Origin of the sequence: Rhodococcus aetherivorans (assembly GCF_011058165.1) — a bacterium.
Classification (GTDB): Bacteria; Actinomycetota; Actinomycetes; order Mycobacteriales; family Mycobacteriaceae; genus Rhodococcus; species Rhodococcus aetherivorans.
The window spans coordinates 1-53720 of the sequence record NZ_JAALEG010000035.1 but is presented as its reverse complement, the minus strand read 5'-3'; the positions used below and the strand labels follow the sequence as shown (position 1 = coordinate 53720).

Here is a 53720-nt window from a genome sequence, read left to right as displayed (position 1 = left end):
CGACACACGGCAGACGAGCCGGGGCACACTCCTAGCCAGGGCGAGGGGGCGCCGTCCGCCGGCCGCGGGAGCATACGTTTGCCGGCCCCGAGACCAACGAGGCAAAGATCCGACTGCCACACCGACCACCGAGCACACTGCTCGTCGACACCTCGGTCACCCCGAAGGGGGTCCGGGGGCGGGATCGCCCCTGGTCAACGCTGCAAATGCGACTCGGCGCACCGAACCGGGGGCGATTCCCGAGTTCGATGCGCCGAGGTGAGACTGGCAGGCATCAGACGTGGACGTTTTTTGATGTCGGTCTGATTGTTTGTTGATTCAGATTTGACGCTGGAAAGTTGCTTTTCCGATGTTGTTGTGATGCTCAGATGGTGATCGGGGTGTCTGCCTCGGAGAGCCAGCGGTAGACGGTGGCGACGGAGCGGTCGACTTCTTGGGCGATGACGGGCACGTCCACTCCGGCCTGGCGTCGGGTGAGTGCCCATTCGCGACGTTCCTCGTGGGAGTGGAAGGTCGGGATGGGGTTGGTGTCGAGGTGTGTGCCGGGCAGGTGGGGCAGTGGCACCTCGAGCTGTCGAGTGAGAGCGTCAGCGGTCGCGGTGCGAGTCGGTTGCGCGACCGGGGTCTCGTTCGCGGTCTCGGCGGCGGCACAGTTCTCGGTGGTGGTCGTGACGTGAGTCTTGGGTGCGGTCGCGTTCTCGTTCGCGGTCTCACGGCGCGGCTGTGTCGCGGGCGCGGATTCGATGTGGGTCTCGGCGGGGTTCTCGGTGGGTGCGGCGGTGCGACGGCCGAGAACGGTCAGCGCGTGGGTGGAGGCGAGCAGTGAGATCGGCGGGAGTGTGGCGATCACGGCGGCGAGAACGGAGTTGAAGCCGGGGGTCGTGGTGAGAACGGCGTGGATCGCGTTTCCTGCGATCGAGACGGTGGCGGCTCCGATGAGAATCTTCCAGAAAAATCGTCGCGCCCGGTGGTCGTGACGTCGGGAGACGACTCCCATCGTGGCTTGCAGGATCGTTCCGTCGACGATGACGGGGAACAGGAAGGCGATCTCTTCCGGTTGGCCGGCCTGGATGCACAGGTCTCGCAGTGCGAGGAAGCTGAGAATGAACGCGGCCGCCCCGATTCCTACGGTGATGGTCACGCCTGCGAACCACATGGATCCGCTGACGGCTGTCACGTTCTCGGGCATTGAGGTGTTCTTGTTCTGGCGTCGCTTCGTCCACATCATAGTTCCCATAGTAACAATGAGAACCATGGCATGAGAAGGGGTTTCTCAGATGAGAGTCGCAGGTCACGACCGGATCGAGTCGGGTACGTGAGATGAGACGGCTGCGCCCCGGCCGGTTCTCGGGGGAGCCGGTCCGGGCCGCGTGATGGTTCTTATCGTTCGGGTCGGCGTCTCGCGATGTCGGCAGGACCGTGGCTCCGGAGTGCGAATCCGTCCACGCCGACGACGATCGGCCACGACAGCACGCTCGCGGAAAGAAGAGATCGAGTATCGAGCCTCCCGGGTATCAAGCTCGGGAAGGTTAGTTCGCGGCGATCAGACCGAAGACGCCGACGACGAATCCCATGAGGCCGCAGTAGAGGAAGAGGGCAGCGCCGAGTCTGTTCTTCTCTTGCCGTTCCCTCCTGGTCACGCTTTTTCGCCGCATGTACTCGCACGCTCCGAAGCAGATGAGCGCCGCGACGATCAGTAGCCACCACAGACCCGTGAGACTTCCGACGAGGTCGCGGGCAGGCTCGGGCGGGCCGTCGAAGCCGAGGTAGATGGTTCGGGCGTAGAGGTGGAGCTCGTTCACGTCGGTGGCGGTCTTTTCTCAGGCTCGGTCAGTCGGTGGTCGGCACTGTGTCACGCGGCACCGACCGATCTTGCGTCGTGGTGCGGCCCGCTATCGGCTCGAAGGTGAGAATGGTTACCGCCACGACGAGAAGGACGGCGGCAACTGTCATTCGGCCGGCTACGTGGTGGGCGTTGTTTGCGCTGGTGGCAGCGTTATTGTCGCGGATTCTCGCGCACGCTCGCATGGGTGCTCGAGGGTTATTCGGCGCTGCTGCCTGATATCATGGATTCCATAGTGATAATGGAATCCATGAGGCGTGAGAGTCCCGCCGCCGGTGAGAGTGGGTGGTTCTCATCGTGTCCTCAACGCAGTTGAGGACGTGCGACAGAGGACCCGTCAGGTGCGATTCCAGCGGCCGACGCCGGTCTGGGCGGTGGACTTGACTTCCCCGGCGGCCGGGGCGTCCCAGCTGTGGCCGTTGTTGTGTTCGGCTTCGAGTCGCTCGATCGTCTCGAGGACGGCGGCTTCGAGGAATTCGCTGAAGGTGCTCGGCGGGAGGACTGCGCGGGTACCGAGGTAGGCAGCGCGAATGCGTTCGGCCTGGTCGGTGTGGAACCCGAGTTTGGGTCGCGGTGTGCGTGACGCCTTGGTCATTGCTGGTCCTGCTCTCCTGGGCGGCCGGGGGCGTTGCGTCCGACGCCGGTCTGGGAGAGGGATTTGAGTTCGCTGCGGCTGGGTGTGCGCCAGGGCCGGCCTTCGTTGTGTTCGGCTTCCAGGCGTTCGGTGGCCTCGACCAGTAGGTCGGTGATGAACTCGCTGAGGGTGGCCGGGGGCAGGATGACGCGGGTGCCGACGTAGGCGGCGCGGATCCGGTCGGCGTCGGCTTCGGTGATGTCGAAGGCCATGCGCTTCTTCCCGGTCATGGTTCTCATCGTAACTTCGGGGTGGGTTCGGGCCTGCGGCCTCGCCGATTGTGCGCGCCGGGGCCGGACGGAGTGGGGACGTGCTCAGCGGACACGGCGGCCGAAGCGGTCCCTACGGACCTGGGTCCGCGGGCCGGAGTGGGTGGAGCGGGTGGCGAGGAGCTGGCGGAGGTCGGCGCGGGCGGCGGCGCGTGTCTGCTCGCTGGCTGGGGGGTTGGCGGCGCGGCGGGCGAGTTCGGCCTCGCGGGCGGCGGCGCGTTCGGCCTGGATGTGGGCGCGGCGTTCGGCGGGGGTGGGTCCGGCCCACACGTCGGCGAGGGCTCGGAGCTGCCAGCGCAGGAAGGCTGCCGGGGACGTTAGGCGCGGCAGGGTGCGGTCGTGGCGGAACTCGGTGATCCGGTCGGCTATGGCGTCGCCGGTCCAGCGGTGGGTGTCGATTCCGGCGTCGGTCAGGGCGTCGGCGATGGCTCCGATGTGCTGGTGGCTGGTGCCTGGCACGTAGTGGCCGTCCCGGTCGATGCCTCGGTAGTCGGGCATCGTGGGTGCGAGGCGGTCTGCGAGGCGTGCTGCGGCGATCTGGGTGCGCAGTGGTCGAGGGTAGGCGGTGGTCTCGGCCTTGGCGCGGCGCGGAGCGCGCGCGTTGGTGATTACTCGGGAACGGGAGATATCCGAAGAACCCAAGGGGTTCTTCGGTAGATCCGCATGATTCGGAAACTGGGGATAAACCGAAGGATCCAGCGCAAACTTGCTGGTCAATGCCCATACGGAAGCGGCGCGGAGTTGGCGGCCTCCGTGGGCGAGACTGGCCTCGATGCGTTCGGCGATGGTCAGGTAGCGACCGCATACGATTTCGACTGCGGCTCCGATGCGGCGAAGGATCCGGCGGGCTCGGTCGAGGACGTCGGTGCTGATGCCGGCGTACTCGGCGAGGGTTTCCCGAGCTGCGGTGAGGCTGCGGCCGGTGGATTCGTCGGCGTAGGCGGCGTGCGCGTTCGCGGCGGCGATGAACTTGTCCGGGGCGAGGCGGTGCTGACGGCAGGTTTGGATGCCGGTGTCGCTGCGCGCCCAGGTGATGATCTGGCGCATCCATCCGGCGCGGGAGTCCCAGACGGGGATGGGGGAGTAGGCGCCATCGGCGACGTGGAGGTGGTAGCTACCGCGACGGCGGCCGCGGCGGGTCTTGGGAGCGGCGCGGCCGGGGCCTCGACGGTTGGCACGCCTCGTGTGGACAAAAGTTGAATCAAGCGCGGTGCGCTCGCTAAGATGCATAGCGAAGACTTTCTGGGAGAGAAAGTTCGAATGCCCGAAACGTTTGGCGACCGATCGGGCAGATATTTGGTTTGGAGAACCCTCCACCTTGGCCGGTGGGGGGTTTTCCGCTTCTGAGGGGCGTCTAGTTGGCGGCTACCGTCCCTCTGGGCTGGGGTTTACACGGGCACCGCCTTGATCTCGCGGGCAAGGTCCGGCCTACCGGCTTGGAGTGCGAGTAGGTCGGCGACGTACTGAGACAGCGCGATCCTGGCGTCTTCGGCGTCCCGACGGAGCTGTTGATGCAGCTCCGCGGGGATACGTAGAGTTATCGCGGCGCGGTCGCCTTTGTGTGGCTGTGCCATTGTGCGAACCCCCCGTTCTTCAAGATCGGGCCGATGAATCTGCTTCAGGTTAGCGGGCCGAGTGGCCTTTGTCAGTTTCCGCGCACCTCGGCGTGGCGCGTGGTTTTATTGTACGGTTCTAACTTCGCCGAACGAGGTCGGCCTAGAGCTTCTCGAGCATGTCGAGGCGGATCTGCCGGGTGCGCTCCCATACGGTGCGGAGCTCGCGGACTTTGACCTTGTAGATGCGTGCGAGTTCGCGGGCGACCTCAGGGTCGTAGTCGCGCCGGCCCTTCTCTATGCGGGTGAGTGTGGTGGTGCCGACGCCGAGCTTTTGCGCGACATCGGCCTGGTTGAGGCCGGCGAGGGTGCGAAGATCGGCGAGGGTGAGTTCGTCGGAGCGAAGGACGAGCAGGTCACCGATTGTCACGCGCAGCTTCTTCGCGACGTCGGCAAGAAGGCTGGGCGTGGGATTGGCACGCCCGATCTCCCAGGAGCGCAGCGTGGCTTCGGAGATGCCTGCGGCATCGGCCAGGTCGTCTCCGGTCAGTCCGCGCGCTTCCCGTAGGCGGCGAAGCCGGGCTCCACTGAAGCCGCGAACCGTGCTTCTCGACAATCTCCCTCCCTGCTGGGACAGATTCTGGGCTAGGAACTCATCCATCTTGCACCCTTCCTGACGTGCGGATTTGCATTTCCGGTAGTAAGTTGCGGTGGTATTATGATACAAAGAGCCGCAGTGGGCGGGAAAGCGGTCGATCAGTACGCTCAGCTCGCTCGCAAGGGGCACCGAACGGCCGGGGGGCCATGCGGTTATCTCCCCCGGCGCGCCACATGAAACGGGAGGGTTATTCGTGAGCAGACATCGCCGCCGCAGGGCAACCAGTGCGGTCTTGAGCACCGCCACGCTGGCTCCGGCCGCTGCCGGATTGGTCATCGCACTGGCGCCGACCGCGGCAGCGGCTCCGACCGATAATTCCGGCGGGGGGCAGGCCGGGATCACTTCGACACCCGAGCCCGGCGGCGGAGGCCAAGCGGGCATCACCTCGACGCCTCCGGCTCCTGCGCCCGAACCAGCTCCGGCAGAGAACAACGAGGCCGATTACTGGGTTCCGGTGCCGGTGCAGTACCGGGGGGAGACCCGCCCGCTGCCGGGGTACGACTACGAGACCGGCATCTACGATGCCGACTACTACAGCGCGCCGGCCCCGATCGATCCGGGCCGGCTCCATCTGCCGGTCGCAGTCCAGCCGACGGCGCCGATCCAGGCACCGCCGAAGATGATTCGGGCCGGTCGACTGCTGTTCGAGCAGCCGAACTGGGTGTCCGATCCCGATGCGGACGACGTGAACCGCAACACCGCCGCGATCGAGGCGATGGTCACCGATGGCTACCGTTCGGTGGGCATCGAGACGACCGAGGCCGAGCGTCTGGCGGCCGCGCAGGTCGCTGGTGGCGCGGTCGGCGCGATCGGCGGCGCGGCAGCGGTGGGTGTCCCGGCCGCGGTCACCGGCGGTCTGATCGGCGGCACGATCGGCGGCCACCTCGGCATGGGAGCAGGCAGCGTCCTGGTGCCCGGCATCGGCTGGGTGCCCGGGGGTGTGGCCGGTACGGCAGCCGGGGCCGGTATCGGCGCGGCGGTGGCGGGTGTCCCTGCTGCCGTGGTCGGCGCGGTCGGAGGCGGCGCTCTCGGTGTCGCAGCCGGGACCGTCTACGGCGCGGGTGCGGATGCCTCGCCCATCGACATCGAGGTTCCGGACCTCGACCAGGAGTCGATCACCGACCAGGTCGCCTCCACCCTCACCGAGTGGCAGGCCGAGCCGGCCACCGCTCCGGTTGCCGCCGCGGTGACACAGTTCGTCACGGCCGACGCCCCGGCTCTCGATGCACAGGCCCGCGAGTTCGTCGCAGCGCAGCCGGGCGGCGAGCAGGTGATCGAGCAGGTCGATGGCACTCTCGGGTCCTTCTTCGAGGATGCGACGCCGGGTTTGGCCTCGCGTCTGATCAGTGAAGCGGTCGGAGGCGGTGTCGCCGGCGGGGCTCCCGCTCAGGCCGACGCCGCGAATCCGACGCTCGGGGCCTGAGTCGCGGTCGAGGGGGGAGACGAGGCGATGAAACGGAGCAACCTACCGGGTTCACCGCGCGTCCTCGACGCGACGGCACCCCGAACCCGCATGGTGCGGACGGCCGTGTCGGAGGAGCGTTTCTCCTGCGCTGGGAGAGCTGGCGGCGGTGAGTCGGTGTCTCGAGTGGTGGCGGCGGCCGAGGCCGGTCGCCGCCCCGCTCGGCCTGCTGCGTCGGCGGTGGCGGGATCGACCACCTCCGCGACCCGCTCACCGGTCGGCCGTGGGCTGTTCTACGGCGGCGTCGGCCTGGCGGCTGTCGCGGTGGTGGGCATGGCCGGCTGGGGCGTGTCGGCGCTGGTCGGCGCGCTGAGCGGGGACGACGACGCGGACTTCGGTGGCCTGGTTCCGGCGACGGCAACTGCGGCACCGACCACGGCGGCTGCGGCGGAGGATCGGTGTTCCCCCGGCGACGGTGATCAGGTCTCCGGTGAGGGCGTGATCGCGGCGCTCGAGCACCGCTACTACCTGCTGCGGTCGGGTCCGGCGGTGCGGGAGCTGATGGCACCGGATGCGCCGTTGCCCGACGCGGCGACGATTCAGCAGGGGATCGACACCGTTCCGCTGGGCACGACGCATTGCCTCGAGGTGACGACGATCGGCCCGAACACCTACAGCGCGCAGATCACCGAGGTCCGCCCGGATCGCCCTTACGAGTTCAAGCAGCGCATCACGACGACCACGGCCGAGGACGGCCGGGTGCTGATCCGCTCCATCGAAGCAGTCGGGGGATAGTCCGGGATGAGGAAAGCAGGAATTGCCCTGACGGTCGCGGCGGCGGCCGCGGCCGCAATGACGGCGCCGGCGGCGGCCCATGCTGCCGAGGCGAACGGCTGTGCGCGCACGATCGCGTTGATGATTCCCGGCACGACGGAGACCTCGGCCAATGCCGATCCGAACACCCCGACGGGGATGCTCGCGGACGTCGGTAATGCGCTCGAGCAGCGATACGGGAAGAACCTCGACGCGCTGTATGTGCCGTACCCGGGGGAGGCGTTCTTCAACGGCACCTCGTATGCCGAATCGAAGTCGCGAGGCGATGAGGCGGCGGCGGAGTTGATGCAGCGCTGTGCGACGTCGAAGTTCGTCGTCGCCGGGTACAGCCAGGGCGCGCAGATCGGCAACGATCTGGCCGTCAATATCGGCCACGGCCTCGGCCCGGTGCCTGCGCAGCAGGTCGAGGCGGTGATTCTGCTCGCCAATCCGAAGCGGGGCACCGAGGGTGCGACGTTGATCGGCCCGCCCCTCGCCGGTCAGGGGATCGCGGGGCCGGCGCCGGAGGGGTTCGGCACGCTCGCGGGCAAGGTGTTCGATATCTGCCACCCGGACGATGCGTACTGCAACACCGACGGGCAGGCGACACCGTTTTTGGCGTCGCTGGGCCGGATCATCGCCAACCCTCCCGGCACGGTGGATGTCTCTGCCGAGCTCACCTCGACCGCGACGCCGCAGACTCCGACGATCACCGGCACGTCGACAGTGGCGCAATCGTCGCTGGTCGATGAGCTGTCCTCGCCGGGGACCTGGCGCAACGCGGATCTGTCGGCGGTGGTCGGGGCGGCAACGCGGCTGGCCGAGTCGGTGTCCTCGCTCGACAGCGGTGGACCGACGTCGACGACCTCGGCAGCGACCATCGCCCGGATGACGCAGCAGGCTCGGTTGGTGTCGGAGACGTTGACGCCGGTCGAGCAGGCGCGTGCGTGGATCGACAGCAATCCGGGTGCGCGCGAGACGTTCACCTCGGCTCCCGCGGGGTCGCCGGAGGCGACGACCGCGGGTGTGCTCGACATGCTCGAGCAGGTCGACGTTCCGGCGGTGCTCTCGGCCGCCGAAGCGGTGACCGACACGAGCACGGCTCTGCTCGAGGCGCGGACCTCGGGTGAGCCGGTCGATGTGTCGACGCTGGCGGGGTCGGCGGACGCGCTGGTGGCGGGTCTGTCGCCGTTGGCGGCCTCGGGTCCGCCGGAGTTGCGGACGGCCACCCGCGTGCTCTCGGTGGCCAAGCCGACGACGATCATCAATCAGCTGCTGGGCGTCGTCTCGGGGGTGACCGCGGTCGACTATCCGGCGGTGGCGGCCGGGTTGCAGCAACTCCCGGGCAAGATTGCCACCGGCGATGTGCGCGGCGCGCACGCCATCGCGGGGGATCTGAACAATCAGCTCTCCCCGCTGGTGAAGATGGCGGCCGGGGTGGACTTCAAGACACTCTCACGGCTGGTGGCGATGGTTCCGGACCCGTCCGGCACGGCCGCAATCGCCGCGCTGGTGCTTGATCTGCTCGGCAACGTCGATGTGATCCGGTTGGCGCGCAATGTCGGTGAGATTCAGGAAATCGCCTGGTCGGTCGCCGAAAGCAAGAACGTGCTCGAGCTGTCGCGGCTGATGCCGGTGGCGGTGGAGCTCGCGCAGGTGGCCCTCGGGGTGCTCACGCCGGGGCAGAAGATGAGCCCGGAGCAGCTGCACGATCCGGGCGATCCGATCGGATCGCTGATGGCGGTGCAGGCACAGGACAGTGATCTGGCCGGCCTGAGCCGATCGGTGATGGCGCTGGCGAGCAGTGACGACGCGGCCGAGCTCGGGCAGCTCGTGACGGAAGGATTCACTGCGGCGAGTTTCTACGCCTCGAATTCGCACATCGCCTATCCGAGCTGGTCGCCGGACGGAACCGGCACCGCAATCGACACGATGGTGAACCTCTTCGCCAAGGCGATCGGGTAACACCGGGCGGTTCCGGCGGCGGGTGGTGCCGCCGCCGGAACCGAAACCTTCCTGGAGATAACGCAGCATCCGACCTCGGGCGGGCGGATGCGAAGTCACTCACGGTGCATGGCCTGGGCGGGCTAGCGACAAGCACTCATGCAAAGGGGGTGAGAGATGTGGCTTCTTCGACGTCGAGGTTCGCGCTGGCCGCTGGTGTCGTCGCGGTGATGGGGTCGCTGGTGATGTGCGGCAGCGAGAATCCCGAGCCGGACAACTGCCTTCCGACGCAGGGAGCATCGCGGTCGCCGAACAGCCTGCGCGGCGCCTCCGGGGCGAAGGTGCAGCCGATGGTGACCGGCACGTACACGTTCACCTCCGGCTTCGGCCCGCGGTGGGGCGGCCAGCACAACGGCGTCGACCTTGCGGCCCCGATCGGCACGCCCTTCTACGCACCGATGGACGGGATCGTCGTCGCGGCCGGGGATTCCGGCCCCGGTGACGAGGGTGGCTTCGACAACTGGATCATCGTCGACTCGGTCACCTCGAACGGGCAGACCCTCTCGACCGTGTACGGGCACATGTACCCGGACGGTGTGCTCATCGACGTCGGCGATGAGGTGCGCGCCGGCGATCTGATCGGCGCGGTCGGCAACGCCGGTGGCTCGACCGGCCCCCACCTGCACTTCGAGGTCTGGCCCGGCGGCCGGCTCGACGGCGGATCCCCGATCGACCCGATGGGTTGGCTGGCCGATGCCGGTGAGCTCGATGCTCCCGAGCAGGGCCAGATCCCGCCGAACGTGCGGCTGGTGGCGGCCGAAACCTCCCTCGGTGCGGGCTGCACCGGATTGGCTCGCCCCGGTGGAACCACCCTCGAGGGCGGCTCGGTGCCCGAGGAGTTCCGCGAGTGGATCCTCGAGGCGGCACAGACCTGCGACGCGATCGACGCACCCCTGCTCGCCTCCCAGCTCTACCAGGAGAACAACTTCCGCCACGGCCCGAGCTCGCCGGTCTCTCCGTCCGGGGCCCGCGGACCGGGCCAGTTCATGCCCGCCACGTGGAGCGGAATCGGTAAGGACTACGACGGCGACGGCGTGGCAGATGTGAACTCGATCGGCGATGCGGTGATGTCGATGGCCGACTACGACTGCCAGATGTGGGAGCTGACGCAGCAGTGGCTTCGTGAAGGGAAAGTCCACGGTGACGGCACGGAGTTGATGCTCTCGGCCTACAACTGCGGCCCCGGCGGCACGCTCGCCTCCGGCGGGGTGTGCGGCAACGCCGAGACCACCGGATACGTCCGCGACATCATCGCTCGCCGCCCCGACTTCGCCGGGGTCGACCAGGCTCCGCGGCCGCCGACGACCGGTTCACCGGTCGTCGATGCGGCACTTGGGTGGCTGGGCACCGAGTACGCCTGGGGCGGCGGTGATACCAGCGGCCCGACCCCCGGCATCCGTGACGGTGGTGCGGCCGACGCGCGCGGCGACCACGACAAGATCGGGTTCGACTGCTCGGGTCTGGTGCTCTACGCAGTCGCCCAAGCGACGGACGGACGAATCGTTCTGCCGCACCAGGACTCGGCTCAGGTGAGCGATCCTCGCGGAACACCGATCACCACGTCCTCGGACCTGAGGCCCGGGGACATCGTGCAGCCGCATCCGGGCCATGTGTGGATCTGGCTGGGAAACAACAAGGTTGTGGAGGCACCCCAGTCGGGCGGGAAGGTTCAGATCACCGACTGGACGCCACCGGAGAATGTCAGAGCCATGCGATTTACTTGATACACAACAGTTTTCACACACCAGGACATCGGGAACGATGAGACGCCAGAGAGAGGACACCCCGCCGTGAGCGACGAATGGGACAAGGCGGAGGCAGCGGTCCGCAGCCTCGGATCGGCCCGGAAGGTCGAGGAGTTGACGGCGTCGGACCTGCGGGCATGGGCGACGGAGAACACGCTCATGACGCGCACCCAATGGCCGAAGGTCAAGCGCGAGCTCTACAAGCAGTGCGACGTGGACTACGACGCACTGCGCGAGCGGGAGCAGCGCGCACGGGCGCAGGCACTGGCCGCGGCCGCGGCGGGCGCGCCGGTGGTCGGCTTGTGGTCGGCCGGTGACGACCGTGGCTCGTTCGCCGTCGTCGGCGACGCGGGCACCAGCGAGGTTGCTTGGTACGGCTCGTTCCACAAGGACGACCGCATCTTCCGCCCCGGCGATCAGGATTCGGCAGATGAGGCCAGCGCAGGCAAGGCGGTGTTCCTCGCGGCGAAGGTCCGTGAACACCTCGACGCGGAAGCGGTGCGCCTGCGCCTACGGGTGAGCAGCGAACGCCTCGACGGCGTGAAGCTGGCCGATCTGGCCGCGAAGAAGCAGGTCATCCTCGACCTCGAGGTGGTGCAGACCGGAAATCCGGCCGAGCAGTGGTGCCTCGAACCCGGTTTCGGCGAGTGGCGGGCGATCCGCTTGTCGGACCTGGTGGTGGCCGAATGATCCGGCGACTGGCCCTGATCGGCGCCGTCGCCGGGGCACTGACCGTAGCGGGGTGCAGCTCGGGGTCCGAACAGGATCGGGCGCCGTCGACCTCCACTGCGCAGCGGTCGACCTCGACGCAGGCGTGGCCTCCCACCGAGGTCAGCGCACCCCCCGAGCCGTCGACGGCGTCGGCGTCACCGCCAGTCGACACCGACGATCCGGGCGAGCTCGGCCGGACGGTCGTCGAGACCTGGTTCTCGTATGACACCCGCACCGACGCCAATCGCAACGACGCGCCGGTGCGGGCTGCGGATCTGGGTGCGCTGACCCCCGAACTCGACGCGCAGGTCCGCGCCGATGCCGAGATCCCGGTCAAGGCCACCGGCGAGTGGGCGCTGTGGGCGTCGCAGGGCGCGACGGTCACCGCCGTGGCGGTCGAGGTCCCCAACCAGGGCCAGGCGAACACCGCGACGACGTACCACGGCATGTACGAGGTGACCAGCACGGTCACCGATTCCAGCGGCACCGAGATCGGCAGTGATGTGCAGTACGTCGCTGTGGTGCTGACCGACAACGGGGACGGGTGGCGCGTGTCGTCCGTCACCACTGTGTGAGGTGAGCGTGATGGCTGACATCTCCGATTACAACCACGAACCGACCATCGATCCGCGTCGGCTGCGGCTGCGCCCGAACCGTCTCGCCCTCGAACCGCACGCACCGCAGCCGGTTCCCGAACCGGTCACCGAGCAGATCGCCGATCCGTACGGGGTCGGGGTGGACGCTCTGGTGGCCGTCGACGAGCCGGCCGCCCCGGCGGTGGCTGCCTCGACACACAGTTCCTTGTTCGACGAGGCGGCGTCTCCGGCACTGTCGCAGCCGGCCCGGTGGGGTTGGCGTGGCCGGGTCAATGCAGCTCTGGGCACGAAGCTGGCACCGACACCGGAGTCGGCGGAGACCGGCTACCGAGCAGCGGTCGAGGCCATCGCGCGCACGCTTCCGGGCTCGGGCATGGTCACGGTGGTCAACACCAAGGGCGGTGCGGGAAAGACGCCGACGACGATCGTGCTGTCGGCGATGCTCGGTAAGCATCGCGGCCGCGGTGTTGTCGCGGTGGACATGGGCGAGGCCGGCGGCACCCTCGGTATTCGGGCCGCGCGGACCACATCGGTCGAGCGCACGGTGTGGGATGTGCTGGCCAATGCGTCGCGGTTGATGTCCGGCGATGTCGAGGCTGGGGAGCTGGCGGCGCATCTGCGACTCCAGCCCACGCACGACGAGATTCTGGCCGGTGATACCGATTCCTCCTACGACGACGTGCTCAGCGAGAACGAGTGCGCGGCGTTGGGAGCGGTGCTGCGTCGTCATCGTGACCTGCTGATTGTCGACACGGCCACGACCGCGCAGGCCGGGGCGTGGCAGTGGGCGGTACGTCACGCCGATGTACTGGTGGTGCCGCTGCCGATGCGCCGGGACATGGCCCAGCACGCCTACGCCATGCTCGACGGACTGGTCAAGCGGGGTCTCGAGCATCTGGTGCGTTCGGCGATCGTTCTGCTGTGCGCGACGCCGGGGTCCGATCCGAACCTCGAGACCGCGATTGTCGACGAGTTCGACTCTCTCGGTGTGCAGACCTACGTCCGGGTGCCGTTCGAGCCGGTGTTCGCCACCGGGGAGCGGATCACGCTCGAGGCGCTGTCGCAGTCCTCGATCATCGCGTGGACGAATGTCGCGGCGCTGGTGACCGATGCATTGGCCGAGGCCATCGTCGAACGGCAGGCCGAATACCGGCAGCAGTGGGCACCGGCACCTGCGGTGGCACCGGCACCGTCCGCCCCGACGTTCGCGGCGGACACTGCGAGCTTCGCAGCTCCCGCACCGGCGCCTGAGCCTGCACCGGCTCCCGAACCGGTAACGAAACCACCTGCCGAGGCTGCCGTGCCGGTAGCCGAGACCGACCCGGCCCGAGACATCCCGTTCGACTATCGCCCGTCTGCCGACGCTGCGGCAGAACCGGACGCCGCACACGCTTCCTCGGCCGACTCGGCCGAGGAGGTGCACGAGCCGCCGGCCCCGGCCCGGCGGCCGCAACCACCGAAGCCGTCGAGCTTCGACCCCTACGTCTGACCCTCTGTGTGTGAAAGGAACCCTGTGATGTCTGGCACTACCTCTGTTCGTTCGCTGCCTCGTCGTGTGGCTCGCGCCGTGTCTCTGCTGTCGGCCACGATCGGTGCGGTACTGCTCACCGCCGGTACCGCTTCGGCTCAGACCAACAATCCGCTCGACGGAATTTCCCCTGATCTGGGGGTGTTCGGCCCCACATTCCAGAGCACGTGGTCGCGGATTGCGGGCGGTATCTGGGGTGCGGTCCTGGCGGTATCCGCAGTCAACCTGATCATTTCGCTCTACAAGATCCGTAAGGCTCGCGCCGGGGGCTACCAGAGTGAACTGAGCGATTCGATGGATTCGGCCAAGACCGCTGGTGTCGCGTTCGGTTGCGTGGCCGGAGCCGGGATCATCGTCGGCGCCATCTTGTTCCTCGTCAACGGTTGATAGCCGATCTACCAGCACTGTCAGGAGAATCAGATGGCACCCGATTTCAGCTCGATCAAGCCGGGCTCGCAGCAATCGCCTCCGGCCACAGCAGCACCGACGCCGACATCCTCAGTGACGACGGCCGAGACGAAAGGCTGGAAGGCGGCGTTCGACAGACTGCCCACATGGTTCAAGTACGGCCTGGTGATCCTGCTCGTGGTGACGATCCTCGGGAGCATTCTCGCGGGGCTGAGCGGCGGTAGCTCGGAGTCCGACACGGTGCGGACCGGGCACGGCCCCAACTCGATCACCAACGGTGTGCCGCATGGCTACGACCGCACCGAGCCAGGCGCGCAAACGGCAGCAACGAACTTCGTGCAGGCCGCAAACCAGGTCTCTCTCGGTCGAACCTCTGCCGAGGAGGCCAAGTCGGCCCTCGTCGGCAGCAACGCCAGCGATGCGCTGCTGGCCGTCCTCGACGAGAGCGTGACTCAGGCCGAGGGCACGGTGATGAACGTCCTTCCCGCCCTGGTCAACGTCACGGACTACTCGGATGACCGTGCGGTGGTGTCGGTGTGGGCGGTCTCGGCGAGCCAGAACGATCTGAGCGGCACGGGCAAGGTCAGCGTCCTTACTGTTTGGTCCACGACCACGGTGACCTTGGAGTGGGAGAACGGGGATTGGAAGGCCGTCGATTGGGCGTTCCGTTCCGGCCCCGAGCCCGAAGAGGTCTCGTTCCCCGAAGGGGATTCCACTCTCGCCGAGTTCGGTGCGAACGGCCTCTACACCTTCTTCGTGGAGTAATCATGCGATCCCTTGTCCGTACTTTTCTTGCGGTGCTACTGGCGGTGCTCGCGTTGGCCTCGAGTGCGACGGCCGCGTGGGCGCAGCCGCTCAGTGGCGCTGCCGAGGGGTGGCCTGCCGGGATGCCCGACGAGCTCAAAGAGTTCTTTCCCGGTCACCCGGAGTTCGAGGCGGCCGGGTGGTCGACCGATCCGGCGTGTGCGGACAAGGGTGGCGACTTCGGGCAGTATCTCGCGCAGTACCTCCGCTTCGACCAGCAGATTTTGTACTGGGCGTCCCCGGTGACGCAGCGTATCGCGCAGTACGCCGAGCTGATGGGTGTCTCGGAGGACGAAGCGAAGCAAGCGGTGCTCGACGGCAAGGCTCCGACCACCTGGCCGGCATCCTTCCCCGGTGGCGACCCGGAGTTCTCGCCCTCGGCCCAGGTGTGCGCTGCGGATCTGGCGAAGTGGTCCGAGCCGAGCGGGAACCACTGGGGATTCACCTGGGCGGCTGCACCCGACGCCGGTTCGATCGCAGTGATGAAGCACCAGAAGTGGGTCGACAACCTGCCGGAGGACATCTTCGAGAATCCGTGCAGCGACCACGAGATGCTGTGCAACAGGGCCTATTTCCTCGACTGCGACAAGGGCACCAATATCAGCGAGATCAACCAGTGCCGGGGCTGGAACACGCAGATCGGAGCGATGTTCGGCGGCATCTGGAACTGGAAAGAGCAGAACTCGGACTTCGCCGACCGGTTCCTCGATCTCGCCAGAGTCGGCGGTGTGGTCCTCAAGGCCGTCACACCCCTACAGATCCAGCTCGGCGTCGGCCTCGGCATGGCGGCCGTCGACAAGGCCAGCGATGTGGTCGCGTTCATCGCGGATCCGGGCAGCGTGATCGACGACTGGGCCAACAGCACCAAGGAAAGCGCGGTATCGCTGACCACCTCGGTCCTCGAGGGCTTGGCGAACATCCACGAGTTCAACCCGCGGGATGAGGGTTTCCTGCGGTGGTACGCGATCAGTTGCGGCATCGGGGTGTTCGTCATGTCGATCACCGCACTGTTCACGATCTACCGAACCTCGGCACAGAAATCGACCCGCATGGAACTGGCACACAGTCTCATCGGATACGCCCCGTTGGGTGTGCTGTGCATGATGTTCGCGCCGGCCGCCGCCGAAATGCTGGTCCAGCTCTCGCACGCACTGACCACCGCGCTCTCCGGCCTGCTCGCCCAGGACATGGAACAGGCCGTGGTGTCGGTGTCGACAATGCTCGGCAGTATCACCAATGACACCGTCGTCGGCGGTGCCCTGACCGGCATCGTGTTCTTCGGATTGCTGTTCCTCGGCGCGCTGGCGCTGTTCTTCGGCATGTTGATGCACGCCGCCGCCCTACCGATCCTCGCCGGCCTGACCGGTGTCGCGTTCGGGTTGTGGGTCCATCCGACCCTGAGGAAGAAGGCGATGCGCCCGATCTTCGTGTTCGTCTCGATCGTGTTCTCCAAGCCGGTGATCTTCCTCGGCCTGGGGTTCTTGACCACCGTGTTGATCGACAGCAGCGCCGGGGCCTACGTCGACGGCGACCTTGCCTCCCTCGGGGCGCTGGCGATGACGGCCGTGTGCATCGGCCTGGTCGGCTTGGCACCGTGGTCACTGCTCAAGTACGCGCCCTTCCTGCCGTCGAGCGAGGATTCGGAAGGCTTCGGCGATACCGGCTCGGCGGCCGGTGAGGGGCTGGGCGGCACCATGCAGACCGCCCAGATGGCGATGATGGCCCGCGGCGGCGGCGCGGCCGGTGGTGGCGAGGTCGCTGCGGCCCGCTCGGCAGATGCGGCCACCTCCCACGTGGGCGGAGTCGGCGGTGGCGGGGGCTCGGCCTCGTCGTCGAACGGGTCGGTGCACCACGGCACCGGCGGATCCACCTCGCACCAGCATTCCGGTGTTAATGCAGGTCACAGCGGCGGCGGGCACGGCGGGGCGAACACACGCAAGCTCATGTCCGCGGCCAAGGGTATCTCCGGCACGGTTGCCTCGGCCGGGGTCGGGGCGGTCATGGTGGCCGGGACGGTCGGCGGTGCGGCACTGAACAAGGCGGCGCAGGCAGCGCAGAACGCCCCCGAGCGGGCCGAGGGCATGGGAGATCAGTGATGAGCGACAGTGAGCAGCGCACCTCGATCCTCGGGTCGGAAATCGCTCGCCGAGGACTGATCCCCGTTCCCGAACCGGTGCTGTTCGCCTATGCAGCGGCGCTGATGGTCTCGATGTTCCTGTTCGTCTTCTTCGGCTCGACGATCTGGACACTGGCCGGTGTCCTCGCGGTGGTGGGCGGCACGCTGTGGGCGACCACCGACATGGGCGGCCGCCGGTCTTGGGCGGGGGAGAAGCTACACCGGATCCGGGATCGGCGGCGGCGCAGGCGCGGTGAGCACGTCTATCGGGCACCCGGTGGTGAGTTGTACGGGGTGCTCGGGGCCGATCCGGGCTGGGAGTTCCCGGTGCCGCTCGGGGATGCCGCTCCGCTGGATCTGACCGATACAGGTCTCGATGACATGTTCATCCTCGAGCACCGGACGCCTGGTGACAACAACTACTACTCGGTGGTGCTGTCGATTCAAGGGCTCGCCGAAGGATTGCGCGGCGCGGAGGAATGGGCGGTGACCTCGCAGGCGTTCTCGCGCACGCTGGCCTCGTTCGCGCGCCGATCCTCGCTGCTTCGGGGTCTGGAGATGGTGCACCGGTCGGTGCCGGCCGATCTGACTCCGCACGTGGCGTGGATGGAATCGGTGGTGCGTGCGAACCCGAATGCAGCCCGGGTGATGCCCGCGGTCGAGTCCTACGGCCAGCTCATCGACGGTCTGGCCCCGGAGTCGGAAGAGCATCGCTGCTACGCCACGCTGATCTTCCCGAAGTCGGTCGAGTTGTTGTCGGCGGCCGGAGCGGTCGCCAAGCGTAAGGGCGTAGAGGTGAGGGCCGGTATCGGCCAGGTCATCGTCGAGGAGACCATGCGGGCGGTCGGCGCGCTGACCTCGGCTCGTCTCGGGCAGGTGCAGGTGCTCGGCCAACAGCGCGCCTGTGCGGTGTTCCGCTCGATGCTCGATCCGTCCTATGCGCTCGATGCCCACCGTGGCGCGAGCTGGGGCAACTGCTGGCCGTCGTATGTCGGCGGGGACCTGTCGGCGCGGGTGTCGGACCGATGGGATACCCGAGTCGGGTTGATCCGCCCCGGCTCGATCGAACCGATCCCGCTGCACGCCGAGTGGCTCTCGCCGCTGCTGACCGGGGTCGACCCGGACCCCGGTGATCCCATCGAAGGGATTCCGGCCCAGCCGACGATCCGCACGGTGAAGGTGCGGATGGATTTCGTCGATGCGGTCAAAGCGCGTCAGGTGGCACGCAAGGACGCGACCGAGGATGCAGCGCGCCAGTACAAGGAGCGAAAGAAGGGCCAGGTCACCGATGGCGCGTCGGAGGTCATGGCGTCGGCGTCGCTGCGTCGCCGCGAAGACCTCAAGCCGGGATCGGGGCACCACGGGGTGATCTGGTCGATGGCGGTGTCGGTCACCGCACCGGATGAGGATGCGGTGATGCGGGCGTGTGCGCGGCTCGAGCAGGCCGCCGACCAAGCCGCCATCAAAGAGTTCACCTGGTTCGACGACAGCCACGACGTCGCCCAATTCCTCACCCTGCCGCTCGGCCGCGGACTCGCGGCCACCAAGTACACCCGGGCCAAGGGGGTCTGATGCCGTCACTACGCAGCCGCAAAAAGGGCACTGCGCCTGCGCCGACCGCTCCGGAGGTGGATCAGGCGGACACGCCGGTGGTTCCTCGCCGGCGTCCGCCGAATCGCAACAAGTGGCTCGACCGGTGGGGCTGGTACGAGCCACGCCCGGAAGGAGTGTGGTCGACGACCCGGCAGGCCGAAGCACTGAATCTGGCGACCACCCGCAAGAACGTGCGGCACGAAGGACTCGTGTCGGGGCGGAACCTGATGTCGAATGCGCTGGTCATCACCGATCCGTTCGCGTTGTACGGAAGTGAGATCGAGAACATCAACGTCGCGGTGGTCGGTGACATCGGCAAGGCGAAGTCCTCACTGATCAAGACCACCCTGGGACTGCGGCAGATCGCGGCCGGCCGTCAGGTCGTGGTGATCGACAAGAAGCGTCAGGGTGATCGCGGTGGTGAGTACACCGAGCTCGCCAAGTCGCTGGGGGTGCCGTCGATCAGGTTCAAGACCGGCGGTGACGGTGCGCGGTTGAACATCATGGACCCGGCGATTTCGTCGTCGGTGACCACTTCTGGTGGCATCGTGCCGGCCGGTCAAGAGGTTCTGATTGCCGCGGTACTCGAGGACACTATGCAGCGGACGTTGGTGCAGACGGAGATCGCGGCGCTGAACCTGGCGCTGAGACTGGTCAACGAACGTGCCCGCAGCGAAGGCACCGAGCCGATCCTGCGTGATGTCGCCGATCTACTGCTGTCGACGCCGGAGGAAGCGACGGCCACCTTCGGTGAGGTGTGGGAGAAGGAAGCGTGCCGGTGGGGCCGGGATCCGGGCCTGGCGCTGCGGCAGCTCTGCGAAGGGGATCTGCGCGGGTTGGTCGATCAGCCGACCTCGACCGATGTCCGTCATGCGCTCGACCATCCGCTCGTGCACTTCGACGTGTCCGAACTGCCCAATAAAGGACCGGCGTTGCGGGTGGTGATGACGGTCATCAACACGTGGCTGTCGAATGTTCTCGCGGCTCGCGCATCCGAGCACAAGCAGACCATTCTCATCGTCGAGGAAGGCTGGCACATCGCGGAAGGGTCGACCGGGAGGGTTTTCCGCGACAACATGAAGCTCTCTCGCGGCCTGGGCCTGTCCACGGTCTCGGCGTTCCACCACATCGCCGATCTACCTGCGGATTCTCCAGCTCGAGCGTTGATGCAGGAAGCCGGGATCGTGTTCCTGTACGGGCAGGATCGGGTCGACGATGCCGAGCAGACGGTTCGCATGTACCACTTGCCCGACTACTGCGTGGATCTGCTGATGTCGATGCACAAAGGCCAGTGCTTGGTGGTGATGGGCAAGTCCGATCCGGTACTGATGAAGCACGAGCGGTCCCCGCTCGAGATCGTCCTCACCGACACCGATGAGGTCATTCGGGGTGAGGCGAGCACGTTGGTCGGGCAGACCCGGCTCCCGGACACTCTCGATGCCGAGGAGTTGGCCGAGCTGGTGGGGGCGGTGCAGTGAGCGAGCGCGGTCAGCAGCGGCCGTCGCAGCCGGTGATTCCGGTCGGTACCGGCCCGGTGGTCGTGGTGATCGTTGGGGTGCTGTGGACGGTGTACGCCGGGGGCGCGGTTGCCGGCCTGGTGACCGGGGCGGGTCCGGTGTTCCCGGAAGGGCTGCACGGCACGTTGTCGGTGTTGCGGGCGTTGGTGCTCACGCCGGGCGATCCGACGGTGGGCTGGCCCGAGGACTCGCGGCCGGGCTCGGCGGTCGCGGTGTGGGTGTGCCTGATCGTGGCGATGCTGGTCTATATCGCCGTCGTGCTCGTGATCGACGGGAAGGTTTCGGCACGTCAGCGCGCTCAGCGCACGCGCCAGGAAGGGTTTGCGGACCGGGCGGAGCTGCGGCAGCGCGGCCTCGATCGTAAGAGCGCAGTGAAGGCAGCGAAGACGAATCGGGCGAGCCTGGGTGATACTCCGGCCCGCAAGATCGACGCGCACCAGGTGGCGACCCGGATCGGCGCGCTCTACGGCGAGCATGGCAAAGATGCCGAGGTGTTCGTTCAGTACCGGGACGGCACGCTGGTCGAGGGTCCGACCGGATCGGGCAAGAGCTGGCGGTTGGCCTGGCAGCGGATCGTCGAGTCGGTCGGGTTCGTGCTGGCCACGACCACCAAACCTGATCTGCTGTGGTCGACGGTCGGGCAACGGTTGGCGTCCGGCCCGGTCGAGGTGTTCGACCCCGAGGCCATCACGCGGTGGCCGACGCCGATGCGGTGGTCCCTGCTGGCCGGCTGCGATGACCCGGACACGGCGATCCGGCGTGCCGATGCGCTGGTGCAGGCTGTTCCCCTCGGGGATACCAAGAATGGTGGGTACTTCTCGACAAATGCAGCGAAGTACCTGCGGTGCTGTCTGTATGCGGCGGCGGTGTCCGGTGGGGATGTGACCACCTTCTATCGTTGGGCGATGCAGCGGCAGGTGCCGAAGGTCAAGGAGATTCTGGATCGGGATCTGCCGACGTGGAGCGTGGAGTATTCGCAGCTCGGCGGCTCGGGATCGGATTCGGTCGACGATGTGATGTCGACGGTCTCGACGCTGCTCGATCCCCTCGCCTCGCCGAAGCTGATGGCGGCGGTCAATGTCACCGCCGACGAGTCGGTGAACCTCGCGCAGCTCATTCGCGACGGCGGGACGCTGTATCTGATCTCCGAAGGCTCCTACGGCTCGAGCGCACCGATCGTCACGGCGTTGGCGGCGGAGGCGTATTACCTGGCCAAAGAGATTTCGCGGGAGTACCCAGAGGAGAGAATCGATCCTCCGGTGCGGTTCGTTCTCGATGAGGTCAACAATGTCGCGCCCATTCCGGATCTGCCCGACAAGGTATCCGACAGCGCCGGGCGAGGGATCTCGATCTGGGCGTTCTGCCACGGTCAGGAGCAGAACATCCGGCGATGGGGTCCGAGCGCGGGGAAGATGTTCACGACGAACTCGCCGGTGCGGATCATCCTGCCCGGCCTCGGTGATGTGAACGAGCTCGAGCAGATCTCCCGATTGACCGGTGAACGTGAAGAGTGGTGGTCTCCGACGCAGGCTCCTCGGCAGGCGAAGGTGATGACTGCCCCGGAGATTCGCGGAATGCCTGCTGACCAGGCATTGATGATCTACCGGGGTGCGGCTCCGGCGCGGGTCCATCTACCGCTGGTGTGGGACATTCCGCACTGGAAAAAGCGAGTTCTCGACTCTCAAGAGGTCTACAACTGGGTCTGCGAGACGGGGGAGCTGCCCGCTTGGGCCTGGTCATGCCCAAGCGGGGAAGCGGTGCTCGGATGAGCAGCGGGTACACACCGGGCCGGCTGTCGTGGCGGCACCTCGACCAGGAACAAGCCCAAGTGTTGTGGGACGAGCTGATCGACTGGGTGGAGTGGTTTCGCGGCTGCTACCGGCTCACCGACCGGATCAAGGGCTGCTGGTATCGGCACCCGAAGATGGTCGAGGAACTGACCGCGACGATGTCGGCACACAAGGTCGCCTACGAACAACTTGGCGACGACCAGGTGCATTCGTGGTCGCCGGGAAGCTGGCACTACCAGGTCTATCAGCCGCTCCTGCAGCGGTTGGCAGCCAACTCCGACGAGTTCGCCGACTGCCTCGACGGGCGCTGCGAACCGCCGACAGTGCAGGTCACGCTGTTCGACGGGGTGCGTGAGTGGATCGCGGCGGACATCGCGGGGCGTCCGACCCCGATCGCGGCAGCAGTCGCCGCGACCGGTTCGCTCCCGAACTCGGGCAGCGCGGCGGCGGGGCGTGCGGTGATCGACGCAGCTCGGATGGTCGACCTGATCGACTCCGGCGAGGCCGAGCCGGTCGACCCCGACGACGAGTTCGGGCCGGTCTCGTATGACGGTCACGTGTGGGAGTGGTCCGACGTTGTGGAGGGGTACGTGCGGACCTAGAGACTGCCGTGTCCAATAGGCCAGGTGCCTGTCAACGGCATGATGAACGATTCGCGTCGAGGAGGAAGGGAGAAAGTGAACCGTCCTAACGGGGTCACGGTAGTAATGGCGCAAAAAACAACGAAGTTCGCGTAGTGCCTGGTCAGCGGGTAGACGGACGCTCTTGTTGGTGGCCGCTATCGGTGGCTGCGGTCGGGGCCGATGAGGCTGGTGATGCCGCGCATGGCTGCCGGTGAGGGTTTGAAGTAGCGGCGTAGGTTCTCGGGTTTGCGGTGGCGGGACTTGGCCATCAGCTCCACCAGGCTGGCACCGGCCTCGCCGAGATGCGTCAGGCCGGAATGCCGAAGTTCGTGCAGATCCCAACCGGTGCCGGGCCCATTCGTCGCGGTGGCGGCATCCAGCACGGCGCGGGCCTGGCCGTAGGACAGCCGGGCCAGCCCGGTGTCGGGGCAGATGTCCCGGTCGGCGGCGGCCTTTCCGGGGCCCGGTCGGCGGTGGGTGACGAACAGCGGTCCGCGGGTGCGGCCCTTGGTGAGGCGTGGCAGGAGCCGGGCGGTGCCCGCGTCCCAGTACACGAGCTCGTGCGCGTACTCGTGGTAGGTGGCACCGCGGCGGCGGGTGCGGGGCTTGGCGCCCTTGGACTTCACCGGGCAACACCGCCCGGCCAGATCGAGGTCCTCGATGTTGACCTGGAGCAGTTCCTCGGTGCGGGCGCAGGTTTCGTAGAGCATCCGCCACAGCGTCTTCTCCCGGAGGTCGATGTCGCGGCGGGCGATGAGCCGGTCGATCGCGGTGCGCGAGTGCACCGGGGTGGTGGAGTCCGGTGGAGTGGAGCGTTTCACCCAGGCCGGGACCGCCGGGGCGGTGTGGCCGTGCTCGCGGCACCACGCCAGCCACGACGCGACCGCGGCGCGGCGGGCGTTCCAGGTGTTGACTGCTGAGGAGCCCCACAGGGTTTCGAGGGTTTCACCGATCTCATCGTCGGCGACGTCGGCCAGCCGCCGGGTCTCGCCGAGCGTGGCGGTGGTCTTGTCGACGGCGATGCCGTAGGCGCGGCGGGTGTTCGGGGAGCCGATCGAGTCGAGGAAGCTGTCGCCGGCGGCGCGGACGGTGATCCCGGACGGCACGGTGGTACCTCCCTCACTGGGCTTGCCGCAGATAACAGGTCCGCGTCGCGCACCGCCGGAGCGGAGTCGGCGCAGGCCGGATGTCATGATGCTACAGATAACAGGGTGTTATCCGTGGCAGTCGGAAAATGGCCTCACCCGAGTACCGGGCGATGCTCATGGGGTGTCTATGCGCCGATTTCGCGGTGGACGCCGCCGGCGGCGGTGTTGACCGCTTCGGCGAGGGTGGGGTGGATGTGGATGGCTTGGGCGAGTTGGGTGTAGGTGGCGCCGGTGGTCATGGCGATGACGGCCTCGTGAACGAGGTTCCCGCCGTCGGGTCCGGCGATGTGGCAGCCGAGGATACGGTCGGTGGCGGCGTCGGCGACGAATTTGACCAGGCCGCGGGTGTTGCCGATGGCGCGGGCTTTCACGACGCCGGTGAAGTCCTGGCGCCCGACGACGACGTCGTAGCCGGCGGCGCGGGCGGCAGGTTCGGTGAGCCCGACGGCGCCGACTTCGGGGTCGGTGAACACCGCGTGAGGCACGATGCGCCCGGTTGTGGTGCGGTCCTGGCTTCGGAATATGGTGCGGTAGACGATGTCGGCGTCGTCGCGGGCGGTGTGGGTGAACATGGGCCCGCCGCGCAGATCGCCGAGCGCCCAAACATTTTCGGCGTCGGTGCGCAGGGAGGCGTCGACGGTGAGGAAGCCCTGTGGGTCGGGTTCGAGACCGAGGTACTCGAGGCCGAGATTGTCGCTGTTGGGGGTGCGTCCTGTCGCGATCAGCAGGTGGCTGCCGGTGATGTCGTCGGCTTCGCTGCCGGTGCAGCCGAGCCGGATGTTCCCGGTGGTGCCGGTGGCCGCGGTGCAGGTGGTGCCGGTGAGCACGGTGATGCCGTCGGCGGTCATGCCCTCTCTGACGGCGGCGGAGATGTCGGGGTCCTCGCCGGGCAGCAGCCGGTCGGCGCGTTGGATGAGGGTGACCTCGGAGCCGAATCGCCGGAACATTTGGGCGAACTCGCAGCCGACGTAGCCTCCGCCGACGACGAGCAGATGTGAGGGCAGGTCGGTGAGGTCCAGCAGGGTGCGGGAAGTGAAGTAGGGGACGGTGTCGAGGCCGTCGATGGCGGGGATGGTGCTGCGGGTGCCGGTGACCAGCAAGATCCGGTCGGCGGTCAGGTCGGTGCCGTCGACGGTGAGTGTGCGGGGTGCGGTGAAATGTCCTGTGGCGTGGTAGAAGTCGAGGTCCGTTGATTTCTCGACGGTGCGGTAGGAGCCCGCGCGGATGGAGTCGACGATGGTGTTCTTGCGGTCGACCACGGCGGCCAAATCGACGGTGACCGGTCCGGGTAGGCGGACCCCGAATTCGGCGGCGCGGCGCGCCTGGTGCGCCACGGCGGCGGAGGCGATCATGGTCTTGGTGGGGATGCAGCCGCGGTTGAGGCAGGTCCCGCCGAGCAGTTCTTTCTCCACGAACGCGACGCGGCCGTGCCGGGCCGCGCGCAGCGCGAGCGGCAGGCCGGCCATGCCGCCGCCGAGTACCAGGGTGTCGTAGCGTTCGCTCATGTGCTCGGTGCCTTTCCTCGATCGAATCGCTCTGGAAGGGGTACGGCAGTCGACCGGTCGGCGCGGTCAGCGCGCGTGTTTCTCCTCGATTGTGGCGGGTGCGGGGGCGCAGCAGTCGTTGTCGGGGGTGGCGTCGCGGTGTCGGGCCCGGGTGTTGCGGGCAACGACGGTGGCGGCAAGCGTGGCGGCCACGGCCGCCACGGCGAGAATGATGACCGTGCCGGTGTGGTTTTGAATCCAGATGCTCACCGCGGCGGACCAGGCGGTGGAGCCCATCGCGGCACCACCGGTACTGCCGATAGCGGCGGGCCACCAATACCAGACGAGGTAGGCGCCGGTAGCGACGAGCACGACGGCGGTGATGCGGGTGCCGTGGCGGGCGAGCACCGCGAGGTAGCGGGTGGCAGCGGTGCCCGCCGCGGCGGTGGCGAGGCTGACCAGCAGCAAGACCGTCGCGGCCCCGGCGGCGTAGACGGCGAACACCACCAGCAGCGCTGCCCATCCGGCGGTGGCCTGGGCTTGGGCGATCACGGCGAGCAGCACCCCGAAGGTGCACGACAGCGACGCGGCCGCATAGCCGGCACCGGCGGCCACCATACCGGTGGTGGTCATCGATGCGCGGGGCGGGCGCTGAGCGCGGCGGGGCAGGCGCAGGCCAAGGCCACGGCCGGTGAGCATGACCAGCCCGAGCACCGCCAGCGCCGCGCCGACGGCCAGGCCGAGGCGGGGGCCGCGGCGATGAGCGCGCGGGCGCCGGCGCTGACGGCCAGGCCCGCCGCGGCGAGGGTGCCCGCGAATCCGAGGGTGAGCGCGGTCCCGGCGCGCAGGGCGCGCGCCATGCGGACCGGGAACGCGTCGGTGGTGGTGTCGCCGAGGGTGTGGGTGATCCAGGCGGGCAGCAGCGCGAATCCGCACGGGTTGACCGGGGCGAGCATCCCGGCGGTGAACGCCAGCGCCAGCAGTCCGCCCATCACGCCGCTCCCGCGTCGCGCAGTGCGGTGGTGATCTGGTCGGCGGACGGGTCGGTGGCGCGGTAGGTGACCTTGCCCGCCGGATCGACCACGACCAGCGTCGAGAGCGACGCCACCGAGAGTCGTGTGGTGAGGGTGGCGCCGGTGTCGATCACGGCGGGCAGCGCCTGGGTGCCGGTGAAGTCCTGGAACCCGGCCACCGTCTGCGCGGATTCACCCGGATCCATGTCGACCAGCACGAACGACGCCTTGTCGCCGAGTTGTCCGGCCGCCTGCGCCACCGATTTCGCGCCGCCCACGCATTCGCCGCAGCCGACGGAGAAGAAGAACAACGCGGTCGGCTTGTCACCGGGCACGCTGATGGAGGTGCCGGTGACGGTGTCGACCTGCACCGGCGCCACCGGATCCTGCGCCGTCGTGTCGGTCGAGGTGCACCCGGTGAGGGCCAGGGCTGCGGACAGCGCCAGCGCGGCGGCGGCGAGGGCGGGGCGGCGAAAGCGTGGCAGAGTGGCCATTCGAGGACAGTGGCCTTTCGTGCGGGGGGCGAGGGAGTGTCAGCGCGGTCTCGCGACCGCTCATCGGGGTGTCAGAGTTCGAGACGGTCATGCCGGGGTTTCCGTCCGGTCGCGGTCGGCCGGAGCCGACCGAGGGGATCCGGGTCGGGGCGGACAACACCCCGTGGCCTTACGGGCGCGGCGCCGCAGGGTGTAGCCGACGGCGGCGGCCACGACCAGCACGCCTGCGGCAAGCAGCCACGGGCTGGTCAAGACACCGCCGAGACCGGCGAGCACGCCGCCGGCGATCAGGGCGGGACCGGCGCAGCAGGCGACCATCACCAGCACGCCACCGGCCACTGCGAGCAGACCACCGAACCCGCCCGAGTCGTTGTCGGGTGTGTTCATCGCCTTGTTGTCGGGTGTGTTCATCGCCGCCCACTACCGTCCGCGGCGGGGATGCGCGGGCAGCAGCCCAGCGCGGCGGAGTTGTCGGCCGCCAGCGACCGCGCCAGCATCACCAGGTCAGCTACCCGCGGATCACCCACGGAGTACCGCAGTTTCTTCCCGTCGCGGCGCGCGAGGACATACCCGCAGTCGGCCAGGCAGGACAGGTGTACCGACACCCGGGGCTGCGAGATGCCGGCGTGTTCGACGCAGTCGGCGGAGGTGCGCTCCCCGGCGAGGATGAATTCGAGGAGCTTGAGCCGGGTCGGATCCGACAGGGCGCGAAAAAACTTCGCCGTCGTATCCAGATGCGTACACGCCGACTCGGCACCGGGCACGGTGACAGTGGCGGTGGTGGACCGGGCCATGGGATCGCCTCCACGAGACTTGAACTATTCGGATAAACGCATAATATGGTTCCGGTAGATATTCGTCAACACGAATAGCAGCCGTTGTCGGTTCAGCGGTTGCCCGACCAGGAGGCACCCTCGTGACCTTGACAGATTCCCGCGCCGATCTGGCGATCATCGGTTCCGGCTCGGCGGCGTTCGCCGCCGCCATCGCCGCGGTCAACCTCGGCAAACGGGTGGTGATGGTGGAGCGCGGGACGGTCGGGGGCACGTGCGTGAACGTCGGGTGTGTGCCCTCGAAGGCGCTGCTGGCCGCCGCCGAGGCCCGCCACGCCGCCGAGGCGGCGGGCCGGTTCCCCGGGCTCACCCCCGCCGAGGTGCCGCTGGATTTCCCCGCCCTGATCGCGGGCAAGGACGCGCTGGTCGGGCAGCTGCAGGCGGAGAAGTATGTCGACCTGGCCGCCGACTACGGGTGGGAGATCGTCTCCGGCACCGCGGTGTTCGACGGCAGCGCCGAGGCACCCGTGCTGCGGGTCGCGCGCGCCGAGGGCGGTGTACGGGTGATCGAGGCCGACCAGTATCTGATCGCCACCGGTGCCGCGCCCTGGGCTCCGCCGATCGACGGCCTCGTTGAGGCCGGGTATCTGACCTCGACCACCGCCATGGACCTCCAGCAGCTGCCGGAGTCGCTGATCGTGGTGGGTGCGGGCTATGTGGGGCTCGAGCAGGCCCAGCTGTTCGCCCGCCTGGGCAGCAAGGTCACGGTGATCGCGCGTAGCCGGCTGACCTCGGGTGAGGAACCGGAAATCTCGGCCGCGCTCGAGGCCGTCTTCGCCCACGAGCGCATCGACGTGCTCACCGCCGCCACCGTCGAGAAGGTCCTCGCCGACGACGGGCACAAGGTGGTGACCGTGCGCACCGGCGGCGGCGCCAGCACCGAGCTGCGGGCCGAGCAGGTGCTGATGGCCACCGGCCGCCGCCCCAACACCGCCGGGCTGGGCCTGGATGCGGTCGGCGTCGCCGTCGACGAGCGGGGCGCGGTCGTGGTCGACGACCGCCAGCGCAGCAGCAATCCGCGCATCTGGGCGGCCGGGGACGTGGCCGGGGATCCGCAGTTCGTGTACGTGGCCGCCGCGCAGGGCACCCTGGTCGCCGACAACGCCCTGGCCGGTGCCGATCGCGTCCTGGACTACACCACGGTGCCGCGCGTGACGTTCACCAGCCCCGCGATCGCCTCGGTCGGACTGACCGACGCGCAAGCCGCCGCGGCCGGGCTGGCCTGCCAGTGCCGGGTGCTGGGGTTGTCGAGCGTGCCGCGGGCGCTGGTCAACCGGGACACCCGCGGCCTGGTCAAGATCGTCGCCGAAGCCGGCACCGGCCGGATCATGGGCGTGCACGCCCTCAGCGACGGCGCCGGGGACCTGATCACCGCCGCCACCTATGCGATGACCGCGGGTCTGACCGTCGACCGGCTCGCCCACACCTGGGCGCCGTACCTGACCATGGCCGAAGCGCTGAAACTGACCGCGCAGACTTTCACCACCGACGTCACCAAACTGTCCTGCTGCGCAGGCTGACGCCGTCGGACGGGAGGCAGTGATGAACGGACACATGACGATCGGGGACCTCTCGGCCCGCACCGGGGTGCCGGTGAAGGCGCTGCGCGAGTACACCGACCTCGGCCTGATCTACACCCTGGGCCGCAGCCCGGCCGGCTACCGCCTCTACACCGACGACGCGGAGTGGTGCGTGCGGTTCATCGGCGAGCTGCGCGGCCTCGGGCTCACCATCGCCGAGATCTGCCAGCTCACCTCCACCGACCGTGACGACCACGGCCGTTCGGTCGGCGCCCATCTCGCCGAGCTGCTGCAGCGGTCGCGGCAGCGGCTGCGCCCGATGCCGAGCAGATCCTCGACCGCATCGACGCCTTCGAAACCGCACACCGTGCGCATCTGGCCACCGACGACCTGTGCTGGGCCGGTGACCCGTGCGGATGCGAGCTACGGGCTTGACCCTCACCCCGGGGACAGACCCTACCGTCGGCACCGTCACTGTCCGATCGCCCTCGAGGAGTCCGATCCCATGAGTACCGACAACCTCACTGCCGACGTTTTCGCCAAGATCCTGCCCGCCGGCCGGGACCGGGCGCTGATGCGCGCCGCGCTGCGGCTGCTCGCCCACGGCACCCCGGTCACCGTCACCGAACTCGCCGCCGCCGCGGGAGTGCCCGACCTCGACCCCGCGCAGACGCCGATCGGCGCCGACGTCGAATACGACGAGGCCGGCCGGATCGTCGGCTGGGGCCTGACCCTCAACCCGACCCCGCACCGGTTCAGCGTCGGTGGCCACCAGCTCTACACCTGGTGTGCCCCCGACACCCTCATCTTCCCCGCCGTCATCGGCGCACCCGCCTGCATCGAATCCGACTGCCCGATCACGGGCACCACCGTGCGCCTGACCATCGACCCCGTCACCGGGGTCAGCGACCTGGAACCGGCCACCGCGATGGTGGCCTTCGTCGACCCCGACCGGATCCAGCCCGGTCACCTCCGCGCCACCTGCTGCAACCCGCAGATGTTCCTCGCCACCTCCGACGCCGCCCACCACTGGCAGGCGAAATTCCCAGGCATGACGGTGCTGCCGGTCACCGACGCCTACCACCAGCTCGCCCGCCCCCTCGCCGACGCGATCACCGACCCGACCACGACCACCGGAACCAGCGCCTGCTGCTAGATCGCGCCGCCGCCGATCCGGGCCGGCGCTGCGGGTCAGAACAGGGTGTCCCGCACGCGCAGCGGCCGGTACCCGGTGGGGCCGAGCTGGGCGAGTTCGGCGTCGATGTCGACCTCGATGGCGCCGAAGAAGTTGATGTTCTCGCTGTGGGCCGGGGAGATGTGCGTCAGCACCTCGTCGTCGATGCGCCGCCCGGCCCGCCGCATCTGTTCGGTCGCCAGCCCGTAATACTCTGTGGTCCAGGCGATGACGGCGTTGGTCGCCAACGTGAGGCACCATGCCTGTTCGGTCTGTCCCTCCAGGTGCCTCGCGCGCACGGCGCCTTCGTGCGCGTAGAGCAGGTCGCGGCGGAGCGCGTGCAGGGATTCGCCCTTGTTGAGCTGTCGGGAGATCTTGCGCCGATAGCCCGGGTCGGACAGGTACCGGGCGGCGTAGATCGTGCGCCGCAGCGCCCCGTATTCCTTGAGCGCCGCCGCGAGGGCGTTCTGCCGGCCCGACGCGGAGAGCTTGCCGACCAGCAGCGACGCGGTGGCGTGCCCGAACTTCAGCGACCCGCTCAGCCGGAGCAGGTCGTCGTAGTGCTCGGCGATGAGATCCAGATTCAGCTTGCGGGTCAGCAGCGGCCCGGCGTGCGGGAACGCGGACTCCACCTGGGCCCGAGGCGCCGCCCGATACAGGGTGATCCGGCCCAGGTCCCGGATGCGGGGCGAGAGCTGCAATCCGAGCAGGTCGAACAGCCCGAAGTTCACGAGGGTGACGCCGTGCGTGTCGGTCGCATGCTCGGTGATCGGCAGATCCGTTGCATTGCCGAGGATTTCGTCCAGCACGTAGTGAGCTTCGCGTCTCGTCGCGACGATGACCTTGGTGCCGTAGGTGGCGTGCTGATCGGTGACATGGGTATACGTGCTCAGTCCTTCGTTCGCGAAATAGCGGCTCAACGCTCTGGCGGTGACCGATTTGCCGCGGGTCGGGAACCGTTGCCCATCACTCGACGACAGGGTGCCGGCGCCGAAGACCGGGGTCAGCGGCAGCCTTTGGTGGTAGTCGATGATCGTCAGGTTCGCCGCCCGCAGCGTCTCCTCCCGCACATACCATTCGCTGGTCCAGGCCAGGATGTCGTAGGAGAGGCCCGACGCCTCGGCCATTCGGGTCAGCCCGAGGTTGGTGGAGTAGGCCAGCAGGACGGCGATGAGGTTGCGTTTCAGCTCCGGGCTGCGGGCCTGTTTGCCGCCGGCGTGGGTGAAGCAGTCCAGGTAGCCGGTGCGTTTGTCCAGCTCGATCAGCAGCGACACGATCGGCGCGAACGGCAGCATCTCCGTCAGCTCGGCCTTGAGCGCCGTCGCCTCCGCGGGCACATCCTCCGCCGACAGCGGTGAGATCACCAGGTCACCGGCCTCATCGAGACGGACCGGCCCGTCGCCGCCGGCGAGCACCTTCTCCAACTCGCCCATAGCGGCGTCGAGCTCGTCGGTGGCGGTCGCCAGCGCGCGAGCGGGATCAGCGGACTTGCCGACCAGGCGGCAGAACTCGTCACGCTGCGGCTCCCACGCCTGCGGGGTCAGCAGGTACGCGGCCGGGTCGGCGTAGCGGCGCGACCCCGGCACGAACACATCCCCGCTGCGCAACCCGTCACGCAGCCCCAGCAGCACGCACAGCTCCCAGTAGTGCCGATAGGCGGTGGTGTTACCGGCTTTGCGGGCCTCGTCGAGGTAGCCGCGCCACTTCGTCGGCACGAACCCGGTCGGCGCGTCGTCGGGCACCTTGCGGGTACCGGTCGCGTTCAGCTCCCGCAGCATGTGCACCCCGATCAGCAGCTCGGTCGCGGCGGTGCCGCCGGCGAACCGGACTGTCGACAGCACCTGCGGGGTGAACTGCCGCAGGTAGGAGTACGAGCTGTCCAGAGCGGCCAGGTGCCCGTGATCGCGCGGCAGCCGAGGCTTGGCCTGCGCGACCGCGGCCCGCAACCGCTCCCATCCGATCCGATCGCCCCGGATCAGGCCGCCGATCTCCTCGTCGGGGATCTGCAGGTCACAGACGATCGCCAGCAGGTCGTCGAGCAACCCCTGCCGATCCTCTCCGGCCTTACCGCGCTCGGCCAGCTCGTCGCGCATCCGGCGTTCGGCCTTGCTCAACCTGGCCGAGATCGCCTGATCGAACAGCTGCACCACCTCGTCGAGCACATCGGTGGCCGACTGCGCCAACACGGTGAGCAGAATCGGGTAGCGGCGTTGCGGATCCCGGCGTTCGAGGGCTTGGCCCGTCAAGCGGCGGCCCACCGTCGCCAGGAACCGCCGCCGCTCCGCCGGCAGCACCGACATGTCCAGCTCATCCGCGCCCAGGTTGCGCAGGAACACCAGCTTCTCGACCTCGGCCTTCACCGCGGTCGCCGACGCCTCCACCGGGCCGGTCGACAACCACCGCAACCGCGACATCTCGATCGACGGGTCGACGACCAGCAACGCATCCAGTTCCTTACACCGCTGCGGCGTGAACTCGCGCGCCAACCGGTCGTAGGTCTCCCGCTGCGCCCGCGTGCGAGCGTGCGCGACCCGGCGGACCACCGTTTCCGGGCCCGGCCGGATCACCCGCGCCGAGATCAGGTACTCACACGCCAGCCGGAACAACAGCGTCGGCGAATCGTGCTCCATCGCCCGCGCCAGCAGAAACTCATCCAGCTCCTTCAACTCCATCGCCCCGGCAGGCCGCCACCCCAGATACTGGGCCACCAGCCGCACATGCTCGGTCCGCGTCTGCGCCCGCTTGCCATACGAACGAAGCTGCGCTGCATCGATATTCAGCTGATCCGCCAGCCGGGCCACCGCCACCGGCGGCGCCGACGGCACCTTGTCCGGCACGAACCCCAGCCACGGCAAGGTGCACAACGCCACCGCCAGGCCCAGACGGACCGCAGGGCCCCTGCCCTGCGGAGCAACAAACGCCAGATCCGCCGGGGTCAGCGTGAAGTACCGGAACAACTCCTCACGACTGATCTCCGGGAACTCCCGCAGGCGCTGCAACTCCTCGTCCGCGAATACCCGCGTCGCCACGAACCCCAGCCTCCAACACGCCGACCAACCTCATCGGCAGACAAGCCAAGCACCAACCACCCCGGCCCGCAGCCCGAACCGAGAAATCGCCGCTGACCAGGCACTACGCGAACTTCGTTGTTTTTTGCGCCATTACTACCGGGACCCCCTAACGTGGTGCTGTTTTACCAGGCGGTAGCCTGCCCGCGATTGACACCTGGTCTGACAGCTGTGCTGTCGCGGTTAGTTCACTTGGCGGTCACCAGTCCAGAATTGTGCGCGGAGCCTGAATTTCTGAACCTTTCCGGTCGCGGTGCGGGGGATGCTGTCGGTGAACAGCACTTGTTTGGGGATTTTGTATCCGGCGAGACTGTGACGTGCGTGGTCGATCAATTCGGTCTCGGTCACTCTCTCGCCGTCTCGACGCACCACCAACGCGGTGACCATTTCACCCCACTTGTCATCGGGAACGGCGATGACGGCCACCTCGGCTACCGCGGGGTGAGTGAACAGGACATCTTCGACCTCGATGGAGCTGACATTTTCCCCACCAGTGATGATGACGTCCTTTTTGCGGTCGGAGATCGTCAGATACCCGTCCCCGTCGATGGATCCACCGTCACCGGTGTGGAATTGTCCGCCCCGCATCGCGGTGGCGGTTTCCTGTGGGTTGTTCCAGTAGCTGTCCATCACCGTGTTCGAGGCGACCAGTATTTCCCCGTCCGCGTCGGTGCTGATCCGGGTTCCCAACGACGGCGCACCTGCCTTGGACAGCATCTTGGCGCGCTCGATCGCCGGAAGGTTGTCGTATTCGGCGCGCGAGCGGTTCACGGTCAACAGCGGCGAGGTTTCGGTGAGACCGTAGATCTGGTTGAACTGCCATCCCAGTTCTTCTTCGATGCGGGCAATCGTGCGTGAGGGCGGTGGCGCTCCCGCGACGACCAGGCGGACCCGGTCGCGACCGGGGATCTCACCGTCCCACTGCTGGGCGGCGTCGAGCACCATATTCCACACCGTCGGAGCGCCGCACATCAAAGTGATCCCGTGTTCATCTACTCTGCGCAGAATTTCTGCGCCGTCGACTTTGCGGAGAACTACCTGCTTGATGCCCAACCCGGTTGCGGTGTAGGGCATTCCCCAGCCGTTGCAGTGGAACATCGGCAGCACGTGCATCAACACATCGCGGTCGCTGACCTGCATATGCATCCCGAATGTGACCGAGTTGATCCAGATGTTGCGGTGCGTGAGGCGCACGCCCTTGGGTTTTGCGGTCGTACCGCTGGTGTAGTTCAGTGTTGCGGTGGCGTCCTCGTCGGGTTGTTGCCATCGGTGGGGTTCGGCGTCGAACCGCAGTAATGCCTGGTCGGTGTCGGCGCCGAGCACGAACCGGTGGCGGGCGCCGACGTCGGCGAGGGCCTCGTCGAGTTCCGGGTCGATCAAAACGACGTCGGCCTTGCAGTCGCCGATGATGTAGGAGACTTCTTCGGGCTGCAACCGAAAGTTGACCGGGACCAGGATCCGTCCCGACGAGGGCACCGCCAGCAGCAGCTCGAGCAAGCGCGCGGAGTTGTGACTGACGACCGCCACTCGGGCACCTTCGGGTACGCCCAGCTCATCGAGGCCGGCCTGGAGCGCTCGGCCTCTGCGCGCCAGGTCACGGTAGGTCAAGTTTTCGACGGCGGCCGCGGGCTGTACCGGCTCGTCGACCACACCGATACGGTCGCCGTAAACGAGTTCAGCACGATCGATGAAGTCGTTGGTGGTCAACGGAACGTGCATGGAGTCCTCCCCATTCTTGTCTCGAGACCCGCACGAAGAACTATCCGGAGCTCTCCGGTCGACGTCGAACACAACGTCAGAGCCGCCTCGCGCCACCCCACCGTGTCCACAGTTCAACAGTAGGTGGCAGCTCGAGGCGTGGGGAACCCCCGCCGGCAACAGCTACCTCCGATCGGAGGTAAGTCCACCCAATGCACTTTTGGTGCCGCGCCAACAGTGTCGATCAGGACGTCTGTCATGCGAGGGATGTTTGGCATCTCTCGCATGGAACCTGCACGGGTACCTGGCCCGCAAGGTGTGCGGGAACCCAGCCCCGGCCCGAGAACTTGGTGTGGAATGGCGCCGCTCCTTCGTCGGAGACCGTGGCGGGTCGCCGATGGCCGAAGACATCGGGAAGCGGTTGGTCGAATTCGTAGCCTGCGGGCAGAGGACCCGTGGACCGCAGCATCCTGCTGGCGTGTCTTCGCGTCCTGCCTGACGGGCTCGAAGGCGCTACTGTGATAGTCGTCGGCCATCCGCCGCCTGAAAGGGGGCTTGTCGACATGACTGTCCTGGGTATCGATTCCGAGTTCAACGCTGCGCTCCCGCTGCTCGACCGAACAGCGGCACTGCGACACAGCGCGGAAATCGTCCACCGTGTGCTCGGTGCGGACCTGGCGGCCGGAGCGAACCGGATCGCCGAGGACGACACCATGAAGGTGGTGGCCGTGGTCGGCGGGCGCACCGAGGAGCTCAACGGTCTGGTCGTTGGGCCGCAGGAAGGCCTTGGCGGGCAGGCGGCGGTGCTGCGGCGGACCGCGGCGGTCGAGGACTACTGCCTGAGCCGGGCCATCACGCACGACTTCGACCAACCAGTTCGGGCGGAAGGTTTGCGGGCGGTGATGGCCGCCCCGATCGTGCGTGCGCACCGACTCTATGGGCTGCTCTACGCCGCCCGTAGAGTCCCAGTTCCGTGGACCGACCGCGACCGGACTGACCTGTTGGGTCTGGCGCGGCAGACCGCGGTGGCTATGGAGGTGGCCGACAGTGCCCACGAGATGGCCGAGGTCGCCGTGTTCAGCGAACGTCAACGACTCGCGATCGCATTGCATGATTCCGTGGGCGCGACGTTGTTCAGTTTGCGGGTGGCGTTGACGTCGGCCAAGGCATCGTCGGAGCTCGGCCCCACCCTGGAACTGTTGACCGATGCTCTGGCCCTGACCGAACGGGCAACCTCGGAGCTGCGGGCTCAGACCTTGTCGCTGCACCAATCACCCGAGGACAAGGCACTCGCGGTCGCCCTGCAGGGTGATTGTCGCGACTTCGCCGAGCGGGCCGGTGTGGCGGCGGAATTGGTGGTGCTGGGCGACCTGCCGCTGCTGGACGTAGCCAGGACCGATGTGTTGCGGCGCACCGCCCGCGAGGCACTGCTCAATGTGGAGAAGCACGCTGCCGCCCACTCCGTGGTCGTGAGCCTGTACCGGGCGCAGGACGGTGTGGGGATGGCCGTGGCCGACGACGGCACGGCCGGCGACATCACACTCGAGGACGAGCGTGGCTTGGGTCTTCAGGTAATGGCCGAGCGCGTCGAACGGGTGGGTGGCTGGTTGTCCTGCGCCGGCAACGACGAGGGCGGCGGTACGGTGCGGGTGTGGGTTCCCGCCGCTAGAGCATTCCGGCCTGTTGCGCCTTGACCACCGCGTCCAGTCGGTTGCGGGCGTCGAGGTGGGCTAATAACGATTGAACGTAGGACTTCACCGTGTTCGGCGCCAGGCCCAACTGCTGTGCGATCTCGGTGTTGCTCTCACCCATGGCCAGCCGCTCGAGCACTTGATACTCGCGCCGCGACAGTGCCAGCGGATCCCCGGGGCTGATCACCGGGTCACAGTATCGTCGTCCGGCGGCGACCTCCCCGATCGCGGTGATCAGCACCCCGCAGGCGTTGTCCTTGTGCACCACCGCATCCATCCCGACCAGCCCCGCGATTTGGCCCACCGTGCGATTGCTGTCCCCGGTGAACAGCACGAGCTTCACCCCTGGGCATGCCCCGCGGAGCGCTGCGGCGGCGTCCGGCAGCACCATGTCGGGCAGATGCAGATCCAGTAGCACCACGTCGGGTCGTTCGGCGGCGGCAACCGCAACGCCGGCGGTCGCCGTGCGCGCCCCCGGGCACATCCGCATGCCCGCCGCCCCCTCGACCAGACGTTCCACTCCCAGATGCACGATCGGATGGTCGTCGACCACCAGCACTCGCACCACTCCTGGATGGGCACATGGCACGCCTGGATGGGCCACCATGTCGGCGGGATGCGCGAGTGTGCCGCTCTGGACTCGGCGGTGAGGGGGCATATTTCCCACGGTAACCCCGCATGTTCGCGCTCGCCACGAAACCCCTACCCGGGTCGATTACCTCCGATCGGAGGTAGTCAACCCGGGGTAGAAATGTGATGGTGATCTCAACGCGATGGTGGTCGTCACCGTCGTCGGACGCTAAACGGGAGCGGGTAGATGACTACATCGGTCACAACTCAGCACGAGAAGATCAAGTCGTTCGACTGGGAGCCGAGCTACTTCCACCGCGACGCACTGTATCCGACCAAGTACAAGATCCCGCCGAAGACCAAGGACCCCTTCCGCACCCTCGTACGCGAGTACGTGGGGATGGAGGAAGAGAAGGACGACCGGCAGTACGGTGCGCTCGAGGATGCGCTGAGCCGGATGAACAACTCTGCGCAGGCCGAGCCCCGCTTCATGGAGATCATGAAGCCGGTGCTGGCGTTGGTCGACTTCGGTGAGTACGCCGCGATGAAATGCACCGCCATGCTCGTCGACACGGTGGAGAACCCGGAACTGCGCCAGGGGTATCTCGCGCAGATGATCGACGAGGTGCGCCACACCAATCAGGAGGCGTACTTGATGCGGTACTTCGCCAAGCACGCTCCGGATCCGGCCGGCTTCAACTCGGGTTTCAAGATGCGCGCCTTCGACCCGATCGGTCGACCGGGCCGGACGGTGTTCGAAGCGTTCATGAACGACGACCCGATCACCAATTCATTGAATTTGCAGGTCGTCGCGGAGACCGCGTACACCAACCCGCTGTTTGTGGCGGTGACCGAGGTGGCGGCCGCGAACGGGGATCAGGCAACCCCGTCGGTGTTCCTGTCGATCCAGTCCGACGAGGCGCGGCACATGGCGAACGGCTATTCGTCGCTTGCTGCGGTGCTGAGTGAGCCGGACAATTTACCGATGCTCCAGGAGGACTTCGACACGGCGTTCTGGCGTCAGCACTCCTTCCTCGACAATTTCCAGGGCGCGGTCTACGACTACTTTTCGAAGGTGCGGCTCAAGTCCTACAAGGAGTACTGGGACCAATGGATCTGGGACGACTGGGCCGGTAGTTACATTGAGCGGCTGGAGCCGTTCGGCCTGAAGGTGCCGCGCTGGATCAACGATGCGAAGCGGCATGTGGAATGGGGCGGCCATTCCGCGGCAATGGTGTCCGCGGCGCTGTGGCCGGTACATGCCTGGCGGTCGGATTACATGATCGAGGAGGACTTCGCGTTCCTCGAAGAGAAGTACCCCGGCTGGGAGGAGCATTTCGGCGGGTTCTGGACGGCGTACCGGGAGATGGGCGACCCGCGTAAGGGCCACCTCGCGCTGGAGCTGTTCCCCGAGATGCCGCCGATCTGTCGGACGTGCCAGATGCCGTGCGTGTTTCCGCGGCCCGACATCAACGAGATCCGGTTGTCGATCGACGCGGCCGGCCAACGGCACGCCTTCTGCTCAGAAGCCTGCCAGCACATCTTCCGGCAGGCCCCGGAGCGGCACAGCGGTATGACCTGGTGGGAGGTCAATGACGGTGTCGAGCTGGCCCGCTACATCGAGGACGCCGGTCTGCTGCGGTCTGATGGCCGGACCCTGATGGGACAGCCTCACGTGCACACCGAGGAACGCTGGCTGTGGACCATCGAGGACATCCGGCGCACCGGATTCGTCATCAAGGACCCGCTCAAGGCGTTGCCGGCCGACGCGTTTACGGACATCTGATGAGCACCGAACTGATCGCCGACGGCGTAGTGCCCGAGACGGTGGGCGAGGGTTTCTACTCGGCACGCGAGCTGACCTATATCCGCCCGCAGAAACGCCGAATCTCCGAGTACGAGGCGGTAATCTGCCACGCTCAACCGGACCTCGACCAATTCGACTCCGGCGGCTGGTATCTTCTGCGGCCTGATGGATTGGGCTGTCAGGACGCCCGGACCACCGCACTGACGCATCCGAACTGGTTCGAGTACCGCGACCCGTCCAGCCTCTGGCAGCGCCCCTATATCAAACTGCAAGCCCAGCAGGAACGGTCCATCCAGGGGGCGATCACCTCCGCGAAGGCCAACGGTTCATTCAGCGACATCGCACCGGGGTGGCTCGACCTCGTGTCACGCTACTACGAGGCGTTCGCGTCGTTCCAGTGGGGGATGTTCAAGGCGCACGCGTTCGTCACCCGGGAGGCGTTGTCGGACACTCTGTCGATGACCTACACCTTCAGCGGGATGGACCGGCTACGTCACCAGCAGGACATTGCGCTCTACAGCCTGGATCTGCACGAGCACGCGCCCGGCTACACCGAGGGTGCCGGCGCCGAGGCTTGGCTCAACGATCCGGTGTGTCAGGGCGCACGCCGACTGGTCGAACGGCTGCTCTCGCTGCGGGACTGGGGTGAAATGGTCTTGATGACGAACCTGGTGGTCGAGCCCCTGTTCACCGCCCTGCTCGGCAGCGAGTTCTTCCGGCATCTCGCCCCGCTGCACGGTGACGTGGTCATCCCGGTGATCGAGATGACCGCGGAGGCGGACCGGCTTCGCAACCGCACGGCGACACAGGCCCTGATCAAGTTGCTCACTGCCGATACCGACCGCTCCGGTCGGCCCGTACCAGCAGCACGCAACCGTGAACTTATCCAGGGCTGGGTCGACTCCTGGTATCCGGATGCATTGGCGGCCGTCGACGCATTCCTCCCGGTCTTCGATGCTGCACCGGCCGGGTCCGGCGTCGGCGAACGCGCCCGACAGCGCGTCGTCAGTACAACCGCGGACATCCTCGAGCAGGCCGGTCTGCAGGTTCCCGCGGCGGTGACGTCATGAGCCGCACCCCGGAGCCCGGACGCAGAACCATCGGACTCGTCCTGATGAAAAGCGAGGAGGCGCAGGCGACCGTCCACTACGTCGCCGAGGAGTGCCCGCAGATCCGGGTACAGGATCGGGACACCTTCTTCCTGCTGGAGGCCGAAGAATCGATTCGCATCCCCCTGGCGGAGGTCGAGGAATACCTTGGGAAGCCGTTGACGATGTCGCGGTTCCTGGTCTGCATGACCAGCTACTACGGGCGGGCACAGGTCGAAGACGACGCCTTCGTCATCACCTCCGACATGTCCCAACTCGAACCGGCAAAGATCTGAACGGACAGTCGATGGCACACGTAACACTGGAGCCGACGGGGGAAGAATTCTCCGTCGGCGAGGACGAGGACATTCTCACCGCCGCCCTGCACAACGGCATCAACCTGCAATATGGATGCCGGCACGGGAACTGCTCCTCGTGTAAGCACTGGCTGCTCGACGGCGACGTCGACGACTCGGCGGGGTCGGTCTACGCGATCCCACGCAACGAACGCGAGGACGGGGCGATTCTGCTCTGCTGCGCCTACGCCAAGAGCGATCTGGTGATCGAGATTGACCAGCACGACGGTGTGGAGAAGCTGCCGCCGATGACACCTCCATCGCCCCGGCGGGCGAGGGTGCTCGACCAGCGCACGCTGACGCCGAACCTGGTCGAACTACGGGTCGCGTTGGACCATCCGCTGAGCTTTCGGGCCGGTCAGTACGCGGAGTTCACCCTCGACACCGGGGAACGCCGCTCCTACTCGCTGGCGAGCCCGCCGAGTTCGGGACACGAGTTGACCTTCTGCGTCAAACGCGTGCAGAACGGAGTGTTTACCACCGTGCTCGATCGGATCGAGCCGGGATCGCTCCTGCATCTGGAGGCGCCGTTCGGCACGATGTTCCTCCGGGAGACCGGTCGCCCGGTGATCGCGGTCGGGATCGGCTCCGGCATCGCGCCGCTCCTGTCGATTCTGACCGACGCCGCCGAGCAGAACATCGACGTCCCGATCCGGTTCTATTACGGAGCCCGCACCGCCGGTGATCTGGTGTATCTCGACGAACTCGCCGAGCTGTCGCGAAGGTTGCGCGATTTCCAATTCATTCCGTGCCTGTCGCAAGGTTCGCCCGATACGTTGCCGCCGAACGGGCGCGTCGGGCGGGTGACCCGAGCCCTCGCCGGAGACATCCGGGACGCCTCACTTTATGACGCGTATCTGTGCGGCGCGCCGGAGATGTGCGACGCCGTCGGCCGACTCCTCGAAGCCAAGGGACTGCCGGAGGCACGCATCCACGCCGACAAGTTCTATCCGGCCATCGAAACCGCCCAGCTCCCAGCGTGAGTGAAGTGCGATTCATCAACACTGCACACCGAAGTCGGATTCACGATGCAAAAGGATCCTCGATACGCCCCCCGGGCTGCGGGGGTCCACCGGCATCGTCACCGTCGTACGCGTGCCGCCCCCGTACGAAGCCTCCGGCTGCTACGCCACCTGCGGGGCATACGGGGTAGCCGCTTGCACAAAGCCAGCGACAAGCCGCCCACTAATAGGTCTCATTCACGAAAATTGTCTCCAGGAGATTTGCGATGACAGCTGTAGCAGAACACCCGATCTTGCCCGCGGTTCGGGGGTTCCTGAATGGCAACAAGAAGCTTCTGATCGATGGCGCGTGGGTGGACGCCGCCTCGGGCAAAACCTTCGCAACCACCGACCCGGCCACTGGGGCCACCCTGACCGAGGTGGCCCATGGCCAGGCCGAGGACATCGATCGGGCGGTCCGCGCCGCCCGATCGGCGTTCGACACCGGTCCGTGGCCGGCGATGAAGCCGAACCAACGCGAACGCCTGTTGTGGCGGGTAGGCGACATCCTCAGCGAACGCGCGGCGGAGTTCGGCCAGCTCGAAGCACTCGACAACGGCAAGTCGGCGGGGATCGCCACCGCAGTCGACGTTGCCTGGTCGGCGGATGTTTTCCGCTACTACGCCGGCTGGGCCACCAAGATCGAAGGCTCCACCATCAACGTCTCCATGCCGTTCTCCCCCGGTGGAGAGTTCCACGCCTACACCCTGCGCGAGCCGGTCGGGGTGTGCGGACTCATCGTGCCGTGGAACTTCCCGTTGCTGATGGCCGCCTGGAAACTGGCGCCGGCCCTGGCCGCGGGTAACACCGTCATCCTCAAGCCCGCCGAGCAGACCCCGCTCACCGCGCTGCTGCTCGGAGAAGTGTTCCAAGAAGCCGGGTTCCCACCGGGTGTGGTCAATATCGTCACCGGATTCGGGGACGCGGGAGCGGCGCTGTCCGGGCACGGGGATGTGGACAAGATCGCGTTCACCGGTTCGACGGAGGTGGGCAAGAAGATCGTCGACGCGGCCAAGGGCAACCTGAAGAAGGTGTCTCTCGAACTCGGCGGCAAGAGTGCCAATGTGGTGTTCGCCGACGCCGACTTCGACCTCGCCGTCGAAGGTTCGCTCAACGCGTGGTTGTTCAACCACGGGCAGTGCTGCGTCGCCGGCACCCGGCTGTACGTGGAGGACCGGATCTTCGACGACTTCACCGGGGCGGTGGCCGAGGCTGCGAGCAAGGTCAAGATCGGTCCCGGGATGGATCCGGCCACCCAACTCGGTCCGCTGATTTCGCAGGAACAGTTCGACAAGGTCACCGGTTACCTGCGAGACGGGTTGGCCGACGGGGCACGGGCTCTGACCGGCGGCAAACGGTGGGGCGAGAGCGGGTACTTCGTCGAGCCGACGGTGTTCGTCGACGTCAAACCAGAGTTCAGTGTGGTCCGCGAAGAAATCTTCGGCCCCGTGGTGGCCGCGTTGCCGTTCGACGCGGACAACGGTGTCCTCGCCGCGGCCAACGATTCCATCTACGGACTCGCCGCGGGCATCTGGACCAAGGACATCTCCAAGGCGCACCGGACGGCCAAGAAGCTCAAGGCCGGGTCGGTGTGGGTCAATCAGTACAACGGCTTCGACACCGCGATGCCCTTCGGCGGCTACAAGCAGTCCGGCTGGGGACGTGAACTCGGTGGCTCCGCCATCGACCTGTACACGCAGATCAAGTCCGTCAACATCGCGCTCTGACGAACTCGTACCGACAAGGAGTATTAAGTGAAAACCAAAGCAGCGGTGTTGCTGGAACCCGGGAAACCCTTCGAGATCATGGAGCTCGACCTCGATGGTCCCGGCGTCGGCGAAGTGTTGATCAAGTACACCGCCGCCGGGTTGTGCCACTCGGACCTGCACCTGACCGACGGTGACCTACCACCGCGCTATCCGATCATCGGTGGCCACGAAGGGTCGGGCATCATCGAGGAAGTCGGCCCCGGTGTCACCAAGGTCAAACCCGGTGACCACGTGGTGTGCAGCTTCATCCCGAACTGCGGAACCTGCCGGTACTGTGCCACTGGACGCTCCAATCTCTGCGACATGGGCGCCACCATCCTCGAAGGGTGCATGCCCGACGGCAGTTTCCGATTCCACGGCAACGGACTGGATTTCGGGGCGATGTGCATGCTCGGCACCTTTTCCGAACGCGCCACCATCTCCCAGCACTCGGTAGTCAAGATCGACGACTGGCTGCCGCTCGAGACTGCGGTGCTCGTCGGCTGCGGTGTTCCGACCGGTTGGGGCACCTCAGTCTACGCCGGCGGTGTGCGGGCCGGCGACACGACCGTCATCTACGGCATCGGTGGTCTGGGCATCAACGCCGTCCAGGGTGCGGTGAGCGCGGGCGCGAAGTATGTCGTGGTGGTCGACCCGGTGGCGTTCAAACGCGACACCGCACTCAAGTACGGTGCTACCCATGCCTTTGCCGACGCCGCAAGCGCCGCGGCGCAGGTCAACGAACTCACCTGGGGACAGGGCGCCGACCAGGCACTGATCTTGGTTGGCACGGTAGACGAGGACGTGGTCTCGGCGGCGACCGCGGTGATCGGCAAGGGCGGCACCGTGGTGATCACCGGACTGGCGGACCCGGCGAAGCTCACCGTGCACGTCTCGGGCACCGATCTGACCCTCAACGAGAAGACGATCAAGGGCACGTTGTTCGGCTCGTCCAACCCGCAGTACGACATCGTGCGTCTCCTGCGCCTCTACGACGCCGGACAGCTCAAACTCGACGACCTGATCACCACCCGCTACACCCTCGACCAGGTCAACCAGGGCTATCAGGATTTGCGGGACGGCAAGAACATCCGCGGCGTGATCATCCACGCATGAGGTGATCGGATCCCGTGGCTGCGCCGTCGCGTCTTCTCCGCGTACCCAGCGCAGCCACGGTTTGTGGTGCTGATTTGCCGTCGGCCGGCGCGGTGTCCTCCGCTAAGGAGGTCTCGGTCTCGCGCGCAAAGCCCGAAGGCAGTTTGACGCAGTTGCACAAGTAACGCGGCCGTTCCCGAGGTCGACCCCGCGGGGAAGACTTCCATCAGAGACAGAAAGAGCGTGCAGGCAACGTGGCCAAGATGATCGCCTTCGACGAGGACGCGCGGCGCGCCCTGGAACGGGGAGTGGACAAACTCGCTGACGCCGTCAAGGTCACCCTCGGCCCCAAGGGCCGCAATGTGGTGCTCGGCCGCGACGTCGCCAAACCCCTCGTGACCAACGACGGCGTCACCGTCGCCCGCAGTATCGAACTCGACGACCCCTACGAAAAGATGGGCGCCGAACTTGTCAAAGAGGTCGCGAAGCAGACCGACGACGTGGCCGGTGACGGCACGACCACCGCCACCGTGCTCGCCCAGGCCATGGTGCGCGAGGGCCTGCGTAACATCGCCGCCGGCGCCAACCCCCTGGCGATAGGGCGCGGCATCGGCGCCGGTTTGGTCGACGTTATCCGGGCGATCAACGACGCGGCGAGACCGATCGAAACCACAGAACAGATCGCTGCGACCGCGACGATCTCCTCGGGTGACCCCGCCATCGGCGCCATTGTGGCCGAGGCGTTGGACCAGGTCGGCGTGCACGGCATCATCACCGCCGAGGCATCGGACACCTTCGGCCTCACACTCGACCTCGTCGAGGGTTTGCGCTTCGACAAGGGCTACCTCAGCCCGTACTTCGTCACCGATTTCGAACGGCTCGAGGTCGTCCTCGACAACCCCTACATCCTGCTGGTCTCGTCGGTGATCAACTCGGTCAACCAACTGGCGCCCATCGTGGAGAAGGTGATGAAGACGGGTCGCCCGCTGGTGATCGTTGCCGAAGATGTCACCGACGATGCTCTCGCGACCCTGGTCGTCAACAACGTGAAAGGCACGTTCACCTCGGCGGCGGTGAAGTCCCCCGGCTTCGGCGACCGGCGTGAGCTGATGCTGCGCGACATGGCCATCGTGACCGGCGGCCAAGTCATCTCCGCGGCCATCGGGGTCACCCTCGAGGCGGCGAGCCTCGATCTGCTCGGCTCTGCGCGCCGGGTGCTGATCACCAAACACGACACCTCGATCGTCGGCGGCGCAGGCGACGCCACCGCGGTCGCCGGCCGGGTCAGGGAGATCACCACCGCGATCGAGCAATCGACCGACGACTATGACAAAGACAAACTCCGGGAGCGTCTGGCCAAGCTCAGCGGAGGGGCGGCGGTAATCCGGATCGGCGCCGCAACCGAGATCGAACTCAAGGAACGCAAACATCGGCTCGAGGACGCTGTCCGCAACGCGCGGGCCGCGGCGGAAGAAGGCATCGTCGCCGGCGGTGGGGTTGCCTTGTTGCAGGCATCCGCCACCGCCTTCGACACACTCGATCTCACCGGCGACGAGGCTACCGGCGCCAACATCCTGCGGGTGGCTCTCGACGCACCGTTGAGACAGATCGCCATCAACGCCGGCCTCGAAGGCGGGGTCGTCGTCGAGAAGGTCCGACACCTCCCGATCGGGCACGGCTTGAACGCCGCAACCGGTGAGTACGGTGACATGATCGCCGCCGGAATCATGGATCCGGTCAAGGTAACCCGATTGGCGCTGGAAAACGCCGCGTCCATCGCGGTGATGTTCCTGACCGCGGAAGTCCTCATCGCCGACAAACCCCACATCCCACTCTCGAAAATGCCTCCCCTCTGAACAGGAGAGAAGTTCTCGACGACAAGTTGATGAGGCTCATCGAAAGTGCTCAACTGTGCTCGGTGGAAGTGCCCACCCGTGAGCAGGGTTCACTGTAGCGGTTGCCGGGTGCCGGTGGTGGCCTGTCGGAGCTTTTCGGCTCGGGCGTGGTGGTCGCGCAGGCGGTAGGAGTCGCCGTCGAGATTGAGGACCACGGAGCGGTGCAGGAGCCGGTCGAGCATCGCGGCGGCGACGGTGGTGTCGCCGAGGACCTCGCCCCATTCGCCGACGCCGCGGTTGGTGGTGATGACGATCGAGGTTTTCAGATATCGTTGCGCCACAACTTGAAACAACGCGGATGCGGCCTCGCCGGGCAGCGGTAGGTAGCCGAGTTCGTCGATCACCAGCAGCGTGGGTCCGGCGTAGAACCGCATCGTCGTCGCCCATCGGCCCTCGATCGCGGCGCGGTGGCAGCGGGCTGCGAGGTCGGCGGCGGTGGTGAAGTAGGTGCGGTAGCCGGCGTGCGCGGCGGCCCGGGCGAGCCCGACCGACAGGTGTGTCTTGCCGACTCCGGGCGGGCCGATGAGCAGGACGTTCGTCGCGGTTTCGAGGAACCGGCAGGTGCCCAGCTCGGCGATCAGCGCCCGGTCGAGGCCGGGCGCGGCGTCGTAGTCGAAGTCCTCGAGTGAGGCCGGGGTGGGCAGGCACGCGAACCGCAGCCGCCCGGACAGGCGCCTGGCTTCGGTGGCGTCGACCTCGATCGAGAGCAGCTGTTCGAGGGTGGCGGTCATCGACAGGCCCTGTTTCTGCGCCCGGTCGAGGACCGACGGCAGGGCTTCGGCGGCGTCGTGCAGCTTGAGCGTCGCCAGGTGTCCGCGCAGGCGCTGGTAGAGGCTCGTGGCCTGCGGGGTGGTGGCGATGGGGGTGTCGGAGGCGGGCGTGGTGGTCATGCGAGGGTGTTCCTTCCACGGGCAGCGCGCTCGTAGGCGGCCAGGTCGGTGACCGTCGACCGCGCCGTGATCGACGTCGATTCGGAGTCGGTTGTGTTGTTGCGCAATGCTTCTGCCGCAGCGAGGGCGTCGGGTCCGGGTGGGATGCGTTCCTTGCGGCGGTGCGGCCGGCCACCGGTGGCGGCGCCGGCCATCGCGGCCTGTTCGAGGGCGTGGACGTGGCCGTGGTCGCGGACCACGACCCCGGCCCCGTCCGGGGCGAGGCGGTGCCGGGCGACGGTGATCTGCGAGGCGGTGACGATGTCGATCACCTCGCCGCCGAGGACCCGGGTGACGGCGACCTGCGCCGACGCCAGCTCCGGGGGCACCGAGTAGCGGTTGCCGCGGTAGGGCACCAATGCCTGCCGGGAGACGGTCCGCGGTTCGCGCAGCACCACCGGATACGGGCTCGCCGGCACCGGCGTCAACGGTTCGCGGGCGGCGACGGTCAGCACCGAGGCCTTGCCGTCGGCGGTGGCCCGCAGCCGGGAATCGGCGCGCAGGCTGCAGAACCTGTCCACGCTCGCCTGGGCCTGCTCGACGGTGATCTCGTCCGCCACACTTCGCCACCACCTTTGTGCGGCAGTGTGATTGGCCTTCTCGACCACCCCTTTGCGGTTCCCGGACCGCGGTGGGCAGATCGCGACCGTCACGCCGTAGTGCTTGGCGACGCCGGCGAACGTGGCGGTGACCTTCCCGCTGTCGGGGTGAGCGACCGTGGCCATCCGATCGAACCGCCAGGTGCGGGTCAGGCCGCCGAGCTTGCGACAGACGCGGTCGAGGCCGTCGATCAGATGCGGCTGGGTCATCGCCGGGGCGAGCACCCCGCGCCAGCGTCCCGAATGCGCCAACGAGCCGACCAGCAGATACGCGGTCTTGCCCCAGCCCCACGACGCGGGTGGGTCCGGCAGCTCGACCCAGTCCCACTGGGTTTCCTCCCCCGGCGGGTGCTCGATCACCGCGTTCGGGCGCTCCGTGGCGCCCGCGCAGGATGGGCAGACCGGGCGCAGGTTGCGGGTGCGGATCTGGCGGGTCAGCGTCTGATACGACGCGGTGTAGCCGAGGTCTTCGAGTTCGTCGCACAAGGTCCGCGCCCACAGGTGCGGGTCCTCGCGCAGCCGGGCCGTCACGTAGTCGACGAACGGCTCGAACGGGTCCTCACCGGCCCGTTTGCGCACGCCCGGCGTGGTGACGCCATTGATGTAGTTGCGGATGGTGCGCCGGTTGCGGCCGGTGTGCCGGGCGATCGCCGAGATCGTCCAGCCTCGCTTGTGCAGTGCGTGTATTTCCACATCGTCCTCCCATGTCAACATGAGAAAGCGGGTCTCCTTCGAGGTGCTGGTGCGTGGTCAGAGACCACCAGCATCGAAGGAGACCCGCCCTCATCGGCGGAGCCACACGGGTGAGCACTTACGGTGAGCAGGACTGGGCATTTTCAATGAGCGCCATCAAAGTCAGCCGCGACGACGCCACCGACACGGGGGCTCCCCCCTGAATGAGGACATCGTGAACACTGGGTCGTGAAGGACCCAGAGGAAGAGATGTCACCAATGGTCAAGAAGGCGTACTCGGCGGAGTTCAGGGCCGATGCCGTCGCGTTGTATCTTTCCGATCCGAGCCACACCTTCGACGGCATCGGCAACGACCTGGGAGTCAGTCGCGAGACTCTGCGCAACTGGGTCCGCACCGAACGCAAACGCACCGGTGCCTCCACTGTTTGGGACGTGCTTCGGAAAGCGCAGTTCTGACGATCGGGTAGCGGTCGGACGGGTATCGGATAGCGGTGATGCCCGTCCGGCCGCTACGTCCGGCTATCGAGTGTCGGCGAGGTGGCGGCGCATGTTCGGCCCGTCGAGGGCGATGATCTCGGCGCCGGCGACGATCCGGTTGAGGATCGATTCGGCGATGACTGCGTCTTGGAGGGACTTGTACCAGTCAGGCGGATCGAACTGCGAGGTCACCAGGGTCGAACCTGATGATTGATGAACTCACTGCCCAGGACTGTCCACGCCCAGGATCGGGAACGGCATGATCTTCGCGATCTCGTCCAGGGCGGCGATTACTGTTACCCATTTGCCGCCCTCGTGGCCGAACTGCAAGAAGGCACTGTGCACGCTCGCCGGAGCGCTCCAGATCAGCCCGGACCAGTTTCAGGTTAGTGCAGAATTTCCCCGACGGCACCACCGGAGTGGATCAACTGAACACGATCCTGCCCAGATGTCAGGACCTGGTATCCACATACCATCCGCTGGGCATGACCTCCGATCGGAGGTAGTCAGACCGCAGCGACTGTGTGACGCTGGTCTCAATGGCGAGAGAATCCAGGGACCGTAGTGTTCGTCGCTGAGAGCCTGGCGATTTCTCACCAAGATCGTACGCGTCCTTGTGTGGCCCGACGACTGATACCTGAATCACTAAGCCTTCCAGGGAGAACCAAACATGGAACAATGCGAAACGACGCGGGTCGCGCCCTGCAGACCCCTGACGCTTGGATCGCTCATCGACCTAACGAGTCTCCCCGGGGTGCAGGAGATCACCTCAACAGCAAGCACACTCTATCTTACCTACCCCGAGGCAGAGATCGTCATCAGGTTCTCGAATTCGTTTCAATCACGCTGGGATACCGACTGGCGGGTCACGGTGCGGGAACCCGGTCGTGGCCTTGGAACATGGTGGGGCACATGGCGGCGTTCGTTCTTGGCGGAAGAGTCCGATATCGGACCACTGGTGACCAACGAGATTCGGGAGACGCTCCTTCGAATACGCCGAATGCTAGATGATTACACACGATTCGGTCTCTGCGGAGACCCGTCCGCACCGAGTAACTACCCCGGCTAGTGTCCTGAGTCGTTAATTGTTTTATTGATTCGGGTGCAGTAGCGGGCGAGGCTGGCGAGGATCTCGTCCGCGGTCTTGGTCCACACGAAGGGCTTCGGGTCGTCGTTCCACGCGGCGATCCAGGCATTGACGTCCTCTTCGAGGGCTTCGACGCTGTGGTGGGACGAGCGGCGGAGTTTGCGGTTGGTCAGCTCGGCGAACCAGCGTTCGACGAGGTTGAGCCAGCTCCCCGAGGTGGGGGTGAAGTGCAGGTGGAACCGCGGGTGGCCGGCCAGCCATTTCTTGATCGCCGGGGTCTTGTGGGTGGCGTAGTTGTCGCAGATCAGGTGCAGGTCCAGTTCGGCGGGGGTGTTGGCGTCGATGGTCTTGAGGAAGCGCAGGAACTCCTGGTGCCGGTGGCGCCGCTGGTGCTGGCCGATGACCTTGCCGGTGGCGATATCCAAGGCCGCGAACAGGCTCGTGGTGCCGTAGCGGACGTAGTCGTGGGTGCGGCGTTCGGGCGTGCCCGGCATCATCGGCAGCATGGGGGCGGTGCGATCGAGCGCCTGCATCTGCGATTTCTCGTCCACCGCCAGCACCATCGCCTTGTCGGGGGGATCGAGGTACAACCCCACCACGTCGCGGACCTTGTCGATGAACAGCGGATCGGTCGAGAGCTTCCACGTGTCCACCAGGTGCGGCTGCAGGCCGAATGCCCGCCAGATCCGCGAGATCGCCGTCTGGGACATCCCGGTCGCCGCCGCCATCGATCGGGTCGACCAGTGACTGTCACCGCTCGCCGGCAGCTCCTCGAGGGTCGTGGTGATGACCTTCTCGACCTGGGCGTCGCTGATCGTGCGCGGCGCGCCCGGCCGGTCCTCGTCAGTCAGGCCGTCGAGCCGGTGCTCGACAAATCGCTTGCGCCACTTGCCCACAGTGGGCAGCGACACCTGCAACTGTCGCGAGATCTCACTGTTGGACAAGCCCTCCGCGCAGGCCAGCACGATCCGCGCCCGCGTTGCGAGTGCCTGCGCGGTCTTACCGCGTCGTACCCAGCCCTGCAACGTATCTCGCTCGGACTGGCTCAATTCCAGCACGGCCAGCTTCGGCCCACGCCCATCACCCATGCCGTACTCTAACAAACTGACAGTGAATTAACGACTCAGGACACTAGTAGGACTTTGTTAGGTCGGGAAGGTGTGGTGGCAGGTCGGGCAGGTACCGATCCAATATGCCAGTGTGCGTTGGAGTTCGCGCACCAGGCCGTAGAGGGTCAGTCCTGCCCGGACGCTTTTGGGTCGGTCAGCCGCAGGGTGGTCAGGAACAGATGCGCGGCGGTGACCAGGGTGACATGGTGGTGCCAGCCGAGCCAGGAGCGGCCCTCGAAATGGTCGAGGCCGAGGCCGGTTTTCAGTTCCCGATAATCGTGCTCGATGCGCCAGCGGATCTTGGCCAGACGCACCAACTCCGGCAGGGGTGTGTCCTCGGGCAGGGTGGACAGCCAGAAGTCGGTGGGCTGCGCCGCACCGGGGGGCCATTCGGCGAGCAGCCAGGCCGGCGGCAGGACACCGTCCTCGTCCCGGGGGATGGTGCGGTTGGCCGGACGTACCCGCAGCGCCACGAACCTCGAACGCATCACCGCTCTCGGATTGGCCGGGCCGGTCTTGGTTCCGCGACGCCAGGTCACTTCGGTCAGCGCCTCGGCTCCGGCAGCAACGATGAGCTCCTTGCAGGTCACCGCCGCCGGGTAACGTCGGGTCGGCGGCCGGCCGCGGCCGGAATACGCGGCGGCGGCCGGGACCGCCTCGCCCGGGTGCGCGAGGGTGGCACCTTTGACCGCGACGACGTAGACCAGGTCGCGGTCGGTCAGACCCTGACGGAAAGTGGCCGAGTCGCCGTAACCGGCGTCGGCGACGACCACCGGCGGGATCCGGCCCCACGAGGCGAGTTCGTCGAGCATCTCGAGGGCGAGTGCCGCCTTGGAGCGATACCGCTCCTGGTCGGGAATCGCGTTCCGCTGCCGTCGGGCGGTGATCGCCGCGGCCGTCGCCGGATCGTCGCAGCACCGATCGTCCCAGCTCTCGGGCAGATACAGCCGCCAATCCAACGGTGCGGACGCGGTGTCGGTGGCGGCGTGCACACTGACCGCGACCTGACAATTCCCGACCTTGCCCAAGGTGCCGGAATACTGCCGGGCCACACACGGCGAGGCGTCGCCGTCCTTGGCGAATCCGGTGTCGTCGATGACCCACGCATCCGGTCCGATCAGATCACACGCCTTACGGGACAGCGTTTTCCGGACCGGCACCGGATCCCACGGTGAGGTCGTGACGAACTGCTGCAAGCGTTGGTGATCGACCCCGAGCCGGTCGGCCATCGGCTGCATCGACTTGCGGCGACCGTCGAGCATCAACCCCCGCGCATACACCCCCGCCGTCGCCCGCTGATCCTTGCGCTTGAGGGATGAGAACACCTGCTCGACGAACGCATCGAGACGTTCACCGACATCGGTCAGGGCAGCGGCATCCACCTGGTCATCGTCCCGGACGCCACGCCGAATCTCGAGTCCTCACAATAAGAAGTGGTGAACCTAACAAAGTCCTACTAGTGTGCTGCGTCAGAAATTCAGCCGTTTAATTATTGCCTTGTTGTGGTAGTCGTTGGGTTGATTTTGGCGAGGTAGTCGGCGAGGGACTTGAGGATCTCGTCGGCGGTCTTGGTCCAGCGGAAGGGGCGCGGATTGTCGTTCCAGGTATCGATCCAGGCGCACCGCTCGCGCGCTGGGGACCGTCGCAGTCGTGGCGGCGATCGCGGTATCCGGGGTGAGTACCGCGCTTGCAGCCCCATCATGACACCAACCCCCACACCAACATCCGCTGAAGTGGCAGACGAGACGACGCCCCCAGAACCGCCAACGACCACGACAGCGATCCCGCCGCCCACGGCGACGGGGCCGGTATCGGCTGCCGATGAGACAGCCTCCGCCGCGACCACAACACGGCAAGCAACGGGGCCGGCGCCTGCCATTTCCGCCGAACTTGAGACCAGCTCGCCCGCCCCGACTGCGACATCCGAGTCCACGACCAGCGCATCCCCGCCCTTGGCCCCACTGGAACCCGAGCAGGGTCGGCCCGGGAAGATCCAGTACACGGGCAAGCCGACCGAGAATCCCAACGACAAGGTGGTTCCGGGCAAGATGCGTTCCGATCGGGAGGAACTCCCCGCAGGCTGGACCAAGGAGCAGGCGGACCGGGCCGAGATCGCCGAGGCCCGTCTTCAGAAGAACCAGCAGGAGGAGAGCAGCGGAATCACAGCATTCGTTGCTCCGGGATGCCAGATCTACTGGCCGTCGGAGTTCCAGGTCTGCGGCGCTATTCGCGATAAGTACAACTCCCTCGGTGCACAGTTCAGCTTCCTGCTCTTGCCGACGACCCACGAGCTGACCAACCCGGACGGGCACGGCAAGCGCAGCCACTTCAGAACGGTCCGATCTACTGGTCCGCCGCCACGGGGGCACACCCGGTCGTCAACGTCTTTCACCAGAAGTGGGGCCAGTACAGGGCCTCGGCAAAGTCGTGAGTGATGCCCGCTGAGCTGCGGTTTCAGTGCGAGATGGCACTCGACGGGGAGCGTGGATTGGGGCGGGCACGACCGTCTCGGTGATGATTCAAGTTCCTACACAAG

At 67.0% G+C, this 53720-nt stretch carries 47 protein-coding genes and 2 pseudogenes; 26 read left to right on the top strand and 23 right to left on the bottom strand.

The genetic code is table 11. The features are described 5' to 3' along the window. Window positions 1–364: 364 nt before the first annotated feature. The 7 genes from G6039_RS15515 to G6039_RS15485 form a co-directional block, all read right to left on the bottom strand. Window positions 365–1141: a DUF2637 domain-containing protein gene (locus G6039_RS15515; protein WP_235194012.1), complete on the bottom strand. Its 777-nt coding sequence runs from the start codon at window positions 1139–1141 to the stop codon at window positions 365–367. 388 nt (window positions 1142–1529) lie between these two features. Next, window positions 1530–1802: a hypothetical protein gene (locus G6039_RS15510; RefSeq protein WP_043797411.1), complete on the bottom strand. Its 273-nt coding sequence runs from the start codon at window positions 1800–1802 to the stop codon at window positions 1530–1532. A gap of 378 nt (window positions 1803–2180) precedes the next feature. Next, window positions 2181–2438: a ParB family protein gene (locus G6039_RS15505; RefSeq protein WP_043797412.1), complete on the bottom strand. Its 258-nt coding sequence runs from the start codon at window positions 2436–2438 to the stop codon at window positions 2181–2183. Beyond that, a complete protein-coding gene (locus tag G6039_RS15500; protein ID WP_043797413.1) occupies window positions 2435–2707 on the bottom strand; it encodes a ParB family protein in 273 nt (90 codons plus the stop codon). The genes G6039_RS15505 and G6039_RS15500 overlap by 4 nt, the downstream gene beginning before the upstream one ends. Window positions 2708–2791: 84 nt before the next feature. After that, the gene (locus tag G6039_RS15495) at window positions 2792–3976 is read right to left on the bottom strand and encodes a replication protein (RefSeq protein ID WP_241258800.1); all 1185 of its coding nucleotides are present in this window, start codon (window positions 3974–3976) and stop codon (window positions 2792–2794) included. 158 nt (window positions 3977–4134) lie between these two features. Next, window positions 4135–4320 (bottom strand): toxin-antitoxin system HicB family antitoxin, encoded by a 186-nt coding sequence (locus G6039_RS15490; protein WP_003939322.1) that lies wholly within the window; start codon window positions 4318–4320, stop codon window positions 4135–4137. A gap of 142 nt (window positions 4321–4462) precedes the next feature. After that, window positions 4463–5203, bottom strand: coding sequence for a helix-turn-helix domain-containing protein (locus tag G6039_RS15485; RefSeq protein ID WP_235194013.1), 741 nt, complete (start codon window positions 5201–5203; stop codon window positions 4463–4465). 208 nt (window positions 5204–5411) lie between these two features. Between G6039_RS15485 and G6039_RS15480 the strand changes: the two genes are divergently transcribed. The 3 genes from G6039_RS15480 to G6039_RS15470 all read left to right on the top strand — a co-directional run bounded on the left by G6039_RS15480 (window position 5412) and on the right by G6039_RS15470 (window position 9137). Further along, on the top strand, window positions 5412–6380 hold the full coding sequence (locus G6039_RS15480; protein ID WP_043797415.1) for a hypothetical protein: 969 nt from the start codon (window positions 5412–5414) through the stop codon (window positions 6378–6380). Between the two features lie 156 nt (window positions 6381–6536). Next, window positions 6537–7154: a DUF8176 domain-containing protein gene (locus G6039_RS15475; protein ID WP_235194014.1), complete on the top strand. Its 618-nt coding sequence runs from the start codon at window positions 6537–6539 to the stop codon at window positions 7152–7154. Window positions 7155–7211: 57 nt separating this feature from the next. Beyond that, on the top strand, window positions 7212–9137 hold the full coding sequence (locus G6039_RS15470; protein ID WP_241258799.1) for a cutinase family protein: 1926 nt from the start codon (window positions 7212–7214) through the stop codon (window positions 9135–9137). Window positions 9138–9273: 136 nt separating this feature from the next. Here the strand turns inward: G6039_RS15470 and G6039_RS15465 are convergent, their stop codons facing one another. Further along, a complete protein-coding gene (locus G6039_RS15465; RefSeq protein WP_152103812.1) occupies window positions 9274–9480 on the bottom strand; it encodes a hypothetical protein in 207 nt (68 codons plus the stop codon). Here G6039_RS15465 and G6039_RS15460 point away from each other — a divergent pair. The 11 genes from G6039_RS15460 (at window position 9467) to G6039_RS15410 (ending at window position 22586) form a co-directional block, all read left to right on the top strand. Beyond that, the gene (locus G6039_RS15460; protein WP_206531071.1) at window positions 9467–10900 is read left to right on the top strand and encodes a peptidoglycan DD-metalloendopeptidase family protein; all 1434 of its coding nucleotides are present in this window, start codon (window positions 9467–9469) and stop codon (window positions 10898–10900) included. The two genes, G6039_RS15465 and G6039_RS15460, sit on opposite strands and share 14 nt — an antisense overlap. 66 nt (window positions 10901–10966) lie before the next feature. After that, complete coding sequence (locus G6039_RS15455; protein WP_006947283.1) at window positions 10967–11611, top strand: hypothetical protein; 645 nt, start codon at window positions 10967–10969, stop codon at window positions 11609–11611. Beyond that, window positions 11608–12207, top strand: coding sequence for a hypothetical protein (locus G6039_RS15450; RefSeq protein ID WP_006947284.1), 600 nt, complete (start codon window positions 11608–11610; stop codon window positions 12205–12207). The genes G6039_RS15455 and G6039_RS15450 overlap by 4 nt, the downstream gene beginning before the upstream one ends. Window positions 12208–12217: 10 nt before the next feature. After that, window positions 12218–13717, top strand: coding sequence for a nucleotide-binding protein (locus G6039_RS15445; protein ID WP_006947285.1), 1500 nt, complete (start codon window positions 12218–12220; stop codon window positions 13715–13717). A gap of 27 nt (window positions 13718–13744) precedes the next feature. Further along, complete coding sequence (locus G6039_RS15440; protein ID WP_206531070.1) at window positions 13745–14143, top strand: hypothetical protein; 399 nt, start codon at window positions 13745–13747, stop codon at window positions 14141–14143. 33 nt (window positions 14144–14176) lie between these two features. Continuing rightward, the gene (locus G6039_RS15435) at window positions 14177–14929 is read left to right on the top strand and encodes a DUF8175 domain-containg protein (protein ID WP_206531069.1); all 753 of its coding nucleotides are present in this window, start codon (window positions 14177–14179) and stop codon (window positions 14927–14929) included. 2 nt (window positions 14930–14931) lie between these two features. Further along, a complete protein-coding gene (locus G6039_RS15430; RefSeq protein WP_040270525.1) occupies window positions 14932–17064 on the top strand; it encodes a hypothetical protein in 2133 nt (710 codons plus the stop codon). After that, window positions 17064–18656 (top strand): hypothetical protein, encoded by a 1593-nt coding sequence (locus G6039_RS15425; RefSeq protein WP_029547317.1) that lies wholly within the window; start codon window positions 17064–17066, stop codon window positions 18654–18656. Before G6039_RS15430 ends, G6039_RS15425 begins: the two co-directional genes overlap by 1 nt. Further along, entirely contained in the window at window positions 18656–20155 is a 1500-nt protein-coding gene (locus tag G6039_RS15420; protein ID WP_231386060.1) for an ATP/GTP-binding protein, read from the top strand. The genes G6039_RS15425 and G6039_RS15420 overlap by 1 nt, the downstream gene beginning before the upstream one ends. Continuing rightward, window positions 20152–21963 (top strand): type IV secretory system conjugative DNA transfer family protein, encoded by a 1812-nt coding sequence (locus tag G6039_RS31260; RefSeq protein WP_040270528.1) that lies wholly within the window; start codon window positions 20152–20154, stop codon window positions 21961–21963. The genes G6039_RS15420 and G6039_RS31260 overlap by 4 nt, the downstream gene beginning before the upstream one ends. Continuing rightward, window positions 21960–22586, top strand: a complete 627-nt coding sequence (locus tag G6039_RS15410) for a hypothetical protein (RefSeq protein ID WP_006947294.1) — start codon at window positions 21960–21962, stop codon at window positions 22584–22586. Before G6039_RS31260 ends, G6039_RS15410 begins: the two co-directional genes overlap by 4 nt. A 176-nt stretch (window positions 22587–22762) precedes the next feature. Here G6039_RS15410 and G6039_RS15405 read toward each other — a convergent pair whose 3' ends face one another. From G6039_RS15405 to G6039_RS15380, 7 genes are all read right to left on the bottom strand, one after another. Beyond that, the gene (locus tag G6039_RS15405) at window positions 22763–23713 is read right to left on the bottom strand and encodes a tyrosine-type recombinase/integrase (RefSeq protein ID WP_005195278.1); all 951 of its coding nucleotides are present in this window, start codon (window positions 23711–23713) and stop codon (window positions 22763–22765) included. A gap of 167 nt (window positions 23714–23880) precedes the next feature. After that, window positions 23881–25260 carry a dihydrolipoyl dehydrogenase family protein gene (locus G6039_RS15400; protein ID WP_005206419.1) on the bottom strand — a complete coding sequence of 460 codons (1380 nt, stop codon included), beginning with the start codon at window positions 25258–25260 and terminating at the stop codon, window positions 23881–23883. A 66-nt stretch (window positions 25261–25326) separates the two neighbouring features. Then, complete coding sequence (locus tag G6039_RS30640; RefSeq protein WP_235194085.1) at window positions 25327–25872, bottom strand: cytochrome C biosynthesis protein; 546 nt, start codon at window positions 25870–25872, stop codon at window positions 25327–25329. Continuing rightward, entirely contained in the window at window positions 25869–26231 is a 363-nt protein-coding gene (locus tag G6039_RS30635; RefSeq protein ID WP_235194086.1) for a hypothetical protein, read from the bottom strand. Before G6039_RS30635 ends, G6039_RS30640 begins: the two co-directional genes overlap by 4 nt. Continuing rightward, window positions 26231–26746: a TlpA family protein disulfide reductase gene (locus G6039_RS15390; RefSeq protein WP_005180213.1), complete on the bottom strand. Its 516-nt coding sequence runs from the start codon at window positions 26744–26746 to the stop codon at window positions 26231–26233. Before G6039_RS15390 ends, G6039_RS30635 begins: the two co-directional genes overlap by 1 nt. 87 nt (window positions 26747–26833) lie before the next feature. Further along, a complete protein-coding gene (locus tag G6039_RS15385; protein WP_005180211.1) occupies window positions 26834–27157 on the bottom strand; it encodes a hypothetical protein in 324 nt (107 codons plus the stop codon). Beyond that, entirely contained in the window at window positions 27154–27540 is a 387-nt protein-coding gene (locus G6039_RS15380; protein ID WP_004018626.1) for an ArsR/SmtB family transcription factor, read from the bottom strand. Before G6039_RS15380 ends, G6039_RS15385 begins: the two co-directional genes overlap by 4 nt. 122 nt (window positions 27541–27662) lie before the next feature. Here G6039_RS15380 and merA point away from each other — a divergent pair, with 122 nt between their 5' ends. Both merA and merB read left to right on the top strand, forming a co-directional pair. Beyond that, entirely contained in the window at window positions 27663–29099 is a 1437-nt protein-coding gene (gene merA / locus G6039_RS15375) for a mercury(II) reductase (RefSeq protein ID WP_005195274.1), read from the top strand. 22 nt (window positions 29100–29121) lie between these two features. Continuing rightward, window positions 29122–30255, top strand: a complete 1134-nt coding sequence (gene merB / locus G6039_RS30630) for an organomercurial lyase MerB (RefSeq protein ID WP_235194087.1) — start codon at window positions 29122–29124, stop codon at window positions 30253–30255. A gap of 35 nt (window positions 30256–30290) precedes the next feature. Here merB and G6039_RS15360 read toward each other — a convergent pair whose 3' ends face one another. Both G6039_RS15360 and G6039_RS15355 read right to left on the bottom strand, forming a co-directional pair. Then, on the bottom strand, window positions 30291–33302 hold the full coding sequence (locus G6039_RS15360; protein WP_005203168.1) for a Tn3 family transposase: 3012 nt from the start codon (window positions 33300–33302) through the stop codon (window positions 30291–30293). A gap of 222 nt (window positions 33303–33524) precedes the next feature. Then, window positions 33525–35060, bottom strand: a complete 1536-nt coding sequence (locus G6039_RS15355) for an AMP-binding protein (protein WP_006947295.1) — start codon at window positions 35058–35060, stop codon at window positions 33525–33527. A gap of 542 nt (window positions 35061–35602) precedes the next feature. Here G6039_RS15355 and G6039_RS15350 point away from each other — a divergent pair. After that, the gene (locus G6039_RS15350; protein ID WP_006947296.1) at window positions 35603–36733 is read left to right on the top strand and encodes a GAF domain-containing sensor histidine kinase; all 1131 of its coding nucleotides are present in this window, start codon (window positions 35603–35605) and stop codon (window positions 36731–36733) included. On the opposite strand, the gene G6039_RS15345 is transcribed toward G6039_RS15350, so the two are convergent. Further along, window positions 36705–37337 (bottom strand): response regulator transcription factor, encoded by a 633-nt coding sequence (locus G6039_RS15345; protein WP_044476585.1) that lies wholly within the window; start codon window positions 37335–37337, stop codon window positions 36705–36707. The two genes, G6039_RS15350 and G6039_RS15345, sit on opposite strands and share 29 nt — an antisense overlap. Window positions 37338–37547: 210 nt before the next feature. On the opposite strand from G6039_RS15345, the gene G6039_RS15340 reads away from it, so the two are divergent. From G6039_RS15340 to groL, 7 genes are all read left to right on the top strand, one after another. Further along, a complete protein-coding gene (locus tag G6039_RS15340) occupies window positions 37548–39086 on the top strand; it encodes an aromatic/alkene/methane monooxygenase hydroxylase/oxygenase subunit alpha (RefSeq protein ID WP_006947300.1) in 1539 nt (512 codons plus the stop codon). Then, window positions 38999–40177 carry an aromatic/alkene monooxygenase hydroxylase subunit beta gene (locus G6039_RS15335; protein WP_230831824.1) on the top strand — a complete coding sequence of 393 codons (1179 nt, stop codon included), beginning with the start codon at window positions 38999–39001 and terminating at the stop codon, window positions 40175–40177. The genes G6039_RS15340 and G6039_RS15335 overlap by 88 nt, the downstream gene beginning before the upstream one ends. Then, window positions 40174–40491: an MmoB/DmpM family protein gene (locus tag G6039_RS15330; protein WP_006947304.1), complete on the top strand. Its 318-nt coding sequence runs from the start codon at window positions 40174–40176 to the stop codon at window positions 40489–40491. The genes G6039_RS15335 and G6039_RS15330 overlap by 4 nt, the downstream gene beginning before the upstream one ends. Window positions 40492–40502: 11 nt before the next feature. Then, window positions 40503–41534, top strand: coding sequence for a 2Fe-2S iron-sulfur cluster-binding protein (locus tag G6039_RS15325; protein ID WP_006947306.1), 1032 nt, complete (start codon window positions 40503–40505; stop codon window positions 41532–41534). A gap of 245 nt (window positions 41535–41779) precedes the next feature. Then, window positions 41780–43279 carry an aldehyde dehydrogenase family protein gene (locus G6039_RS15320; RefSeq protein WP_006947308.1) on the top strand — a complete coding sequence of 500 codons (1500 nt, stop codon included), beginning with the start codon at window positions 41780–41782 and terminating at the stop codon, window positions 43277–43279. Window positions 43280–43306: 27 nt separating this feature from the next. After that, on the top strand, window positions 43307–44416 hold the full coding sequence (locus G6039_RS15315; RefSeq protein ID WP_006947311.1) for an NDMA-dependent alcohol dehydrogenase: 1110 nt from the start codon (window positions 43307–43309) through the stop codon (window positions 44414–44416). A 233-nt stretch (window positions 44417–44649) separates the two neighbouring features. After that, complete coding sequence (groL, locus tag G6039_RS15310) at window positions 44650–46251, top strand: chaperonin GroEL (protein ID WP_029547322.1); 1602 nt, start codon at window positions 44650–44652, stop codon at window positions 46249–46251. Between the two features lie 89 nt (window positions 46252–46340). Here the strand turns inward: groL and istB are convergent, their stop codons facing one another. Together istB and G6039_RS15300 are read right to left on the bottom strand one after the other, a co-directional pair. Then, window positions 46341–47180 (bottom strand): IS21-like element helper ATPase IstB, encoded by an 840-nt coding sequence (istB, locus tag G6039_RS15305; protein WP_029547323.1) that lies wholly within the window; start codon window positions 47178–47180, stop codon window positions 46341–46343. Beyond that, window positions 47177–48532, bottom strand: a complete 1356-nt coding sequence (locus tag G6039_RS15300) for a Mu transposase domain-containing protein (protein WP_029547324.1) — start codon at window positions 48530–48532, stop codon at window positions 47177–47179. Before G6039_RS15300 ends, istB begins: the two co-directional genes overlap by 4 nt. Before the next feature lie 237 nt (window positions 48533–48769). On the opposite strand from G6039_RS15300, the pseudogene G6039_RS15295 reads away from it, so the two are divergent. After that, window positions 48770–48934: pseudogene (locus G6039_RS15295) on the top strand (transposase); the annotation flags it as partial. 96 nt (window positions 48935–49030) lie between these two features. Here the strand turns inward: G6039_RS15295 and G6039_RS15290 are convergent. The 3 genes and pseudogenes from G6039_RS15290 to G6039_RS15280 form a co-directional block, all read right to left on the bottom strand. Further along, window positions 49031–49201: pseudogene (locus G6039_RS15290) on the bottom strand (ATP-binding protein); the annotation flags it as partial. A gap of 852 nt (window positions 49202–50053) precedes the next feature. After that, the gene (locus G6039_RS15285; RefSeq protein ID WP_037202616.1) at window positions 50054–51163 is read right to left on the bottom strand and encodes an IS630 family transposase; all 1110 of its coding nucleotides are present in this window, start codon (window positions 51161–51163) and stop codon (window positions 50054–50056) included. Between the two features lie 146 nt (window positions 51164–51309). Continuing rightward, complete coding sequence (locus tag G6039_RS15280; RefSeq protein WP_006937335.1) at window positions 51310–52566, bottom strand: IS701 family transposase; 1257 nt, start codon at window positions 52564–52566, stop codon at window positions 51310–51312. A 570-nt stretch (window positions 52567–53136) separates the two neighbouring features. On the opposite strand from G6039_RS15280, the gene G6039_RS31425 reads away from it, so the two are divergent. Further along, complete coding sequence (locus tag G6039_RS31425; RefSeq protein WP_420902766.1) at window positions 53137–53619, top strand: LGFP repeat-containing protein; 483 nt, start codon at window positions 53137–53139, stop codon at window positions 53617–53619. The last annotated feature ends 101 nt before the right edge of the window (window positions 53620–53720 follow it).

Coding starts and splice junctions, on each gene's coding strand:
- G6039_RS15505 (WP_043797412.1), bottom strand. CDS start 2,438: ATGACCAAGGCGTCACGCACACCGCGACCCAAACTCGGGTTCCACACC.
- G6039_RS15500 (WP_043797413.1), bottom strand. CDS start 2,707: ATGACCGGGAAGAAGCGCATGGCCTTCGACATCACCGAAGCCGACGCC.
- G6039_RS15495 (WP_241258800.1), bottom strand. CDS start 3,976: ATGCATCTTAGCGAGCGCACCGCGCTTGATTCAACTTTTGTCCACACG.
- G6039_RS15490 (WP_003939322.1), bottom strand. CDS start 4,320: ATGGCACAGCCACACAAAGGCGACCGCGCCGCGATAACTCTACGTATC.
- G6039_RS15470 (WP_241258799.1), top strand. CDS start 7,212: ATGACGGCGCCGGCGGCGGCCCATGCTGCCGAGGCGAACGGCTGTGCG.
- G6039_RS15460 (WP_206531071.1), top strand. CDS start 9,467: ATGGTGACCGGCACGTACACGTTCACCTCCGGCTTCGGCCCGCGGTGG.
- G6039_RS15450 (WP_006947284.1), top strand. CDS start 11,608: ATGATCCGGCGACTGGCCCTGATCGGCGCCGTCGCCGGGGCACTGACC.
- G6039_RS15445 (WP_006947285.1), top strand. CDS start 12,218: ATGGCTGACATCTCCGATTACAACCACGAACCGACCATCGATCCGCGT.
- G6039_RS15440 (WP_206531070.1), top strand. CDS start 13,745: ATGTCTGGCACTACCTCTGTTCGTTCGCTGCCTCGTCGTGTGGCTCGC.
- G6039_RS15435 (WP_206531069.1), top strand. CDS start 14,177: ATGGCACCCGATTTCAGCTCGATCAAGCCGGGCTCGCAGCAATCGCCT.
- G6039_RS15430 (WP_040270525.1), top strand. CDS start 14,932: ATGCGATCCCTTGTCCGTACTTTTCTTGCGGTGCTACTGGCGGTGCTC.
- G6039_RS15425 (WP_029547317.1), top strand. CDS start 17,064: ATGAGCGACAGTGAGCAGCGCACCTCGATCCTCGGGTCGGAAATCGCT.
- G6039_RS15420 (WP_231386060.1), top strand. CDS start 18,656: ATGCCGTCACTACGCAGCCGCAAAAAGGGCACTGCGCCTGCGCCGACC.
- G6039_RS15410 (WP_006947294.1), top strand. CDS start 21,960: ATGAGCAGCGGGTACACACCGGGCCGGCTGTCGTGGCGGCACCTCGAC.
- G6039_RS15400 (WP_005206419.1), bottom strand. CDS start 25,260: ATGAGCGAACGCTACGACACCCTGGTACTCGGCGGCGGCATGGCCGGC.
- G6039_RS30640 (WP_235194085.1), bottom strand. CDS start 25,872: ATGACCACCACCGGTATGGTGGCCGCCGGTGCCGGCTATGCGGCCGCG.
- G6039_RS30635 (WP_235194086.1), bottom strand. CDS start 26,231: ATGGGCGGACTGCTGGCGCTGGCGTTCACCGCCGGGATGCTCGCCCCG.
- G6039_RS15390 (WP_005180213.1), bottom strand. CDS start 26,746: ATGGCCACTCTGCCACGCTTTCGCCGCCCCGCCCTCGCCGCCGCCGCG.
- G6039_RS15385 (WP_005180211.1), bottom strand. CDS start 27,157: ATGAACACACCCGACAACAAGGCGATGAACACACCCGACAACGACTCG.
- G6039_RS15380 (WP_004018626.1), bottom strand. CDS start 27,540: ATGGCCCGGTCCACCACCGCCACTGTCACCGTGCCCGGTGCCGAGTCG.
- merB (WP_235194087.1), top strand. CDS start 29,122: ATGAACGGACACATGACGATCGGGGACCTCTCGGCCCGCACCGGGGTG.
- G6039_RS15355 (WP_006947295.1), bottom strand. CDS start 35,060: ATGCACGTTCCGTTGACCACCAACGACTTCATCGATCGTGCTGAACTC.
- G6039_RS15350 (WP_006947296.1), top strand. CDS start 35,603: ATGACTGTCCTGGGTATCGATTCCGAGTTCAACGCTGCGCTCCCGCTG.
- G6039_RS15345 (WP_044476585.1), bottom strand. CDS start 37,337: ATGGTGGCCCATCCAGGCGTGCCATGTGCCCATCCAGGAGTGGTGCGA.
- G6039_RS15340 (WP_006947300.1), top strand. CDS start 37,548: ATGACTACATCGGTCACAACTCAGCACGAGAAGATCAAGTCGTTCGAC.
- G6039_RS15330 (WP_006947304.1), top strand. CDS start 40,174: ATGAGCCGCACCCCGGAGCCCGGACGCAGAACCATCGGACTCGTCCTG.
- G6039_RS15325 (WP_006947306.1), top strand. CDS start 40,503: ATGGCACACGTAACACTGGAGCCGACGGGGGAAGAATTCTCCGTCGGC.
- G6039_RS15320 (WP_006947308.1), top strand. CDS start 41,780: ATGACAGCTGTAGCAGAACACCCGATCTTGCCCGCGGTTCGGGGGTTC.
- istB (WP_029547323.1), bottom strand. CDS start 47,180: ATGACCACCACGCCCGCCTCCGACACCCCCATCGCCACCACCCCGCAG.
- G6039_RS15300 (WP_029547324.1), bottom strand. CDS start 48,532: ATGTTGACATGGGAGGACGATGTGGAAATACACGCACTGCACAAGCGA.
- G6039_RS15285 (WP_037202616.1), bottom strand. CDS start 51,163: ATGGGTGATGGGCGTGGGCCGAAGCTGGCCGTGCTGGAATTGAGCCAG.